Origin of the sequence: Vogesella sp. AC12 (genome assembly GCF_024437575.1) — a bacterium.
Classification (GTDB): Bacteria; Pseudomonadota; Gammaproteobacteria; order Burkholderiales; family Chromobacteriaceae; genus Vogesella; species Vogesella indigofera.
In genome coordinates, this window is record NZ_JANFNU010000016.1 from 1977 (window position 1) to 47571 (window position 45595).

Annotated in this window: 44 protein-coding genes; 21 read left to right on the plus strand and 23 right to left on the minus strand. The window is 64.3% G+C overall.

Translation table 11 applies throughout. From position 1 onward, the window contains the following. Positions 1-170: 170 nt before the first annotated feature. The 6 genes from nemA (at position 171) to glpD (ending at position 7883) form a co-directional block, all read left to right on the plus strand. On the plus strand, positions 171-1265 hold the full coding sequence (nemA, locus tag NOM55_RS16605) for an N-ethylmaleimide reductase (RefSeq protein ID WP_255909746.1): 1095 nt from the start codon (positions 171-173) through the stop codon (positions 1263-1265). 93 nt (positions 1266-1358) lie between these two features. After that, positions 1359-2042, plus strand: a complete 684-nt coding sequence (locus NOM55_RS16610; RefSeq protein ID WP_255909747.1) for a type 1 glutamine amidotransferase domain-containing protein — start codon at positions 1359-1361, stop codon at positions 2040-2042. Positions 2043-2293: 251 nt separating this feature from the next. Beyond that, positions 2294-3232, plus strand: a complete 939-nt coding sequence (locus NOM55_RS16615; protein ID WP_255909749.1) for a diacylglycerol kinase family protein — start codon at positions 2294-2296, stop codon at positions 3230-3232. Between the two features lie 454 nt (positions 3233-3686). Further along, the gene (gene glpK / locus NOM55_RS16620; protein WP_047965747.1) at positions 3687-5189 is read left to right on the plus strand and encodes a glycerol kinase GlpK; all 1503 of its coding nucleotides are present in this window, start codon (positions 3687-3689) and stop codon (positions 5187-5189) included. 259 nt (positions 5190-5448) lie between these two features. Then, a complete protein-coding gene (locus NOM55_RS16625) occupies positions 5449-6153 on the plus strand; it encodes an MIP/aquaporin family protein (protein ID WP_255909750.1) in 705 nt (234 codons plus the stop codon). A gap of 200 nt (positions 6154-6353) precedes the next feature. Next, positions 6354-7883, plus strand: a complete 1530-nt coding sequence (glpD, locus tag NOM55_RS16630; RefSeq protein WP_255909751.1) for a glycerol-3-phosphate dehydrogenase — start codon at positions 6354-6356, stop codon at positions 7881-7883. A 172-nt stretch (positions 7884-8055) separates the two neighbouring features. Here the strand turns inward: glpD and NOM55_RS16635 are convergent, their stop codons facing one another. The 13 genes from NOM55_RS16635 to NOM55_RS16695 all read right to left on the minus strand — a co-directional run bounded on the left by NOM55_RS16635 (position 8056) and on the right by NOM55_RS16695 (position 19531). Next, positions 8056-8694, minus strand: a complete 639-nt coding sequence (locus NOM55_RS16635) for a LysE family translocator (protein WP_120810900.1) — start codon at positions 8692-8694, stop codon at positions 8056-8058. Between the two features lie 58 nt (positions 8695-8752). Continuing rightward, a complete protein-coding gene (locus tag NOM55_RS16640) occupies positions 8753-9556 on the minus strand; it encodes an SDR family oxidoreductase (protein WP_255909752.1) in 804 nt (267 codons plus the stop codon). Between the two features lie 60 nt (positions 9557-9616). Next, entirely contained in the window at positions 9617-9991 is a 375-nt protein-coding gene (locus NOM55_RS16645; protein ID WP_255909753.1) for a MerR family transcriptional regulator, read from the minus strand. After that, positions 9991-10752, minus strand: a complete 762-nt coding sequence (locus tag NOM55_RS16650; protein ID WP_370687886.1) for a DeoR/GlpR family DNA-binding transcription regulator — start codon at positions 10750-10752, stop codon at positions 9991-9993. The genes NOM55_RS16645 and NOM55_RS16650 overlap by 1 nt, the downstream gene beginning before the upstream one ends. A 250-nt stretch (positions 10753-11002) precedes the next feature. Next, complete coding sequence (gene gloA, locus NOM55_RS16655; protein ID WP_255909755.1) at positions 11003-11392, minus strand: lactoylglutathione lyase; 390 nt, start codon at positions 11390-11392, stop codon at positions 11003-11005. Positions 11393-11504: 112 nt separating this feature from the next. Then, entirely contained in the window at positions 11505-12218 is a 714-nt protein-coding gene (locus NOM55_RS16660) for a M48 family metallopeptidase (protein ID WP_255909756.1), read from the minus strand. Then, a complete protein-coding gene (locus NOM55_RS16665) occupies positions 12193-12948 on the minus strand; it encodes a 1-acyl-sn-glycerol-3-phosphate acyltransferase (RefSeq protein WP_255909758.1) in 756 nt (251 codons plus the stop codon). The genes NOM55_RS16660 and NOM55_RS16665 overlap by 26 nt, the downstream gene beginning before the upstream one ends. A gap of 7 nt (positions 12949-12955) precedes the next feature. Beyond that, positions 12956-13498, minus strand: a complete 543-nt coding sequence (gmhB, locus tag NOM55_RS16670) for a D-glycero-beta-D-manno-heptose 1,7-bisphosphate 7-phosphatase (protein WP_255909760.1) — start codon at positions 13496-13498, stop codon at positions 12956-12958. Between the two features lie 167 nt (positions 13499-13665). Beyond that, the gene (glyS, locus tag NOM55_RS16675; protein WP_370687887.1) at positions 13666-15726 is read right to left on the minus strand and encodes a glycine--tRNA ligase subunit beta; all 2061 of its coding nucleotides are present in this window, start codon (positions 15724-15726) and stop codon (positions 13666-13668) included. Positions 15727-15728: 2 nt separating this feature from the next. Continuing rightward, positions 15729-16199, minus strand: a complete 471-nt coding sequence (locus NOM55_RS16680; RefSeq protein WP_047965758.1) for a surface-adhesin E family protein — start codon at positions 16197-16199, stop codon at positions 15729-15731. Positions 16200-16203: 4 nt separating this feature from the next. Next, positions 16204-17094, minus strand: coding sequence for a glycine--tRNA ligase subunit alpha (gene glyQ, locus NOM55_RS16685; protein ID WP_047965816.1), 891 nt, complete (start codon positions 17092-17094; stop codon positions 16204-16206). 116 nt (positions 17095-17210) lie between these two features. Beyond that, complete coding sequence (tdh, locus tag NOM55_RS16690) at positions 17211-18236, minus strand: L-threonine 3-dehydrogenase (RefSeq protein ID WP_255909764.1); 1026 nt, start codon at positions 18234-18236, stop codon at positions 17211-17213. Positions 18237-18331: 95 nt separating this feature from the next. Then, positions 18332-19531 (minus strand): glycine C-acetyltransferase, encoded by a 1200-nt coding sequence (locus NOM55_RS16695; protein WP_047965760.1) that lies wholly within the window; start codon positions 19529-19531, stop codon positions 18332-18334. Between the two features lie 128 nt (positions 19532-19659). On the opposite strand from NOM55_RS16695, the gene NOM55_RS16700 reads away from it, so the two are divergent. The 3 genes from NOM55_RS16700 to NOM55_RS16710 all read left to right on the plus strand — a co-directional run bounded on the left by NOM55_RS16700 (position 19660) and on the right by NOM55_RS16710 (position 22861). After that, positions 19660-19926, plus strand: a complete 267-nt coding sequence (locus NOM55_RS16700; RefSeq protein WP_255909766.1) for a hypothetical protein — start codon at positions 19660-19662, stop codon at positions 19924-19926. A gap of 166 nt (positions 19927-20092) precedes the next feature. Continuing rightward, positions 20093-21940, plus strand: a complete 1848-nt coding sequence (locus NOM55_RS16705; RefSeq protein ID WP_255909767.1) for an autotransporter outer membrane beta-barrel domain-containing protein — start codon at positions 20093-20095, stop codon at positions 21938-21940. 51 nt (positions 21941-21991) lie between these two features. Continuing rightward, positions 21992-22861, plus strand: coding sequence for a hypothetical protein (locus tag NOM55_RS16710; RefSeq protein ID WP_255909769.1), 870 nt, complete (start codon positions 21992-21994; stop codon positions 22859-22861). Positions 22862-22923: 62 nt separating this feature from the next. Here the strand turns inward: NOM55_RS16710 and hemB are convergent, their stop codons facing one another. The 6 genes from hemB to grpE all read right to left on the minus strand — a co-directional run bounded on the left by hemB (position 22924) and on the right by grpE (position 29883). Then, positions 22924-23922 (minus strand): porphobilinogen synthase, encoded by a 999-nt coding sequence (gene hemB, locus NOM55_RS16715; RefSeq protein ID WP_255909770.1) that lies wholly within the window; start codon positions 23920-23922, stop codon positions 22924-22926. 125 nt (positions 23923-24047) lie between these two features. Continuing rightward, complete coding sequence (locus NOM55_RS16720; protein WP_120810911.1) at positions 24048-24233, minus strand: hypothetical protein; 186 nt, start codon at positions 24231-24233, stop codon at positions 24048-24050. Between the two features lie 69 nt (positions 24234-24302). Next, on the minus strand, positions 24303-25793 hold the full coding sequence (locus tag NOM55_RS16725; RefSeq protein WP_255909771.1) for a sodium:alanine symporter family protein: 1491 nt from the start codon (positions 25791-25793) through the stop codon (positions 24303-24305). 280 nt (positions 25794-26073) lie between these two features. After that, positions 26074-27198 (minus strand): molecular chaperone DnaJ, encoded by a 1125-nt coding sequence (gene dnaJ, locus NOM55_RS16730; RefSeq protein WP_047965764.1) that lies wholly within the window; start codon positions 27196-27198, stop codon positions 26074-26076. A gap of 105 nt (positions 27199-27303) precedes the next feature. Further along, entirely contained in the window at positions 27304-29220 is a 1917-nt protein-coding gene (gene dnaK / locus NOM55_RS16735; RefSeq protein ID WP_047965765.1) for a molecular chaperone DnaK, read from the minus strand. Positions 29221-29352: 132 nt separating this feature from the next. Beyond that, positions 29353-29883 carry a nucleotide exchange factor GrpE gene (gene grpE / locus NOM55_RS16740; RefSeq protein ID WP_255909772.1) on the minus strand — a complete coding sequence of 177 codons (531 nt, stop codon included), beginning with the start codon at positions 29881-29883 and terminating at the stop codon, positions 29353-29355. A 419-nt stretch (positions 29884-30302) separates the two neighbouring features. On the opposite strand from grpE, the gene aceA reads away from it, so the two are divergent. Next, complete coding sequence (aceA, locus tag NOM55_RS16745) at positions 30303-31601, plus strand: isocitrate lyase (RefSeq protein WP_255909773.1); 1299 nt, start codon at positions 30303-30305, stop codon at positions 31599-31601. Positions 31602-31862: 261 nt separating this feature from the next. On the opposite strand, the gene NOM55_RS16750 is transcribed toward aceA, so the two are convergent. Continuing rightward, the gene (locus NOM55_RS16750) at positions 31863-32153 is read right to left on the minus strand and encodes an RnfH family protein (protein ID WP_255909774.1); all 291 of its coding nucleotides are present in this window, start codon (positions 32151-32153) and stop codon (positions 31863-31865) included. After that, complete coding sequence (locus NOM55_RS16755) at positions 32146-32583, minus strand: type II toxin-antitoxin system RatA family toxin (protein ID WP_047965769.1); 438 nt, start codon at positions 32581-32583, stop codon at positions 32146-32148. Before NOM55_RS16755 ends, NOM55_RS16750 begins: the two co-directional genes overlap by 8 nt. A 150-nt stretch (positions 32584-32733) precedes the next feature. Between NOM55_RS16755 and smpB the strand changes: the two genes are divergently transcribed. The 10 genes from smpB to NOM55_RS16805 all read left to right on the plus strand — a co-directional run bounded on the left by smpB (position 32734) and on the right by NOM55_RS16805 (position 41056). Beyond that, on the plus strand, positions 32734-33180 hold the full coding sequence (gene smpB / locus NOM55_RS16760) for an SsrA-binding protein SmpB (RefSeq protein WP_047965770.1): 447 nt from the start codon (positions 32734-32736) through the stop codon (positions 33178-33180). Between the two features lie 3 nt (positions 33181-33183). Further along, a complete protein-coding gene (locus NOM55_RS16765) occupies positions 33184-33510 on the plus strand; it encodes a hypothetical protein (RefSeq protein ID WP_255909775.1) in 327 nt (108 codons plus the stop codon). 90 nt (positions 33511-33600) lie between these two features. Continuing rightward, on the plus strand, positions 33601-35178 hold the full coding sequence (guaA, locus tag NOM55_RS16770) for a glutamine-hydrolyzing GMP synthase (protein WP_047965772.1): 1578 nt from the start codon (positions 33601-33603) through the stop codon (positions 35176-35178). A 231-nt stretch (positions 35179-35409) separates the two neighbouring features. Further along, positions 35410-35661 (plus strand): DUF2282 domain-containing protein, encoded by a 252-nt coding sequence (locus NOM55_RS16775; RefSeq protein ID WP_255909776.1) that lies wholly within the window; start codon positions 35410-35412, stop codon positions 35659-35661. A gap of 53 nt (positions 35662-35714) precedes the next feature. Further along, positions 35715-36569 (plus strand): DUF692 domain-containing protein, encoded by an 855-nt coding sequence (locus NOM55_RS16780; RefSeq protein WP_255909777.1) that lies wholly within the window; start codon positions 35715-35717, stop codon positions 36567-36569. Further along, positions 36562-37314, plus strand: coding sequence for a putative DNA-binding domain-containing protein (locus NOM55_RS16785; protein WP_255909779.1), 753 nt, complete (start codon positions 36562-36564; stop codon positions 37312-37314). Before NOM55_RS16780 ends, NOM55_RS16785 begins: the two co-directional genes overlap by 8 nt. Further along, positions 37311-37766 (plus strand): DoxX family protein, encoded by a 456-nt coding sequence (locus tag NOM55_RS16790; protein WP_255909780.1) that lies wholly within the window; start codon positions 37311-37313, stop codon positions 37764-37766. The genes NOM55_RS16785 and NOM55_RS16790 overlap by 4 nt, the downstream gene beginning before the upstream one ends. A gap of 46 nt (positions 37767-37812) precedes the next feature. After that, a complete protein-coding gene (gene serB, locus NOM55_RS16795; protein ID WP_255909781.1) occupies positions 37813-38661 on the plus strand; it encodes a phosphoserine phosphatase SerB in 849 nt (282 codons plus the stop codon). Positions 38662-38678: 17 nt separating this feature from the next. Next, the gene (locus tag NOM55_RS16800) at positions 38679-39191 is read left to right on the plus strand and encodes a PilZ domain-containing protein (RefSeq protein ID WP_255909782.1); all 513 of its coding nucleotides are present in this window, start codon (positions 38679-38681) and stop codon (positions 39189-39191) included. Beyond that, positions 39188-41056 (plus strand): sensor domain-containing diguanylate cyclase, encoded by a 1869-nt coding sequence (locus tag NOM55_RS16805; RefSeq protein ID WP_255909783.1) that lies wholly within the window; start codon positions 39188-39190, stop codon positions 41054-41056. Before NOM55_RS16800 ends, NOM55_RS16805 begins: the two co-directional genes overlap by 4 nt. 46 nt (positions 41057-41102) lie before the next feature. Here NOM55_RS16805 and mpl read toward each other — a convergent pair whose 3' ends face one another. Together mpl and NOM55_RS16815 are read right to left on the minus strand one after the other, a co-directional pair. Next, positions 41103-42482 (minus strand): UDP-N-acetylmuramate:L-alanyl-gamma-D-glutamyl-meso-diaminopimelate ligase, encoded by a 1380-nt coding sequence (gene mpl, locus NOM55_RS16810; protein WP_255909784.1) that lies wholly within the window; start codon positions 42480-42482, stop codon positions 41103-41105. 95 nt (positions 42483-42577) lie between these two features. Next, positions 42578-43972 carry a sodium:proton antiporter gene (locus NOM55_RS16815; protein WP_255909785.1) on the minus strand — a complete coding sequence of 465 codons (1395 nt, stop codon included), beginning with the start codon at positions 43970-43972 and terminating at the stop codon, positions 42578-42580. A 336-nt stretch (positions 43973-44308) separates the two neighbouring features. On the opposite strand from NOM55_RS16815, the gene NOM55_RS16820 reads away from it, so the two are divergent. Beyond that, a protein-coding gene (locus NOM55_RS16820; RefSeq protein WP_370687885.1) for an IS3 family transposase occupies positions 44309-45429 on the plus strand; the annotation gives its coding sequence in 2 pieces (ribosomal slippage) (positions 44309-44561 and positions 44561-45429; 1122 coding nt in all). Positions 45430-45595: the final 166 nt, after the last annotated feature.

Sequence of the window (45595 nt, forward strand, 5' to 3'; positions counted from 1 at the left end):
CCGTAATTTTTTTATGTGGTAAGAAATTTGCCGGCGTCCCGCCCAAAACCCGGTGGTGCAGCGCGCGGCCAAGGTGGGCCCCACCCCGTTTTACCCGAGCGCCCTGCCTGCCCGCAGGACGTGAGTAGCACCCGTATCGCCGCCTCTTTACCGAAAAAGGACCACGCCCCATGCAAGCCGACAAACTGCTGACCCCGCTGCACCTCGGTGCCGTTACCCTCGCCAACCGCGTGCTGATGGCACCGCTGACCCGCCTGCGCAATACCGAGCCGGGCGACGTGCCAACCGCACTGGCGATCGACTACTACCGCCAGCGTGCCGGTGCCGGCCTGATCATCAACGAAGGCACCCACATCTCGCCGACCGCCAAGGGCTACGCCGGTGCACCGGGCATCTACAGCGAGGAGCAGGTGCGCGCCTGGCGCGAGGTCAACGACGCGGTGCACGCCGCCGGCGGCAAGATCGCCATCCAGCTGTGGCACACCGGCCGCATCTCGCACAGCAGCCTGCAGCCGAACGGCGACGCGCCGCTGGCACCGTCGGCGATCCGCGCCGACAGCAACACCAATATCCGCGATGAAAACGGCCAGCTGGTACGCAGCCCGACCTCCACCCCACGCGCGCTGGAAACCGCCGAAATCGCCGACCTGATCGAGGACTACCGCCGCGCCACCGATAACGCGCGCCGCGCCGGCTTTGACCTGGTCGAGATCCACGGCGCCCACGGCTACCTGCTGGACCAGTTCCTGTCGCCGGCGGCCAACGTTCGCACCGACCAGTACGGCGGCAGCGTCGAGAACCGCGCCCGCATCGTGCTGGAAGTGCTGGACGCGGTGATCGCCGAGTGGGATGCCGCCCACGTCGGCATCCGCCTGTCGCCGCTGGGGGTGTTCAACGGCCTGTCGGAGACCGACCAACAGGAGATGGCGCTGTACCTGATCGGCGAAATCGCCAAGCGCAACATCGCCTTCCTGCACCTGTCGGAGCCGGACTGGGCCGGCGGCCCCGCGTGGCCGGATGACTTCCGCGCCAGGATCCGCGCCATCTATCCGCACCCGATTATCGCCGCCGGCGGCTATACCGTAGACAAGGCCGAGCGCCTGATCGGCGCCGGGCTGATCGACGCGGTGGCCTTCGGTCGTCCGTTCATCGCCAACCCGGATCTGCCGGCGCGCTTTGCCCGTGGCGCGGAGCTGAACCCGCCGCAGCCGGAAACCTTCTACGGCGGCGGCGCCGAAGGCTACACCGACTACCCGGCGCTGTAATGCGCTGACGCTGCCATCCGCGGCAGCGCACCGCAACCCAGGGTTGGCCGCAACGCTTGCGGCCAACCTTGCCTGCTATAAACGGAGACGCCCATGAAACACGTACTGTTTGTGCTCACCAGCCACGACCGGCTCGGCAACAGCGGCCACAAGACCGGCTTCTGGATCGAGGAGTTCGCCGCGCCCTACTACGCATTGGCCGATCAGGGCGTCGCCATCACCCTCGCCTCGCCGCGCGGCGGGCAGCCGCCGATCGACCCGAAAAGCGCCGACCCGGCGTTCGGCACCCCGGCCACCGAGCGCTTCAATGCCGACGCCACGCTGCAGGCACGACTGGCAGAAACGCTGCCGCTGGACAGCATCGACGCCGGCCTCTACGACGCGGTGTTCTACCCCGGCGGCCACGGCCCGCTGTGGGACCTGGTCGACAACGCCGACTCGCAGCGCCTGATCGCCGCCACCCTCGCCGCCGGCAAACCGGTGGCCGCGGTGTGCCACGCGCCGGCGGTGCTGGTCAATGTCACCGGCGCCGACGGCAAGGCGCTGGTCGCCGGCAAGCGCGTCACCGGCTTCAGCAACAGCGAGGAAGAGGCGGTGCAGCTCACCAGCATCGTGCCGCTGCTGCTGGAAGACGCGTTGCAGGCGCGCGGCGCCCAGTACCAGAAAGGCCCCGACTGGGCACCGTTTATCGTCGAGGACGGCCTGCTGATCACCGGCCAGAATCCGGCCTCGTCCGAAGCGGTCGCCCACGCGCTGCTGGCCAGGCTGAACGCCTGAGCGCCTGCTCACGGCCTGCTGCGACTTGATCTCGGGGGGATACCGCGTTGAAAGCGGCTTCGGCTGCTGGTTTGTATCCAGCTCAACGCCGCGCCCCTCAGTTTTCGCCTTGTCTCGCGTGAGCGTGCGGGATCGTGGACACGCGCTGAACCCTGCGCCAGGGTTGGCCGCAACGCTTGCGGCCAACCTTGCGCCATTGCGCGAACGCGCGATGGCGGCATAATGGCGCGATCTGCCTCGCGATCCTCACCATGTCCCCGTCTACGCCCGCCTCCCGCATCGTGTTCATCATCCACGGCCGCCACTGCCCCGACGGCCTGCCGCAGCAGCTGCTGCAACCGTTCCGCGACCGGTTCAGCGTCGACGTGCTGCTGACCACCTCCGCCAGCAGCGCCACCCGCCTCGCGCGCGAGGCGGCGCTGTCCGGCGCGCGCTGGGTGATCGCCGTCGGTGGCGACGGCACCGTGCACGAGGTGGTCAACGGCCTGATGAGCGTGCCGGCGGCGCAGCGGCAGCAGCTGGTGCTGGGGGTACTGCCCAGCGGCACCGGCAACGACTTCGTGCGCACGCTGGGCAGCGGCCGCCACAGCGACGACTTGCTGGCGCTGATCGCCGCCGGCCACGCCTACCCGCTGGACCTGATCCGCGTCACCACCCGCGACAGCGACGGCCAGCCGCAGGTGCGCTGGTGCAACAACATCGCCTCGCTCGGCATCAGCAGCGACATCGTGCGGCGGGTGAAACGGCTGCCGGCGTGGCTGCCGGCCAGCGCCGCCTTCTGCAGCGCGGTGCTGGCGGCGCTGCTGCGCTTCCGGCCGCGGCCGATGCGGCTGACGCTGGACGGCGAAACCATCAGCGGCCGTTTCCTGTGCCTGTCGGTGGCCAACGGCCGCTACTTCGGCAGCGGGCTGGGCATTGCGCCGCAGGCCAGCGTCAACGACGGCCTGTTCGAGCTGGTGCTGATCCGCGACGGCAATGGCCTGGACTTCCTGCGCCTGCTGCCGCAACTGCGTGCAGCGCAGCCACTGCGTGATGCGCGGGTGCGCTACCTGCGCGGCCGCCAGCTGCAGGTGGACGGCGCGGCGGCGGACTGCCCGCTGGAGCTGGACGGCGAGCTGTGCGGCAGCGCGCCGGTCAGCTTCGAACTGGTGCCCGCCGCACTGCAGTGCCTGATGCTGCCGCCCGGCTGAGAACCTGCTCAGTGTCTGCGGCATCGGATCTCGATGGGGCGATGCGGCGTTAAGCACGTCTTCGGCCACCTGTTTATATCCAGCTAAACGCCGCAGCCCCCGCCGGTTTTGCCTTGTCTCGCGTGAGCGCGACAGACCTTGAACAGATGCCGAGGCCCTGCGGCCAACCTTTGCACTGCAACATCCGCGCAACGGGTACCCTGCGCGCACAATGCCGTTTTCCCGACCGGGAAACGGCATTTTTGCCTTGCATCGCAATAACTTGTAGCCGCACGACTACACCACACTCCGCACTGCAACATCCGGGCTTTGTGTCAACTTTTTGACGGTGCGAATTGACAGCCGCTTTGGCGGCACTACAATTCGAACGAAAGCAAAAACAACAAAATAAACACAAAAACAAACAACAAAGAAACAACTCACAACACGGCCCGCGGCCGAGGAGACTTCTCAAATGCAAGATCAATTCATTCTGGCGCTGGATCAGGGCACGACCAGCTCCCGGGCAATTGTATTCAACCGCAGTGGCGACATCGTCGCCTCGGCACAGAAGGAATTCCGCCAGATCTACCCGCAGCCGGGCTGGGTCGAGCACGATGCGATGGAAATCTGGGCCGGCCAGGTCGGCGTGGCCGCCGAGGCACTGGCGCGCGCCGGCATCCCCGGCAGCAAGATCGCCGCGGTCGGCATCACCAACCAGCGTGAAACCACGGTGGTGTGGGACCGCGACACCGGCCAGCCGGTGTACAACGCCATCGTGTGGCAGGACCGCCGCACCGCGCCGTTCTGCGACGAGATCCGCGAGCGTGGCCTGGCCGACACCATCCGCAACAAGACCGGGCTGCTGGTCGACTCCTACTTCTCCGCCACCAAGGTGCGCTGGATCCTGGAAAACGTGCCCGGCGCCCGCGAGCGCGCCAATGCCGGCAAGCTGGCCTTCGGCACCATCGACAGCTGGCTGATCTGGCAGCTGACCCACGGCGCGGTGCACGTCACCGACGTGTCCAACGCCTCGCGCACCATGCTGTACGACATCCACCGCCTGCAGTGGGACGACGAGCTGCTCGACATCATGGGCATCCCGGCCAGCATGCTGCCGCAGGTGAAAAGCTCCAGCGAAGTCTACGGTCACACCCATGCCGCGCACCTGGGCGTGGCGATCCCGATCGCCGGCGTCGCCGGCGACCAGCAGGCGGCGCTGTTCGGCCAGCAGTGCACCACGCCGGGCATGGTGAAGAACACCTACGGCACCGGCTGCTTCATGATGATGAATACCGGCGACACCCCGATCGCGTCGCACAACCAGCTGCTGACCACCATCGCCTGGCAGGTCGGCGACAAGGTGCAGTACGCGCTGGAAGGCAGCATCTTCATCGGCGGCTCGGTGGTGAAATGGCTGCGCGACGGCCTTGGCATCATCAAGCACTCGCACGATGTCGGCCCGCTGGCGGCCGAGGTGAAGGATAGCGACGGCGTGTACCTGGTGCCGGCCTTCGCCGGGCTGGGTGCGCCGCACTGGAACTCCGACGCGCGCGGCACCATCGTCGGCATGACGCAAGGCACCGGCGCCGCCCACATCGCCCGTGCCGCGCTGGACAGCATCGCGTTCCAGACCATGGATGTGCTGGGCGCGATGCAGGCCGATTCCGGCATCACCATCGCCGAGCTGCGCGTGGACGGCGGCGCCTGCGTCAACAATGTGCTGATGCAGTTCCAGAGCGACATCCTCGGCACCCAGGTCGCGCGACCGAAGATCACCGAGACCACCGCGCTGGGGGCGGCGTATCTCGCCGGCCTCGCCGTCGGCTACTGGCAGGGCACCGACGACATCCAGGGGCAGTGGCAGCTGGACACCCGCTTCTCGCCGCAGCTGGATGCCGCCACCGTCGATCGCTACGTCGCCGGCTGGCAGCGCGCCACCCGCGCCGCGATCAGCTGGGCCAACGACGCGGCCTGAGAGCGTGTTCACGATCTAGCGAGCTCACGCGAGACAAGGCGAAAACGGCTGAGGAAGCGGCGTTTACAAATAGTAAATGAGCATTCCTGAACCGGACTTAACGCCGTATCGCCCCGTTGAGATCAAGTTGCAGCAGATCGTGCACAGGCTCTAAGCCAGACGCCGCGCCAGTAGCCAGACGCTGCCGGCGCGGCACCCTCCCCATCCTGTTTTCCCGCGGCGGCAGCGTGCTGCCCCGCGTTCGCTACGGAGTTTCAACATGAATCCACTATTCGGCGAATTCATCGGCACCGCGCTGCTGGTGCTGCTCGGCAACGGCGTGGTTGCCAACGTGATCCTGAAAGGAACCAAGGGCCATAACAGCGGCCTGATCGTGATCGCCTTCGGCTGGGCGATGGCGGTGTTTGTCGGCGTGTTCAGTGTCGCCGCCATCAGCGGCGCCCACCTCAACCCGGCGGTCACCGTGGCGCTGGCGGTGGCCGGCAAATTTGCCTGGGCCAACGCCCCCGGTTATATCGCGGCGCAGATGCTGGGCGGCATGGCCGGCGCGCTGTTGATGTGGCTGATCTACCGCGACCACTTCGACCATACCGACTGCGCCGACACCAAGCTGGCAGTGTTCTGCACCGGCCCGGCGATCCGCAGCACCGGCGGCAACCTGCTGTCGGAAGTGCTGGCCACCTTCGTGCTGGTGTTCGCCATCCTCAGCATGGTGTCGCCCAAGGTGTCGCTGGGCGCGATGGACGCGCTGCCGGTGGCCTTGCTGGTACTGGGTATCGGCGTATCGCTGGGCGGCACCACCGGCTACGCGATGAGCCCGGCGCGCGATCTGGCGCCACGCATCATGCACGCCATCCTGCCGATCAAGGGCAAGCGCGACAGCGACTGGCGCTACAGCTGGGTGCCGGTGATCGGCTCGCTGCTGGGCGCAACGTTGGCCGCAGTGGCCCACAGCGTGGCCTGATCCCGGCGCTGGCGGCCCGCGCCACAGATTGCACTCTCCCTCGACGCCTTCGGGCGTCTTTTTTTGCGCCGTACAAAAACACAAAACAAACATTTTTGATCGTTTAATGTTGCTTTTGTGTTCGTTTTTATCTATCTTCTATTATCAAGAGACAACAAGCGCCACGCCGTCAGGGCGGTGCGCCGTGCAAAGGAAAGCTCGTGGAAAGTTATGATCTGCTCGTGATCGGTGGTGGCATCAACGGTGCCGGCATCGCCCGTGACGCCGCCGGTCGCGGCCTGAAAGTGCTGCTCTGTGAAAAGGACGATCTGGCGGCGCACACCTCGTCGGCCAGCACCAAGCTGATCCACGGCGGGCTGCGCTATCTGGAATATTACGAATTCTCGCTGGTGCGCAAGGCGCTGCAGGAGCGCGAAGGGCTGCTCGACGCCGCGCCGCACATCATGTGGCCGCTGCGCTTCGTGATGCCGCACGACGCCGAACAGCGCCCGGCGTGGCTGATCCGCTGCGGCCTGTTCCTGTACGACCACCTGGCCCGTCGTCGCCGCCTGCCCGGCAGCGAGCGCATCCGCTTCGAGCGCCACCCGGCCGGTAGCCCGCTGAAAAGCCGCTACCACCAGGGTTTCGTCTACTCCGACGGCTGGGTCAACGACGCGCGGCTGGTGGTGCTCAACGCGATGGACGCCGCCGAACGCGGCGCCAGCATCCGCACCCGCACCGCCTGTGTCGCCGCGCAGCGCGACGGCGACGGCTGGCTGTGCACCCTGCACGGCGAACACGGCCAGCAGCAGGTGCGCGCCCGCGCGCTGGTCAACGCCGGCGGGCCATGGGTGCAGCAGCTGCTCGGCGGCGTTATCCACGCGCCGGCACGCAAGGCGATCCGGCTGGTGAAGGGCAGCCACATCATCGTGAAAAAGCTGTTCGACCACGACTTTGCCTACATCTTCCAGAACCCGGACAAGCGCATCATCTTCGCCATTCCCTACGAGCAGGACTTCACCCTGATCGGCACCACCGACGTCGAATACCACGACGATGCCGCCAAGGTCGCCATCGACGGCGACGAGATCGCCTACCTGTGCGCGATGAGCAACCGCTACTTCGAACGCCAGATCGGTCCGGCCGACGTGGTGGCCACCTACTCCGGGGTCCGCCCGCTGCTGGACGACGAGCACGACAACGCCAGCGGCGTCACCCGCGACTACGCGCTGGAGCTGGACAGCGACGGCGCGCCGCTGCTGTCGGTATTCGGCGGCAAGATCACCACCTACCGCAAGCTGGCGGAACAGGCGGTGGACCAGCTGGCGCCACTGCTGGGCAACACGCGCCCAAGCTGGACCGCCGGCCAGCACCTGCCCGGCGGCGACCTGCCTGGCGGCGACTTCGACACCTTCGTGCGCAGCCTGCAGCAGGCCAAGCCGTGGCTACCGCCCGCGCTGGCCACGCGGCTGGCGCGCGCCTACGGCAGCCGCGTGCATGCACTACTGGGCACTGCGGCCAACCTTGCGGCGCTGGGCGCGGAAATCCAGCCCGGGCTGTACGAGGCCGAGCTGCGCTATCTGGTGGACAAGGAATGGGCGACCTGCGCCGACGACGTGCTGTGGCGGCGCAGCAAGCTGCGCCTACACCTGCCAGCCGGCGCCGAGGACGCGGTAGAACGCTGGCTGGCGGCGTATCGCAGCAGCCAGCCGGCAGCCAGTGCGCGCGAGACGCAAGCACACCAAGGGTAAGAGCTTGGCCGCAGCGTGCTGGAGCGTGTTCACGATCCCGCGCACTCACGCGAGACAAGGCGAAAACGGCTGAGGACGCGGCGTTTAGCTGGCGATAAACAGGCAGCCGAGGCCGTTTTCAACGCCGTATCGCCCCATTGAGATCAAGGCACAGCCGATCGTGAACCGGCGCTTAGCCGGCGCGCTGTGGCTGCAGTGCCATGCGTACGGCCAGCGCGGCCAGCACGCTCCCCATCACATAGCGCTGCGCCGCCAGCCAACGCGGCCTGGCGGCAAAGCCCGCGGCCAGGCGGGCGGCAAACAGCACGATCAGCAGGTTGACCGCAAAACTGATGGCAATCTGGGTCAGCCCCAGCAGCAGGCTTTGCCGGAACACGCTGCCCGCCCCCGGCACAATGAATTGCGGCAGGATGGACAGGTAAAACACCGCGATCTTGGGGTTCAGCACATTGGTGAGGAAGCCCATCATGAACAGGCGCCGTGGCGAATCGGCCCTCAGGCTGCGCGTGGCAAACGGCGAGCGCGCACCGGGGCGCAGCGCCTGCCATGCCAGCCACATCAGGTAGGCGGCACCACCCCACTTCAGCAGCGCATAGGCCAGCGGCACGGCCAGAAACAGTGCCGTCAGCCCCAACGCGGCCGCCAGCATGTGCAGCAGGAAACCGGCCACCACGCCCAGCAGCGAGATCATGCCGGCACGGCGTCCCTGGCACAGGCTGCGCGACAGCAGGTAAAGCATATTGGGGCCGGGGGTCAGCACCATCAGCAGCGCCGCTCCGGCAAACAGCCACCACTGGGGTGAAGTCGCCATCTTGTTTCCTTTCAGGTAAACACATCCGTCGTCCAGCGGGCCGCGTGCCCGCCGTCCCTCACAATACCTTTGGCATAATGCGTTTGGCAAACAGCGTCGCGACCAGTCGCGTCACCTGGCGCCGCGTCAGCCAGCGCGGCAGCTGGGCCGTCAGGTAATTCATCCGGCCCGGCACATGGTAGTGCCGCCCCGCATCCAGCGCCCGCAGTGCCGAGGCCACCACCGATTCCGGAGAGGCCGCCGCCATGCCCGACACATCGGCGTTGGCCACCTCGGTAAAGCGGGTACGGGTATTGCCCGGACACAGCGCCAGAAAGCGCACGCCGCTGCCCTCGTACTCGGCGGCCAGCGCCTCGGTCAGGTGCAACACATAGGCCTTGGACGCGCCATACACCGCGATATACGGCAAGGGCTGGAACGCCGCCGTCGAGGCCACGTTGATCACCGCCCCCAGCCGGCGCGCCTGCATCGCCGGCAGCAACAGTCGCGTCAGTTCGGTCAGCGCCACAATATTCAGCATCAGCATGCGCTGGTAGGTGTCGGCGCTTTCGTCGAGAAAATGGCGCCATTTGCCGAAGCCGGCATTGTTGACCAGCAGATCCACCGTCCAGCCCGCGGCCGTGATCTCGGCGTACAGCGCCGCCGCGGCACCGGCTTGCGCCAGATCGGCGGCGATGACCAGCACCCTGATGCCATGCCGGACCCGCAGTTGCGCGGCCAGCTGTTGCAGCGCGTCGCCGGAACGGGCGGTAAGAATGAGGTGGCAGCCGCGCTGCGCCAGCGCCTCGGCAAAGCAGCGGCCGATACCGGAAGAGGCGCCGCTGACCAGCGCGGTCATGCGTTCAAAAGGCAGGGATGTCATCGCAAATGCTCCTGATGGGATAAGAAAGCATCAGCGTAAAGCTTGCCCTACAGGGCAAGGTCAAGTGCAGGTGACGGGGGCGGCACCGTAGTTCTGCGCCAGCTCGGCCTCCAGCTGCGCCAGCTGCTGCTGCAAGGCCTGCAGCCGTTGCAATTCCTGCTGGAAATGCCGCTGTTTCTGCCGGATCAGCTGCTGCGCCACCGCCAGCGGGAAGCTGCCGGAGGCGGCCTTCAGTACCGCCAGCTCTTTCAGCTCCGCCAGGCTGAAGCCCACCGTCTGCGCGCGGCGGATCATGCTGACCAGATGCACGTCCATCGGCTGATAGACACGGTAGTTGCCGCGGCGCTGCGGCACCGGCAGCAAGCCCTGCGCCTCGTAGAGGCGGATCGCCTTGCGCGTGGCGCCGGTCAGTGCCGCCAGCTCGCCGATCAGCATCAGCCCGCCACCACCAGCCGGGTATCACCGGCGGCCAGCACCTCGGCCATTTCCGCACTCACCGGCTGGTCGGTAAACAGCGCGTCCACCTGTGCCAGATGCCCCAGCTCCACCAGCGCCGGACGATCGAACTTGGAATGGTCGGCCGCCAGCCACACCTGGCGCGACTGCTGCATGATCGCCTGCGTGGTCAGCACCTCGCGGTAGTCGTAGTCGCGCAGCACGCCGCCGTGCTCGATACAGGACACGCCGATGATGCCGTAGTCGACCTTGAACTGGCGGATGAACTGCACCGTCGCCTCGCCGGTCAGGCCGCGGTCGCGCTTGCGCAGCGCGCCGCCGGCGACCAGCACCTCGCAGTCGGGGTAGTCGCACATCAGGTTGGCGATGTGGAAGTTGTTGGTGATCACGCGCAGGCCGCGATGCTGGGAGAGCGCCTTGGCCACCTCCTCGGTGGTGGTGCCGAGGTTGATGAACAGCGAGGCGTTGTCGGGGATTTCCGCCGCCAGCGCGCGCGCGATGCGGCGCTTCTCGTCGATCATCAGCACCTGGCGCGCGTCGTAGGCGACGTTCTCGACGCTGGACAGCACGCTGGCGCCTCCGTGATAGCGCTGAAGCAGCTTGTGTTCCGCCAGCAGCGTGATGTCGCGGCGGATGGTCTGGTGGGTAACGGCGAAATGGGCGGCCATTTTCTCGACCGCGACATAACCCTCGCGGTTAACCCAGGCCAGCAGGTCTTTCTGACGTTGATTGAGGATCAGCATGCAAGCGGCACTTCCCTTATCCGAATGGCGTCCATTGTAACCGAGTCGCCGCCGCCGCTGCCCGCCGGCATGCAGACGGCAAAACGGCCAGCCGCATCGCTGCGACTGGCCGCTGCCTGAGCACGACGGCGCTTAGAGCCGCTAACAAAACCTCGCAGAGCACCTGAGCCAAGGCGCGCCGACGCAGACAGTACACGTCGTACGGCAAGGAGGCGCAACGCAGGATCAGGGGTTTTGTTAGTGGCGCTTAGCGGGTGCCGCGCTGGATGAATTCGATCTTGTAGCCGTCCGGGTCCTCGACGAAGGCGATCACGGTGGTGCCGTGCTTCATCGGCCCCGCCTCGCGCACTACCTTGCCACCCTTGGCGCGCACCGCGTCACAGGCGGCGTAGGCGTCGGCCACTTCTACCGCCAGGTGGCCGAAGGCGTTGCCCAGCTCGTAGCTGTCGGTATCCCAGTTGTGGGTCAGCTCGATCACGCTGTTGCTGTCCTCGTCGCCGTAGCCGACAAAGGCCAGGGTGAAACGGCCATCGGGGTAGTCGTGACGGCGCAGCAGGCTCATGCCCAGCACCTCGGTGTAGAAGGCGATGGCACGGTCAAGGTTGCCGACGCGGATCATGGTATGCAGCAGGCGCATGGTGTACTCCGGAAAAGGTTGGCCGCAACAGGCAGCGAGGCAGATCAGATGGGGGCGGCGCTAGCGAAAGCAAAGCCCGCGCCGGCCAGAACAGTGTGTTTGTACGCCGTACTTAGCCGTAGCGGAACAGGCTGTCGCCGTGCTGCTTCAGCCACTGCCGCGCACCCTGCCAGCCGGGATAGAGGCGGCCGACCTCAGCCCAGAACGCCGGCGAATGGTTCATGTGCAAGAGGTGCGCCAGCTCGTGGGCGATCACGTAGTCGAGCACCGACTCCGGCGCCTGCACCAGCCGCCAGTTGAGGCGCACCACCCCCTTGCCGGTGCAGCTGCCCCAGCGCGTGCGCGCCGAGGACAGCCCCCAGCCGGACAGTGGCCGCGCCGCACGCGGCTGCCACTGTGCCAGCCGCGCGGCAAAGCGCTGCCGCGCCTCGCGTTGCAGGTAGCCGACCACGCTGGCGGCCAGCCGTGCCGGCTGCTCCAGCATCGGCCCGGCCAGGTGCAGGGTATCGCCGAGCAGCTGCGCCTGGTGGCGGCTGGCCGCGACGCAGTGCAGGCGGTAGCTCTCGCCGCCCAGCAGCACCTGGCCCTGCGTCAGCGCGCGCTCGCCCTGCTCGGCGTGGTGGCGCGCCAGATGGCTGGCGATCCAGCCGCTTTTCTTGGCCAGCACCTCGTGCAGGTAGGCCAGCGGCACCGCCGGCGGCGCGATCAGCTCCACCGCGCCGTCCTTGATGCGGATGCCGACACTCTGCCGCGCGCGGCGGATCAGGCGTACCGTCACCGCGCCTTGCGGCAGCTGCAGGCTAAGCAGTGCGTGCTTTGCGTTCATCGGGGTGGGCAAACGGGCCGACGCCGCCGATCTCGCGCTGGCGCGCCTCGATCCAGGCTTCCGCCTGCCGCGTCATCGCTTCCGGGCCGACATCGTCGCGCGGATAAATCGCCGGGCCGATCACCAGCGTGATCTCGCCCGGATGCTTCAGAAAGGCGTTACGCGGCCAGAATTCGCCGGCGTTGTGCGCCACCGGCACCAGCGGCATGTCCAGCTGCTTCGCCATCCGCGCCGCGCCCAGCTTGTACTTGCCGGCCTCACCGGGGCGGGTGCGGGTGCCTTCCGGAAACACGCTGATCCAGAAGCCGTGCTGTTTGCGGTTGGTGCCCTGCTCCAGCATCAGGCGGTTGGCATTGGCGCGATCGGAACGGTTGATGGTGATCGGGTTGGTCAACGCCAGTCCCCAGCCGAAGAACGGAATCCACAGCAGCTCCTTCTTGGCGACGAACACCTGCGACGGAAAGATCTCCTGCAGCGCCAGCGTTTCCCAGCCGGACTGGTGCTTGGCGCAGATGATCGCCGGCTCCTTGACGATGTTCTCGGCACCGATCACACGATAGCGCAGGCCAATCACGTGCCACAGCAGCCAGGTCAACAGCCGTGCCCAGCTCTCGCCGATCACGTGACGGGTGCGGCGCGGCAACGGCGCGCCGATGAACAGGCCGAGGAAGAACAGCGGCGTGACGATGGCCACCAGCAGCCAGTAGATCAGGTTACGAATCAGCAACATGGGCAGTTCAGTTTTCCAGGTTAATCAGGTAGTCGGCGGCGGCAAACAGGTTGTCGAACACCTGCGTGCTGGCCGGCAGGCCGCCTTTTTCCAGCGTACGCAAGCCCTTGCCGGTCTTCACCAACAGTGGCCGGCCACCGACCGCGGCAATCGCCTGCAGGTCGCGCAGGCTGTCGCCGACCATGGGCAGGCCTTCGCCGCGTACGTTGAAGCGCGCCATGATGTCTTCGACCATGCCCGGCTGCGGCTTGCGGCAGGAACACTGGTCGTCGGCGGTGTGCGGACAGAACACCACCGCGTCGATGCGGCCGCCAGCCTGGCCCACCAGCCGGTGCATCTTCTCGTGCATCGCATTGAGCGCGTGCATGTCGAACAGGCCGCGGCCGATGCCGGACTGGTTGGTGGCGACCACCACGTGCCAGCCGGCCTGGGTCAGGTTGGCGATGGCGTCGCAGCTCTTCGGCAGCGCCACCCATTCCATGGTGTTTTTGACGAAATCGTCGCGATCTTCATTGATCACGCCGTCTCGATCGAGGATGACGAGTTTCAAGCAACACTCCTAGTTCTGGCCACGGTCGCGACCGCAAGCCCCACAAAACCGGCAGCATCACTGCCGGCCATCGTGCCCGCCACCCCGGCAACACAAACCGGAGCATCGTGCGATGCCCCGGTTTGTGTTGCCGGTCAGGCGGGTGCTGGCGCCGGCGGCGCCGCGCCTTACTCGGCCAACAACGAGATGTCGGCCACGCGGTTGAACAGTGCGGCCAACCTTGCCAACAGCGCGATGCGGTTGGCGCGTACCGCCAGATCGTCGGCCATCACCATCACGCCGTCGAAGAAGGCATCCACCGGCGCACGCAGCGAAGCCAGCTGGGTCAGCGCGCCGGCGAAGTCGTGGGCGGCGAACTTGGCGTCCACCGCCGGGGCCAGCGCTTCCACCGCCGCGAACAGCGCGCGCTCGGCGTCCTCGGCAAACAACGCCGGGTTCACCGCGGCGATGTCGCCCTCGGTCTTCTTCAGGATGTTCTTCACCCGCTTGTTGGCCGCGGCCAACGTGGCCGCTTCCGGCAGCGCCTTGAACTGCGCGACGGCGGCCAGGATGGCACCGACTTCGTTCAGCTGCGTCGGTGCCAGCGCCAGCACGGCGTCGATCTCGTCACCCTTGTAGTCGTTGGCGAGGTAGTTCTTCAGGCGTTCCAGGCAGAACGCGTACACCTCGTTCACCACGGTGGTGGACAAGAGGCCGGCCGGGAAGGCGGCGGCGGCATCGCTGATCAGTGCCTTCAGGTCCAGCGGCTGTTCCAGCACCATGCGCAACACGCCCAGCGCGGCACGGCGCAGCGCGAACGGGTCCTTGTCGCCGGTCGGGATCAGGCCGATGCCCCAGATGCCGACGATGGTTTCCAGCTTGTCGGCCAGTGCCACCGCGGTGGCGATGGCGCCCTGCGGCAGCGTGTCACCGGCAAAGCGCGGGTGGTAGTGGCCTTCGATGGCGTCGGCCACCACGTCGTCTTCACCGTCCAGACGCGCGTAGTAGCGACCCATGATGCCCTGCAGCTCGGGGAATTCACCGACCATGTCGGACACCAGGTCGGCCTTGGCCAGATACGCGGCGCGACCGGCCAGCGAGCTGTCAGCGCCGAGCTTGCCGGCGATGGCGGCGGCGATGCTGGACAGACGACTGACGCGTTCCAGCTGGTTGCCGATCTTGTTGTGGTAGACCACGTGTTCCAGGCGCGGCAGGCGGCTGTCGAGGCGGTGCTTCTGGTCCTGCTCGTAGAAGAACTTGGCGTCGGACAGACGCGCGCGCAGCACGCGCTCGTTACCGCCGATGATGAAGCGCGGGTCGTCGGTTTCCAGGTTGGACACCAGCAGGAAGCGGTTCATCAGCTTGCCCTGCGCATCCAGCAGCGGGAAGTACTTCTGGTTCTGCTGCATGGTCAGGATCAGGCATTCCTGCGGCACGTTCAGGAACTCGGCCTCGAAGCCGGCTTCCAGCACCACCGGCCACTCCACCAGCCCGGTCACTTCGTCGAACAGCGCGTCCGGTGCGGCGATGGTGGCGTTCAGCTTGGCGGCGGCGTGCGACAGGCGCTGGCGCACCAGCTCGCGGCGGGCGAGGAAGCTGGCGATCACCTTGCCCTCTTCCGCCAGCGTGCGCGGGTAGGCGTCGGCGCTCGGGATGGTCACCTCGCCGGCGGACAGGAAGCGGTGGCCACGGGTGACGTTGCCGCTTTGCAGCCCCAGCACCTCGCCGGCGACGATTTGCTCGCCGTGCAGCATCACCAGGCCGTGTACCGGGCGCACGAACTGCACGTCGAGGTCGCCCCAGCGCATCAGCTTCGGCGCCGGCAGCTTTTTCAGCGCACTGGCGACGATGCCGGACAGTACCGCCGACAGGCTTTCGCCGGCCTTGGTCGATTCATAGGCGTACACGTCCTGCTTGCCGTCGTGCACGGTGGAAAGCTGGCTCACTTCCACGCCGCAGGAGCGGGCGAAGCCGGCCAGCGCCGGGGTCGGCTGGCCGTCCTTCATGCCGCTGGCCACCGCCGGGCCGCGGCGCACGCTGTGCTGCTCGGGCTGGATGGCGGCGACGGCCGGGATTTGCACCGCCAGACGGCGCGGGCTGGCGAACACGTGCGACTGCACGTTGCCGGCCACGAACTGCAGTTTCTTCAGTTCATCGGTAATGGTATCGGCAAAGCTGGCGGCCAGCTTTTCCAGTGCTTTCGGCGGCAGCTCTTCGGTGAGCAGCTCGATCAACAGGGTAGCAGTCATGGTCATTCAATCTTCAAGCTAGGAGCATTGGGGGCGAGTCGGCACACCAGGCGCAGCATGGTATCGGCCGTCGAATCGGCGACCACCGGCACGAAGGTCCAGTTGAAACGCTGCAACGGGAACATCTGCGTGTACACGTGCTGGCCGCTGGCGGTCCAGTACGAGGCGCTGATGAACGCATACTGGCGCGCGTTGCAGTCGGCACGACCTTCGAGGCGGCGGATGTGATAGCGGATGCCCAGCTCTTTCTGGGTCTTGCGCTCGCTGAACCGCTCCTGGTTGACGAAACGGACAAGGCCGTCCTTGACGTTGGCGATGGTGGCCAGCTCCAGCGACAGCTCCAGGCCGGTACCGCTCTGGTACACCTGGAACTGCCCTTCCGGTTGCGGCTCCGCCTGCTGACTGCGCACATACCAGCTGAGCGCGGCCAGCGTGGCCAACAGCACAAAGAACAGCGCTGCCCACGTCTTCATGGCATCAGTCTTTCTTGCACATCGGGAAGCCCAGCGCCTCGCGCGCGGCGTAGTAGGCTTGCGCCACGCCACGGGCCAGGTTGCGGATGCGACCGATGTAGGCGGCGCGTTCGGTCACAGAGATGGCGCCGCGCGCGTCCAGCAAGTTGAAGGTGTGGCCGGCCTTGAGAATCATCTCGTAGCCGGGCAGCGGCAGGCCGGCGTCCAGCAGGCGCTTGGCCTCGGCTTCGTAGTCGCCGAACTGCTTGAACAGCAGCTCGACATTGCTGTGCTCGAAGGCAAAGCGCGACTGCTCGACTTCGTTCTGGAAGAACACGTCGCCGTAGCTCACCGGCGTGCCGTCCGGCAGGTAGGTCCACACCAGCTCGTACACGTTCTCGATGTCCTGCAGGTACATCGCCAGCCGTTCCAAGCCGTAGGTGATCTCGCCCAGCACCGGCTTGCAATCGAGGCCGCCGACCTGCTGGAAGTAGGTGAACTGCGTCACTTCCATGCCGTTGAGCCACACTTCCCAGCCCAGACCCCAGGCGCCGAGGGTCGGGTTTTCCCAGTCGTCCTCGACAAAGCGGATGTCGTGCACGGTCGGATCGATGCCCAGCTCGCGCAGCGAGCCGAGGTACAGGTCCTGGATATTCGGTGGCGACGGCTTCAGTACCACCTGGAACTGGTGGTGCTGGAACAGGCGGTTGGGGTTCTCGCCGTAGCGGCCGTCTTTCGGACGGCGGCTGGGCTGCACGTAGGCGGCGTGCCACGGTTCCGGGCCGAGGGCACGCAGGAAGGTGGCGGTATGCGAGGTGCCTGCGCCCACTTCGGTATCGTACGGCTGGAGCAAGGCGCAGCCCTGACGGTTCCAGTAGTGCTGCAGGGTGAGGATGATTTCCTGAAAAGTGAGCATGTCGCGGCGTTTCAAAGATGAAAAACAAGGCACGATTCTAACCGCATCGTGCCTTGCTCTGCCATCCATTGCGGCCAACCTTGTGGCAAAGGTTGGCCGCAAACATCATATTGCGCTTACTGCCAGTCCAGAATCACCTTGCCGCTCTGTCCGGACAGCATGGCGGCGAAGCCGGCTTCGAAATCGTCGACCTTGAAGTGGTGGGTGATGATGGGCGAAATATCCAGCCCGGACTGGATCAGCGCCACCATCTTGTACCAGGTCTCGAACATCTCGCGACCGTAGATGCCCTTGATCTCCAACCCCTTGAAGATCACCTGGTTCCAGTCGATGGACGTGTTGGCCGGCGGGATGCCCAAGAGCGCCACCTTGCCACCGTGGTTCATCGTTTCCAGCATCTGGCGGAAGGCGTGCGGGTTGCCGGACATTTCCAGGCCGACGTCGAAGCCTTCGCTCATGTGCAGTTCCTGCATCACCGTTTTCAGGTCTTCCTGAGCCACGTTCACCGCGCGGGTGGCGCCCATCTTGCGCGCCAGATCGAGGCGGAAGTCGTTGACGTCGGTGATCACCACATGGCGCGCGCCGACGTGCTTGGCAATCGCCACCGCCATGATGCCGATCGGGCCGGCACCGGTAATCAGCACGTCCTCGCCGACCAGGTTGAACGACAGCGCGGTGTGCACCGCATTGCCGAACGGATCGAAGATGGAGGCCAGATCGTCGGAGATGTCGTCCGGGATCGGGAAGGCGTTGAAGGCCGGGATCACCAGGTACTCGGCAAACGCGCCTTCGCGGTTGACGCCGACACCGGTGGTATTGCGGCACAGGTGGCGACGGCCGGCGCGACAGTTGCGGCAGTGGCCGCAGGTGATGTGGCCTTCGCCGGAGACGCGATCGCCGATCTTGAAGCCCTGCACCTCGGAGCCCATGCCGGCGACGACGCCGACATACTCGTGGCCGACGTGCATCGGCACCGGAATGGTCTTCTGCGCCCAATCGTCCCAGTTCCAGATGTGGATGTCGGTGCCACAGATCGCGGTCTTGGTGATCTTGATCAGCAGGTCGTTGTGGCCGACTTCAGGATGCGGAACGTCGGTCATCGACAGGCCGGGGGCGGCCTGCAGTTTGGCAAGAGCTTTCATGTTTTATCCTGTAGTGCGCCGCGACAGGCGGCGGCGCGGTGAAACGGAACGCGCGGGCCAAGCGGCAGGCAACGCCGCCGTGGCCACCGCAAGAATCAGATCACGCCCAGCTCGCGGCCAACCTTGATGAAGGCGGCCACGGTGTGCTGCACCTGCGCCAGGCTGTGGCCGGCCGACATCTGGGTACGGATGCGCGCCTTGCCTTTCGGCACCACCGGGTAGGAGAAACCGGTGACGAACACGCCTTCCGCCAGCAGTGCCGCCGCCATCTCGCCAGCCAGCTTGGCATCGCCCAGCATCACCGGAATGATCGGATGCTGGCCCGGCACCAGGCTGAAACCGGCCTCGCTCATCGCCTGACGGAAGTAGTCGGCGTTGCGCTTCAGGTTGGCGCGCAGCTCAGCGCCCTCTTCGGTAGCCAGGATCTGCAGCACCTTCAGGCTGGCGGCGGCTATGGCCGGCGCCAGGGTGTTGGAGAACAGGTACGGTCGTGAACGCTGGCGCAGCAGGTCGATGATCGGCTTGCGGCCGGAGACATAACCGCCGGACGCGCCACCCAGCGCCTTGCCCAGCGTGCCGGTGTAGATGTCGACGCGGTCGCTGACGCCGCACAGCTCCGGGGTACCGGCGCCGTGCTCGCCCATGAAGCCGACGGCGTGCGAATCATCCACCATCACGATGGCGCCGTAGCGTTCGGCGACATCGCACAGGGTCTTCAGGTCGGCGATGATGCCGTCCATCGAGAACACGCCGTCGGTGACGATCAGCTTGAAGCGGGCACCGGCCTCTTCGGCGGCCTTGAGCTGGGTTTCCAGATCGGCCATATCGTTGTTTTTGTAGCGGAAACGCTTGGCCTTGCACAGGCGCACGCCGTCGATGATGGAGGCGTGGTTCAGCTCGTCGGAGATCACCGCATCGTCTTCGGTGAGCAGGGTCTCGAACACGCCGCCGTTGGCATCGAAACAGCTGGAATAGAGGATGGTGTCGTCGGTGCCGAGGAAGCCGGAGATCGCCGCTTCCAGATCCTTGTGCACCTGCTGCGTGCCGCAGATGAAACGCACCGAGGCGCAGCCGTAGCCGTAGTCGTCCAGCCCCTGTTTCGCCGCCGCGATCAGGCGCGCGTCGTCGGCGAGGCCCAGGTAGTTGTTGGCACAGAAGTTCAGCACCTCGCGGCCGCCGGACAAGGTGATGCCGGCTCGTTGCGGCGTGGCGATCACGCGTTCCGGTTTCTCGAAACCGTCGGCACGGATTTGCGCCAGCGTGGCTTGCAGATGAGCGAGATAGGTGTGGTTCATGCGGGAGGGTCCCTGTTGTTCAGCGTGGAAGCCGGCGCCGTTGACCTGGCCGGCAAGCATCGTTCTGTCACCATTCTAGACCCGCAACGACGACTTTATCAGGGACAGTTGCACACGATTTTCACCGGGTGAGTGTTACCCCCCGCCGGCCGACGACAGCCCGGCTGTGCGACAATCCGCGTCCCACTCCAGCACTGAACCCGACCGTGAACCACCCCAGCCCTCCCGTGCCGCATTGCCGCGCTTGCGTCCACTACTACATCACCCACGACGCCCGCTTCCCCTACGGCTGCCGCGCCATGGACTTCAAGAGCAAGCGCCTGCCGCTGCAGGACGTGCGCGAAGCGACAGGTCGCGACTGCCTGACTTTTCGTTCAAAGCTCAATGGCAAATGACCACCTTGAGCGGACTTGCCGCCAACGCACGCCCAAACAATAAGGACAAATGAGTATTTGTTTTGCAACACAGAAGAATGACTCCTATACATGATTGCATAAAATCAAACATATTTAGCACACCCTTGTTATCATTGTTTCCACATTGCATTTAAATTTTAACGCCGTGACAACGGCTTTTTTTGCACACTGGAGACTGAGAATGAAACTAAAAAAAATCGCCTTGGTTTGTGCCATTGCCTTACCGCTGCATGCACAGGCAGCAAACGTGCTCATTTATGACTATCAGGCAGCCGGTGATGAGGCGACGGGTCTTGCCTCGGTGCAGACAACCCTGGGCAACACCTCGACCACCATCGATATCAGCGGCAACTACGCCACTTACACGCCAACCGGCCTGGCTTCTTATAGCCAGGTGTGGGACCTGGGTGCCAACAAGGGCATTACAGCCGACCAGCAAACCGCTTATACCTCCTACCTGAATGGCGGCGGAACGCTCTTCCTGATGGGTGAAAATGCCGGCTATGGAGCGACCAGAAACGCGGCGATCAGCTCCTTCATCACCAGCCTCGGCGGCGGGACGATCGGCAACGTGACGCAGTCCAGCAACTCGCAAACCACGGTCAACCAGACTTTCCAGGTCAATAATTCAACGGCGACGCTGGGACTACCATATAGCGGAGTATTCCCCTCTGCCGGTACCGGCACCTGCATCACGGCAGACTGCAGTGCGGTTGCCTGGGCGGTTGGCACCCTGGCCAATGCCCCGACCGGCACCATTATTTCCGTACTTGACGTGAACTTCCTGCAAACTGAGTTCTTGGATAACGAAAGCTACCCAGGTATCAGCGATTTCGTGAAAAACCTTATTGCCTATCTGGCACAGCAAGGGGAAATCGCCAATGGCGGCGGAGTGCGCGTGCTCGTTGCCAGCACCAATGCAAACAACAATCCAGCCCTTGGCGCTGCGGCAGTCATTGATGCCAACGCCAACCTGCTTGCCTTGTTCACCAATGCCAACCTTTCGGGCGACCAGCAGATCTCTGCGGCCGCCAGCCAGACGCTGCCACTACTGACCGGTGGCTCCATGGCGGCGGCCGGTAATGCATTGTCCGGCATCAACAAGGTGATCCAGGCGCGCATCGAATCCAACCGAGGCCTGTCTGCCGGTGACGGTTTCTTCGGCGACAAATACGTGTGGGTGAAGCCGTTCGGTTCGTGGGCAGATCAGGATGACCAGCAAGGCGTGTCCGGCTTCAAGTCGACCACCACCGGCGTGGCATTTGGTGTCGACAGCGCCGTGAACGATAAGCTGCGCCTTGGCACGGCCATGGCCTACGCCAAAGCCGACGTGGACAGCAACTCGAACGTGGCCAAGCAGAGTGCCGATGTGGACGTGTTCCAGCTGGTCGGCTACGGCAGCTACAGCCTGGGCAACAACAGCGAAGTCAACTTCCAGGTAGACGTGGGCCAGAACAGCAACAAGGGCCGTCGCAGCATCGCCTTTACCAACAGCACCGCGACTTCCGAGTACACCAGCTACACTGCCCACGCCGGTGCCGGCCTTGGCCGCACCTACCAGTTGAGCGCCGCCACCAGCATCACCCCGTCCATCCGCGCCGACTACACCTGGATCAAGGACAAGGCCTACCAGGAAAGTGGTGCCGGCCTGCTGAACCTGAACGTGGGTAGCCGTGACAGTGAAGAGCTGGTGCTGGGCCTGGACGGCAAGATCAGCCACCAGCTGAGTGACAACACCAGCCTGTCGGCCAACCTGGGTGTCGGCTACGACACCATGGCCAAGCGCTCCAGCATCACCGCCACCTTTGCCGGTGCCCCCGGTGCCGCCTTTACCACCTACGGCATCGACCCGGAGCCATGGTCGGCGCGAGCCGGCGTCGGCCTGACGCACACCACCGCCAATGGTACCGAGATCACCTTGCGTTATGATGCCGAACACCGGGAAGCCTTCCTGAACCAGACCGCATCGCTCAAGGCACGCTGGGCGTTCTAAATAACCCATGCTCACCCGGCCACAACCCGTCACCGGGTTGTGGCCTTTTTCATGATGACGACAACCGACAACAGCAGACCCCCTGCCCTCCGCTACCGCTTGTTGCCGCTGCTATGGTTGGCCGCATGCAGCACGCTGCCGACGCCGGCCGAGCGCGCCACCACGGCACAGGCGCTGACCCTGCCCGGCAACTGGCAGGCGAGCACCCTGAGCAGCAGCACCTTCATGCTGCGCAGCTATGGCCCGGCACACATCCGGGCCGGCAAGCCGCTGAGCGTCTACATCGAAGGCGACGGCTTTGCCTGGCTCAACCGCGAGCAACCGTCCGGCGATCCGACCCCCATCGACCCGCTGGCGCTGCGCCTCGCCCTTGCCCAGCCCGATGGCAATGCGGTGTACCTGGCCCGCCCCTGCCAGTATCTAACGGCGCAAGACCGGCGCTGCGCGCAACGCTACTGGACGGACGCCCGCTTTTCCGCCGACGTGATCCAGGCCACCGACGAAGCGATCAGCCAGCTGAAAAGCCGTTATGGCGCCAGGCAGATAAGCCTGATCGGTTACTCCGGCGGTGCGGCGGTGGCGGCGCTGGTCGGCGCCCGACGGCAGGATGTCGACCGCCTGATCAGCGTCGCCGGCAATCTGGACAGCCAGGCCTGGACCGAGCATCACCGCATCAGCCCGCTGCGCCATTCACTCAACCCGGCGGATGCGGCCCAACGGCTGGCGCAGATACCGCAATGGCATCTGCTTGGCCAGCAGGATCGCGTCATTCCCGCGCTCATCGCGCAGTCCTTCGCCCGTCGTGCGCCGGCACAACAGCAGCTTATCGTCTCGTTTCCGGGCTTCGATCATCACTGCTGCTGGGCGGCGCAGTGGCCACAAATCTGGCGGCAACTGGAAAGCGGCACGCTGGCGCCCTGACGCTGCGCCCATGAAAAATGCGGCCAACGTTGGCCGCATTGTTGCTGAGCGTGCTGCGTGTATCAGCGACGCAGCAGCCGCGCCGCGTCCAGCGCGAAGTAGGTGAGGATGCCGTCGGCGCCGGCGCGCTTGAAGGCGAGCAGGCTTTCCATCATGCACTTCTCTTCGTCCAGCCAGCCGTTCTGCGCGGCGGCTTTCAGCATCGCGTATTCGCCGGACACCTGGTAGGCGTAGGTCGGCACCTTGAAGGTGTCCTTGATGCGGCGGATCACGTCCAGATACGGCATGCCCGGCTTGATCATCACCATGTCGGCGCCCTCTTCCAGATCCATCGCCACTTCCTGGATCGCCTCGTCGAGGTTGGCCGGGTCCATCTGGTAGGTGTACTTGTCGGCCTTGCCAAGGTTGGCCGCAGAGCCAACCGCGTCGCGGAACGGGCCGTAGAAGGCGGACGCGTACTTGGCGCTGTAGGCCAGGATCTTGGTGTGGATGTAGCCGTCTTCTTCCAGCGCGCTGCGGATGGCGCCGATGCGGCCGTCCATCATATCGGACGGGCCGAGCACGTCGGCGCCGGCCTCGGCGTGGCACAGCGCCTGCTGTACCAGCACTTCGGTGGTTTCGTCGTTCAGCACGTAGCCGCTATCGTCGAGCAGGCCGTCCTGACCGTGGATGGTATACGGGTCGAGCGCGAGGTCGGTCATGATGCCAAGCTCGGGGAAGCGCGCCTTCAGCTCGCGCACCACGGTCGGTACCAGCCCGTCCGGGTTGTAGGCTTCCTTGCCGGAATTGTCCTTGCCGGTTTCCACCACCGGAAAGATCGACAGCATCGGAATGCCCAGCTGCAGCGCGTCTTCGGCGGTAAACAGCAGCTTGTCCAGGCTCTGGCGCACCACGCCCGGCATCGACGTCACCGCCTGCTCGCGTCCCTGCCCTTCCAGCACGAATACCGGATAGATCAGGTCGTTGGTGGTCAGCACGTTCTCGCGCATCAGGCGGCGGGAGAAATCGTCACGGCGCATGCGACGCAGTCGGGTCGCGGGGAAGTAGCGGTTGGCAAACATGAGGGTCTTTCGCGGCAAACGGTTCAGAAGGAAGGCGCTAAAGATAGCAAGACTGGGACAGCCGGCACAGCAGAAGTTCAGCGCCATTTGCGGCAGCGCAAGGTTGGCCGCAACGCCGCGCGACGTCAGCGCGATGCCGCGTCCTCATCCTGCTCGGCCTGTTCACGGCGGGCGTAGGTGCCCGGTGCCACGCCCGGCGGCAGCTCGATCGGCGGCTGTTTTTGCGACAGCCGCGCCAGGGTGCCGAGCACGGTGCCCAGCGGGGCGCCGATGATCACGATCCAGAACCAGGTGCTGTGCAGTAAATCCATGTCGGTGGTCCAATGAAAAAACGCCGGGTTGCCCCGGCGTCAATGATGATGCGGATTACTGCAAGTCTATCAAACTCGGTCGTAGACCGGTTGACCACCGTGCTTGCGCTCTTCTTCCAGATTGTCTTCCGACTGATGACCGGTCCAGTAGTCGGCGCCCTTGATGCCCAGTTTTTCAGGGTGGAACACCGGATCCACACCTTGTGCCAGCTGCGCCTCGTAGTCGCGCAGCGCAACAAAGGCCGGCTTCTGCAGCATCAGGATGGCGGCGATGTTCATCCATGCCATCATGCCGACACCGATATCACCCAGGCCCCAGGCCAGATCGGCGGTCTTCACGGTGCCGTATACCACAGTCGCCATGATGCCGATCTTCAACACCAGCGTCAGCCAAGGACGGTTTACCTTGCGGCTCAGGTAGGCGATGTTGGTTTCAGCGATGTAGTAGTAGGCAATGATGGTGGTGAAGGCGAAGAAGAACAGTGCCACGGCCACGAAGATGGAACCGAAGCCCGGCATGATGTTTTCCATCGCGGTCTGCACATAGCCCGGGCCTGCAGCCACACCGGCGATACCGGTATGCAGCGCGTTGCCATCCGGGCCTTGCACGTTGTACTGGCCGGTAATCAGCAGCATGAAGGCGGTCGCGGAGCACACGAACAGGGTGTCGATGTAGACCGAGAACGCCTGTACCAGACCCTGCTTGGCAGGATGCGATACCGAAGCGGCGGACGATGCGTGCGGGCCGGTACCCTGACCGGCTTCGTTGGAGTACACGCCACGCTTCACGCCCCACTGGATCGCCATGCCCAGGATGGCACCAAAGCCGGCATCGAAGCCGAAAGCGCTCTTGAAGATCAGGCTGAGTACGTGCGGCAGTTCGTGAATGTTCAGCGCCACGATCACGCAGGCCACCAGGATGTAACCCAGCGCCATGAACGGCACCACGATTTCGGCAAAGGAAGCGATACGCTTCACGCCACCGAAGATGATGAAGCCCAACATCAGCGCCAGAATGGCAGCCGTCACGTTCGGGTCAATGCCCAGTGCGTTCTGCAGGCCGGCACCGATCGAGTTGGACTGGGTACCAGGCAGCAGCACGCCGCAGGCGAAGATGGTGGCGATGGCGAATACGATCGCGAACGGCTTCATGCCGAGGCCCTTCTCGATATAGAAGGCCGGACCGCCACGGTATTCACCGTTGATCTTTTCCTTGTAGATCTGGCCGAGGGTGGACTCGACGAAGGCCGAGCTGGCGCCCAGGAAGGCAACCATCCACATCCAGAACACGGCACCGGGGCCACCGAAGGTGATCGCGGTAGCAACACCGGCGATATTACCGGTACCGACACGACCGGCCAGCGTCATCGCCAGCGCCTGGAACGACGACACGCCGCTGTCGCTGGACTTGCCGTCAAACATCAAACGGATCATTTCGCCGAAATGGCGTACCTGGGCAAAACGGGTGCGAATGGAAAAGAACAAGCCAACGCCCAGGCAAAGGAAGATCAATCCCTTGCTCCAGATCCAGCCATTCAGAAAATCAACTGCTGCCTGCATGTTTACTCCTCAGTTTCAAGGGAGGGTCTGTACCCGCTCCGACGGTGTTGTGGCCGCCACAGCCTAGTAAGCTGTAGCGTGCTATCGCACAGGTCATGCGCCTGTTTCGCGAGAGCAGAACATTACTGAAACAAGTTCCGCGTGAATAGTAGCCTGGATACATTAGCCATTATTTGTCCGACAATCCGCAGAATAACGGCACATCGTTGCACCAAAAAACAAAACGCGCCGTCAAACTTGCTTGACGGCGCGTCATTAAAACAACTGAAAACAACACTAATCAGCCAAAAAAGTCTTTCAGCTTGTCCATGAAGGAGTTGGCGCGCGGATTGTGCGTTGCGACATCGCCCTGGCTGATGGCCTCGAATTCGCGCAGCAGTTCCTTCTGCCGCTCGGTGAGGCTGACCGGGGTTTCCACGATGACGTGGCACATCAGGTCGCCGACATCATGGCCGCGCACCGACTTCACACCCTTGCCGCGCACGCGGTATACCTTGCCGCTCTGCGTTTCCGACGCGATCTTGACCTTGACCATGCCGTCCAGGGTCGGGATCTCCACCTCGCCGCCCAGCGCCGCGGTGGCGAAGCTGATCGGCATTTCGCAATGCAGATCCATGCCGTCGCGCTCGAACACGCTGTGCTTCTTGATGTGGGTGACCACGAACAGGTCGCCGGCCGGACCGCCATTCTGCCCCGGTTCGCCCTCGCCGGACAGGCGGATGCGGTCGCCCTCGTCGACACCAGCCGGGATCTTCACGTTCAGCGTCTTGTGCGTCTTCACCTGGCCGGCACCGTGGCACTTGTGGCACGGATCGGTGATCTGCTTGCCGCTGCCGTGGCAGGTCGGGCAGGTCTGCTGGATGGAGAAGAAACCCTGGCTCATGCGCACCTGGCCGTGACCGCCGCAGGTGGTGCAGGTCTTCGGCTGGGTGCCCGGCTTGGCGCCGGAGCCGTGGCACACGTCGCAGTTTTCGTGCGACGGGATGCGGATCTGCTTCTCGCAGCCGCGTGCAGCCTCTTCCAGCGTGATCTCCATGTTGTAGCGCAGGTCGGAGCCGCGATAGACATTGGAACGACCACCGCCGCCACCGCCGCGCTGGCCGCCGAAGATGTCGCTGAAGATGTCGCCGAAATCGAAGCCACCAAAGCCGGCACCGCCGCCGCCCATGCCGGCCTGCGGGTCTACCCCGGCGTGGCCGTACTGGTCGTAGGCGGCACGCTTCTGGCCATCGGACAGGATTTCATACGCGGCCTTGACCTCCTTGAACTTTTCTTCGGCGTCCTTGCTGTCCGGATTACGGTCCGGGTGGTACTTCATCGCCAGCTTGCGATAGGCCTTCTTGATGTCGTCGTCCGACGCATCGCGATTGACGCCCAGTACCTCGTAAAAGTCCTTTTTAGCCATGCTGTCTCACCAGTGCGCCCAACCGCGAAGGTTGGCCGCAAGTTTTACCAATGAAAAAGCACAGCGCCCGCGCGCGAGCCCTGTGCCTTGTCGACCGTCAGCCGATTACTTGTCTTTCTTCACTTCTTCGAACTCGGCGTCAACGACGTTGCCGTCGTCCTGCTTGCCGGCGTCCGCTTCGGTGTTGGCGGCACCTTCCGCACCTTGCGCCGCGTACATCTGCTCGGCCAGTTTGTGCGATGCCTTCATCAGCTCTTCGATCTTGGCGTCAATGGCTTCCTTGTCGTCGCCCTTGACCACTTCTTCCGCATCCTTCAGCGCGGCTTCGATGGTGGTCTTTTCTTCGGCGGAGATCTTGTCGCCGTGTTCGGCCAGCGATTTCTTCACGCTGTGGATCAGGCCTTCACCCTGGTTGCGGGCCTGTACCAGCTCGTGCAGCTTCTTGTCTTCTTCCGCATTCAGCTCGGCGTCACGCACCATTTGCTGGATTTCGTCTTCCGACAGACCGCTGGAGGCCTGGATGGTGATGTTGGCCTGCTTGCTGGTGGCCTTGTCCTTGGCGGATACGTGCAGGATGCCGTTGGCGTCGATGTTGAACTCGACCTCGATCTGCGGCACGCCACGGGCGGCAGCCGGAATGTCACCCAGGTTGAACTGGCCCAGCGACTTGTTGGCGGAAGCCTTCTCGCGCTCGCCCTGCAGCACGTGGATGGTCACCGCGGTCTGGTTGTCTTCGGCGGTGGAGAACACCTGCGACGCCTTGGTCGGGATGGTGGTGTTCTTCTGGATCAGCTTGGTCATGATGCCGCCCATGGTCTCGATACCCAGCGACAGCGGGGTCACGTCCAGCAGCAGCACGTCCTTGCGATCGCCGGACAGTACCGAACCCTGGATCGCGGCGCCCACAGCCACAGCTTCATCCGGGTTCACGTCACGGCGTGGTTCCTTGCCGAAGAAGGCCTTCACCGCTTCCTGTACTTTCGGCATGCGGGTCTGACCACCAACCAGGATCACGTCGGTGATGTCGGCCAGCGATACGCCGGCGTCTTTCAGGGCCACCTTGCACGGCTCGATGGAGCGCTGTACCAGGTCGTCGACCAGGCTTTCGAACTTGGCGCGGGTGATCTTCATCGCCAGGTGTTTCGGGCCGGTGGCATCCATGGTGATGTACGGCAGGTTCACTTCGGTCTGCGTCGCGGACGACAGTTCGATCTTGGCCTTTTCCGCGGCTTCCTTCAGGCGCTGCAGTGCCATCACGTCGTTCTTCAGATCAACGCCCTGGTCCTTCTTGAACTCGGTCACGATGTAGTCGATCACGCGCTGGTCGAAGTCTTCGCCGCCGAGGAAGGTGTCGCCGTTGGTGGACAGCACTTCGAACTGGTGCTCGCCGTCAACGTCGGCGATTTCGATGATGGACACGTCGAAGGTACCGCCGCCGAGGTCATAGACGGCAATCTTGCGGTCGCCTTCCTGCTTGGCCAGGCCAAAGGCCAGCGCGGCAGCGGTCGGTTCGTTGATGATGCGCTTCACGTCCAGACCGGCGATGCGACCGGCGTCCTTGGTCGCCTGACGCTGGCTGTCGTTGAAGTAGGCCGGCACGGTGATGACCGCTTCGGTCACTTCTTCGCCCAGGTAGTCTTCGGCGGCCTTCTTCATCTTGCGCAGTACTTCGGCGGAGATTTGCGGCGGCGCCATTTCCTTGTCGCGCACCTGAACCCACGCATCGCCGTTACCGGCCTTCTTGATCTGGAAAGGCATCAGGTCGATGTCTTTCTGTACTTCCTTGTCTTCGAAACGGCGGCCGATCAGGCGCTTCACCGCGTACAGGGTGTTCTTCGGGTTGGTCACCGCCTGGCGCTTGGCCGGGGCGCCGACCAGGATCTCGCCGTCTTCCATGTAGGCGATGATGGACGGGGTGGTGCGTGCGCCTTCGGCGTTCTCGATCACCAGCGGGTTGCCGTTTTCAACGACGGCCACGCAGGAGTTGGTGGTGCCCAGGTCAATACCGATAATTTTGCCCATAGTGCTGAATCCTTTCGATTTGATCTCGATTTAATCTGTTTGCTTGCCCGTCGCAGCCGGTGGTGCGCCGGGGGGTTGTCTTGCCAGATATTGGCTATTTCCGCGTTTTCAAGAGGGTTAGTCGCCGCAATCTCAGCACTTGGCCTTGGCGACCACCACCATTGCCGGACGCAGCACGCGATCGGCGATCAGATACCCTTTTTGCATTACGCGCACCACCGAATTCGGCTCGGCGTCGGACTCTTCGGTGCTGATAGCCTGGTGGCGGTGCGGGTCCAGCTTCTCGCCCAGCGGGTTGATTTCGCTGATCTGGCCCTTCTCGAAGGCGGCCAGCAGCTGCTTCAGCGTCAGGTCGACGCCGAATTTGAGGTTTTCGAACTGGCCAGACTGGTCCTGAAGCGCCATTTCCAGGCTGTCCTTGACCGCGATGAGTTCGGAGGCGAATTTTTCGATGGCAAACTTTTGTGCCTTGGCCACTTCTTCCACGCCACGGCGACGCTGGTTTTCAGTTTCGGCCTTGGCGCGCAAAAACTGCTCTTTCATTTCTGCTAGTTCAACTTCCAGCTGGGCGACACGCTCCGCGTCACTGACGACGGCGCCTTCGGCCGGGTTGGCAACTTGTTCAAGCACTTCTTCCGCTTGGGGATTTTGATTTTCCTGCATGATCGCTTCCGTTTGGCTGAATTCACAAAGACCTCAGGTAAATAAGGCCAAGCCCGCCGTTTTCAAGATCTTCTCCACAATAAGTAAATGGTCATTTAGTTACTTTTATTTTCGTTAACGATCAGGATCGGCGCGCGCCGGTGATTCATTTTTGTGCACCTTTGTTACCTTTTGAAAACAAAGGATTTTTTTGTGCTGCAGTGCACACAACGCAATTTTTTTATGCTTAAATGATTCCACAACAGCGCTACTGCACGGCCCGCCAGCACTGGATCCGGGGCGGTTTCCGGCAGTCAGGCCCGCCACCAGAACAGGCGGGTTAGCAACGCACCAAAGACCGGCATCACCGGCCTGCAGCAAGAGAAACTGGGAGCGCCGGTTTATCCGGCAAAACGAAACTATCAAGTGAAGGGTTTACCATGACTACTCGCGAACAACGCATCGCCGCCATCCAGCACGACTGGGACACTAACCCGCGCTGGAAAGGCATCAAACGTGGCTACACCGCTGCTGACGTTGAGCGCCTGCGCGGCTCCGTGCAGGTAGAGCACACCCTGGCCCGCAACGGTGCCGAGAAGCTGTGGAATCTGGTGAACAACGAGCCGTACATCAACTGTCTGGGCGCACTGACCGGCGGTCAGGCGATGCAGCAGGTGAAAGCCGGCATCAAGGCGATCTACCTATCCGGCTGGCAGGTTGCCGCCGACAACAACGAATACTCCGCCATGTACCCGGACCAGTCGCTGTATCCGGTTGACTCTGTGCCGAAGGTGGTCGAGCGCATCAACAACGCTTTCACCCGCGCCGACGAAATCCAGCACTCCAAGGGTCTGGAAAAAGGCGATGCCGGTTTCGTTGACTACTACGCCCCGATCGTGGCCGACGCCGAAGCCGGTTTCGGCGGTGTGCTGAACGCCTACGAGCTGATGAAGGCGATGATCCGCGCCGGCGCCGGTGGCGTGCACTTCGAAGACCAGCTGGCTTCCGTGAAAAAATGCGGCCACATGGGCGGCAAGGTACTGGTTCCGACCCAGGAAGCGGTACAGAAGCTGATCGCCGCCCGTATGGCTGCCGACGTCTACGGCGTCCCAACCTTGGTGATCGCCCGTACCGACGCCGAAGCGGCCGACCTGCTGACCAGCGACTACGACGAGAACGACAAGCCGTTCCTGACCGGCGAGCGCACCGCCGAAGGCTTCTACAAGACCAAGAAAGGTCTGGAGCAAGCCATCAGCCGCGCCGTGGCCTACGCCGAGTACGCCGATCTGGTATGGTGCGAAACCGGCACCCCTGATCTGGAATTTGCCCGCCGCTTCGCCGAAGCCGTGCACGCCAAGCATCCAGGCAAACTGCTGGCCTACAACTGCTCGCCATCGTTCAACTGGAAGAAAAACCTGGACGATGCCACCATCGCCAAGTTCCAGCGCGAGCTGGGCGCCATGGGCTACAAGTACCAGTTCATCACCCTGGCCGGCATCCACTCCATGTGGTACAACATGTTCGATCTGGCGCAGGACTACGTGGCACGCGGCATGTCCGCCTACGTGGAGAAGGTGCAGGAGCCGGAATTCGCGGCCCGCGACCGCGGCTACACCTTCGTATCGCACCAGCAGGAAGTCGGCACCGGTTACTTCGACGACGTGACCACCGTGATCCAGGGCGGCAAGTCCTCGGTGACCGCGCTGACCGGCTCCACCGAAGAAGAACAGTTCCACTAAGCGTTCGACATTACGGCACCTCGACCCTGCCGTCTGCGTCAAACAGCCCCGCCTGACACTGCACGCAGTGCTCGTGCGCGGGGCACCCAAACCGCCTGCAACCCCGTTGCGGGCGGTTTGCTTTTCTGCCGCCAAACACCAGCCCCACGCTGCCAGGCACCGGAGGGACACTGCCATGCCGGGCCGCCCAGCAACGACAACGCCAGCGGCAAGCCGCTGGCGTGATCAAGGTTGGCCGCAAGCAACGGCGGCGGTGCATCGCTACTCCGCCTTGCCGGCCTCGGCGCGGCGGCGGCGCACCTCCTTCGGATCGGCCTGCAGTGGGCGGTAGATCTCCACGCGATCACGATCACGCAGCACGTGTTCCGCCGGCACTGCCTTGCCGAAGATGCCCAGCTTCAGCTGCGCGAGGTCGATATCCGGAAACTCGCTGGCGATGCCGGACTGCAGCACCGCCTCGCGCGCAGTGGTGCCGGCCGGCAGCGACAGTTTGACGATCAGTTGCCGCTCCGGCCGCGCATAGGCGACCTCCAGCTGCAGCCTGTCAGTCATCGCCGTACACCTTGTCCGCTTCCTTGATGAAAGCATCGACCAGCGTGCCGGAGATGTGGCCGAACACCGGCCCGATCAGCTTCTCCAGGATCTTGCTGGAGAACTCGTAGCTGAGGCGGAATTCCACCTTGCAGCCGACATCGCCCAGCGGCAGAAAGTGCCAGCGTCCCTGCAGGTGCTTGAACGGCCCGTCCACCAGCTCCATCAAGATGCTGCTGTACGGCTCGTTGATATTGCGGGTGGTGAAGTGCTGCCGCACCTTGAGGTAGTCGATGTGCAGGCTGGCGACCAGCTGGTCGCCGTCGCGGGAGTGCTCTTCCCCCTTGCTGCACCACGGTAAAAAGCGCGGGTAGTGCGCCACGTCGTCCACCAGGCGGAACATCTGCTCCGGGGTGTGGGCGACCAGGACATTTTTCTCGACAACTTGCATGATGAAAACTGTGTGGGAGTCCGTAAAAGGCCGGCACGGCGGCAACACCAAGGTTGGCCGCAGCAAGCCCATGAATTTTCGATACTTTGGCGATGCGCTTTGTTCTGGTAGAATATCGGGTTTACTGCTTCGTCTTTCCGCCACGCCGCCATGAGCATCATCGACAACCGCAAAGCGTTTCACGATTACTTCATCGAAGAAAACATCGAGGCCGGCCTGGTACTGGAAGGCTGGGAAGTCAAAGCCATCCGCGCCGGTCGCGTGCAGCTGAAAGAAAGCTACGTCATTTACCGCAATGGCGCATTCTACCTCGTTGGCTGCCATATTACCGCACTGCAATCCGCGTCGACCCACATCAAGCCCGATCCGATCCGCGACCGCAAGCTGCTGCTGAAGCAGGAACAGATCAGCCGCCTGATCGGCAAGGTCGAGCGCGCCGGCTACACCATCGTGGCGCTGAACCTGCACTACAGCAAAGGCAACATCAAGGTCGACATCGGCCTCGCCAAGGGCAAGAAGCAGCACGACAAGCGCCAGTCGGAAAAAGAACGCGAATGGGCGCGTGAAAAACAGCGCCTGATGCGCGACAAGGGCTGAGCCATGAAACCCAGCGCCACCCAGGCCTTCATCCTCATCATCCTCGGCGCCCTGTGGCTGCTGAAAAGCACCGCGCTGCTGCCGGACACCACCACGCTGCTGGCCATCCTGCTGGCGGGAGCCGGCGCCGGCTTGCTGCTGATCGACGGCATCACCAAATCCAGCATTGTGACCAACCCGATGCTGATCTATACCGGTGCTGCCCTCTACCTGTTTGACACCAGCAGGCTGCGCCTGAGCCACAGCCTGGCGCTGGGCATGATCCTGCTTGGCATCCTGATGCTGATCGCGCGCAGCGATCGCATTCCGGAGCGGCGACTGAAGAAATAGCGCCCGCCTGCCAGCGGCAGGCCCGGCCCCGAGTACCCGTATTCAAATCCGACTGGTGACCCGACCAGTCTTTTACATTCAAGGACAGTCATGGACAAAATCCTCATCCTCGATTTCGGCTCCCAGGTTTCCCAGCTGATCGCCCGCCGCGTACGCGAAGCGCACGTTTACTGCGAGCTGCACCCGTTCGACATGCCGCTGGCCGACATCAAGGCCTTCGCCCCGAAAGCCATCATCCTGTCCGGCGGCCCGAACTCGGTGTACGAATCCGACTACCAGGCTGATCCTGCCATCTTCTCGCTCGGCCTGCCGGTACTGGGTATCTGCTACGGCATGCAGTTCATGGCGCAGAGCCTGGGCGGCAAGGTCGAGGCCGGCGACACCCGCGAATTCGGCTACGCCGAAATCCAGGCGCGTCACCACTCCAAGATCCTGGAAGGCCTGCAGGACCGCATCGACGACGCCGGCAACGGCTTCCTCGACGTGTGGATGAGCCACGGCGACAAGGTCACCGCGCTGCCGGCCGGCTTCAACGTCATCGCCGAGACCCCGTCCTGCCCGATCGCCGCGATGGCCGACGAGGCCCGCGGCTTCTACGCGGTGCAGTTCCACCCGGAAGTGACCCACACCAAGCGCGGCACCGAGATGCTGCACCGCTTCGTGCTGCACGTCGCCGGCGCCAAGCCAAGCTGGACCATGCCGAACTACATCGAGGAAGCGGTACAGAAGATCCGCGACCAGGTCGGTGACGAGGAAGTCATCCTTGGCCTGTCCGGCGGTGTTGATTCCTCGGTAGCTGCCGCGCTGATCCACCGCGCCATCGGCGACCAGCTGACCTGCGTCTTCGTTGACCACGGCCTGCTGCGCCTGAACGAAGGCAAGATGGTGATGGAAATGTTCGCGCAGAACCTGGGCGTGAAAGTGATCCAGGTCGATGCCACCGCCCAGTTCATGGGCAAGCTGGCCGGCGAGTCCGACCCGGAGAAGAAGCGCAAGATCATCGGCGGCGAATTCGTCGAAGTGTTCCAGCGCGAATCCGGCAAGCTCACCAACGCCAAGTGGCTGGCACAGGGCACCATCTATCCGGACGTGATCGAATCCGCCGGCGCCAAGACCGGCAAGGCACACGCTATCAAGAGCCACCACAACGTCGGCGGCCTGCCGGACGACATGAACCTGAAGCTGCTGGAGCCGCTGCGCGACCTGTTCAAGGACGAAGTGCGCCAGCTGGGTGTGGCGCTGGGCCTGCCGCACGACATGGTCTACCGTCACCCGTTCCCGGGCCCGGGCCTGGGCGTGCGCATCCTCGGCGAAGTGAAAATGGAATACGCCGACCTGCTGCGCCGCGCCGACGCCATCTTCATCGAAGAGCTGCGCAACACCGTCGACGAGAAGACCGGCAAGAACTGGTACGAGCTGACCAGCCAGGCGTTCGCGGTCTTCCTGCCGGTAAAATCGGTGGGCGTGATGGGCGACGGCCGCACTTACGACTACGTGTGCGCACTGCGCGCGGTGGTGACCAGCGACTTCATGACCGCTCACTGGGCGGAGCTGCCGTACAGCCTGCTCGGCCGCGTGTCCAACCGCATCATCAACGAAGTCCGCGGCCTCAACCGCGTGGTCTACGATGTCTCGGGCAAGCCGCCGGCAACCATCGAGTGGGAGTGATCTGACGCGGCTCGCCGGCTGACAGCGAGCACGCACACCCGCCACCCCGTGCCAAGGCGCGGGGTTTTTTGCGCCCACGGCAAGCACACCTCCCCGGACCCACGCGTCATCGCCATGCCAAAATTTTTTCGGGCATGCTGTAATGAATCGCCTCCGCAGGCGACTAAAGGCGGCAATGCGCGACATCGCGCATTTCATCAACGACCACCCCGACCATTCAGGAGAAACACCATGTCCGCATCCAGCACCCTGCTTGCCTCCGCCCTGACCGCCGTCATCGCCATGAGCGCGGCCACCCCGGCCGTCGCCGCCAGCAAGGAAAAATGCTACGGCGTCGCCGCCGCCGGCAAGAACGACTGCGCCGCCAACGGCCACAGCTGCGCCGGCCAGGCCAAGCTCGACAAGGATCCGGCGGAGTGGAAATACGTCGCCGCCGGCAGCTGCGCCCAACTGGGCGGCATGTTGCAGCCGGGCAGCAAGTAAGCCTGCACACCGAGCGGGGCGCCTGCCCCGCCGTTTTCTTGCGAAAGCCGATCATGACCACCCCGCTTCCCGCCTGCGCCGGCATCGGTCTGCGCCAGCCGCACTACCGCCAGGTGCTGGACACCCTACCCGCGCTGGGCTGGATCGAGCTGCACAGCGAGAACTTCTTTGACGGCGGCCAGCCGCTGGCAATGCTGCAAAGGTTGGCCGCAAGTTATCCGCTGTCGCTGCACGGCGTCGGCCTCGGCCTGGGCTCCGCCGCGCGCCCCGAACCGCAGCACCTGGCCTCGCTGCAACGCCTGCTGGCGCAGGTGCCGGCGGCCGCGGTGTCCGAGCACCTGTCGTTCAACCACGATGCCGGTTACCGCTACGCCAACGACCTGCTGCCCATCCCCTATACCCGCGCGATGCTGACGCAGGTTGCGGCCAACGTTGCCGAAACGCAGGATGCCATCGGCCGCCCGCTGCTGCTGGAAAACCTGTCCAGCTACCTGCAGTTTCCGGGCAACGAGATGAGCGAAGCCGAATTCCTCGCCGAGCTGGTGCAGCGCACCGGCTGCGGCATCCTGCTCGACGTCAACAATCTGTACGTCAACCACGTCAATCTCGGACTGGATGTCGACGCCTTCCTCGACGCGCTGCCGGCCGCCGCCATCGGCGAGATCCACCTCGCCGGCCACAGCGAACGCCGCTTCGACGACGGCAGCAGCCTGCTGGTCGACACCCACAGCCGGCCGGTAGCGCCGGCGGTGTGGCAGCTGTACCGCACGGTGATTGCCCGCATCGGGCCGCGGCCAACCCTGATCGAGTGGGACAGTGACATTCCGCCGCTGGACACGCTGCAGGCGGAGGCGGCAACGGCACAGCGCATTCTCGACACCACCGGCCGGGGGGCGTGCCATGACTGACGCACAACGCTGGCAGCACGCGCTGCTGGACGCCATCACCGCACCGCAGTGGCAGGCGCACGCCACGCTGCCGGCCAATGCGCTGGCGGTGTACCGCAACAACTACCGCGTCGGGCTGATGGAGATGCTCGCCCTCGTCTACCCCATCGTGCAGCAGCTGCTGGGTACCGAATTCTTCGGCGCGCTGAGCCGCGAGTTCGTGCGCGCCACCCCGTCGCACAGCGGCAACCTGCACCGCTACGGCGCCGGCTTCGCCGACTTCACCGCCGGCTTTGCGCCTACTGCCGAGTGGCCCTATTTGCCGGACGTGGCGCGCATGGAGTGGGCGCTGCATCGCGGCTATTACACCCCCGACAGTGCGCGCCTCGACGTCGCCACCCTCGCCGCACTGTCACCCGCGCAATGGGGCGCGTTGCGCCTGCCGCTGGATGCCTCGCTGAGCCTGTTGCGCTCGCCGTGGGCGCTGTCGGCGATTCACGCCTACCACCAGCCGGGTGCAACAAAAGAGCCGTTCACGCTGGCGCAGGCAGAAAACCTGCTGCTATGGCGCGAGCACGGCCGGATGCAGCTGCGCCCAGTGGCCGACGCGCCGGCCGAGTTCCTGCTCTGCCTGCAGCATGGCGCCACGCTGGACGAGGCTACCGCCGCCGCGCTTTCGGTAGCGCCAGATTTCGCATTGCTGGACACCCTGCAAACCGGCCTGCAGCACGGCTGGTTTGCACAATCACAAGGAAACCCGTCATGAACTCGCCCATTGCCTGCCTGCTGCGCCAGTCCAGCCGCGTGATCACGCCACTGGCGCCGCCGCTGCAAGACCTCGCCCTGCTGGCGCTGCGCCTGTGGCTGGCGTGGGTGTTCTTCAGGTCCGGGCTGACCAAGATCGAGGACTGGGACAGCACGCTGTTCCTGTTCAGCGAGGAGTACGCGGTGCCGCTGCTACCGCCAACGTTGGCCGCATGGCTGGGCACCGGCGGCGAGCTGGTGCTGCCGGTGCTGCTGGCGCTGGGGCTGGCCGGCCGCTTCGCCGCGCTCGGCCTGTTCGTGCTCAACGCGGTGGCGGTGATCAGCTATCCGGCGCTGGAAGGCAGCGCGCTGGACTTCCACTACCAGTGGGGGCTGATGCTGTTCACGCTTCTGGCCTGCGGCCCCGGCCGGCTTGCGCTGGACGCGCTGATCAGACGCCAGTATCGGCTGTGACATGGCATAATCGTCGGCACTGTTCACTCTCGACCCCTGCCCACGCATGAGCACGCCACAGACTCTGGTATTACAAGCCCCCACCCTCGACCAAGCCCGCATCACCGAACTGGCCGCCCTGTCCGGCGCCAGCGACAGCCGCAGCGTTGCGGCCAACGTGGTGCGTCTCGACGGTGTCGATCCCACCCGCCGCGAGCTGGTGCTGGCGCGCGCCGAGCGCCTGAGCGTGGATGCCAACTATGTCGACAGCGCGCGCCGCTTTGCCGATTTCGGGCTGCTGGTATCGGACATGGATTCCACGCTGATCACCATCGAGTGCATCGACGAGATCGCCGACATGCAGGGGCTGAAACCGCAGGTGGCGGCCATTACCGAGCGCTCGATGCGCGGCGAGCTGGACTTTACCGAATCGCTGAAAGCGCGCGTCGCGCTGCTGGCCGGCCTGCCGGAAGCGGCGCTGGCCAGCGTCTACGATGAGCGCCTGCAGCTGATGGCCGGCGCCCGTGAACTGCTGACCGCCTGCCGTGAGCACGGCGTGAAATTCATGCTGGTTTCCGGCGGCTTCACCTACTTCACCGAACGACTGAAAGCGGAGCTGGACCTCGACTATACCCACGCCAACCAGCTGGAAATCGTCGACGGCAAGCTCACCGGCCGCGTCATCGGCGACATCGTCGACGGCGCCGCCAAGCGCCGCCTGCTGATCGCGCAGCGCGAGGCACTGGGACTGAGCGCCGAGCAGGTGATCGCCATGGGCGACGGTGCCAACGACCTGCTGATGCTGGCCGAGGCCGGCGTCGGCGTCGCCACCCACGCCAAGCCGGTGGTGCGCGCCCAAGCCCGCTACACCCTCAACCATGTCGGACTGGATGGCATCCGCCACCTGTTCCGGTAGCCTGCGGCCAACCTTGTATGCCACTGCCCGAACTGGACACCGTCTACTTTGACAGCTGTTTTCCGCTGCGCTTTCACCCGGCGCCGGACGAAGCCACCCGCCACGCCGCGCAGCTGGAAACCGGCCTGGCGCTGGCGGTGCTCGCCGCGCCGCTGGACCAGGACAGTGACGGCAGCCCGCTGCTGCAACGCTTGGAAGCCAAGCTCGACTTCGTGCTGGAGCTGGGCCTGCTGGCGCGCTATCCGCAACTGCCGCCAGCGCGCCCCTGCCGCATCGGGCTGGAGGCGGTGGTGTGGCAGGACGAGCTGGCCGCCAGCGCCGGCGACAGCGGTCTGCTGCAGCTGCATCCGCACGCGCCGTCCGGCTGCCCGCTGTATCTGTTTGTGACCATCGAAGCCAGCCAGGCCCGCCCTGACGGCTACCAGCATCTGGCGCGGCTGCAGCCGCTACGCCACGACAGCGACACCCGCCGCTGGGAACGCTGGGTGTTCCAGCAGCATCGCCAGCACATCGGCAAGGGCAAGGCATGACGCCGACCCTGCCGCCGGAACAGCAAGCGCCGGAAGCGCAACGCGCCCGCCGTCTGCTGCGCCTGTCGTGGGTACTGGCCCTCTTGGTACTGGCGGTGATGTGGGGCGGCGTGATCGAGGGCCTGCGCCAGCGCCAGTCGCTGCTCAGCGCCCAGCAACAGACCCAGCAGGCAGAATGGCTGCGCCTGTCCAGCGCGGCGGTGGATGACCGGCTACGCAACCTGTACAAGGAATTGCAGCTGTTCGCCAATGACCAGCCCAGCCTGGCTCGCGACGCCACCCAGCTGTTCCCGCTGCAGGGCGGCAGCCTGTGGCTGGTGGACGCCAGCCAGCAACAGCAGCTGCGCGGCCAGCAGCAGGCGCTGAGCGCAGCGGCCGCGTTGCAAGTGCGGCAATGGCTGCAAAGCCCGGCGGTGCACCCGGCGCTGACCGTGCTACCGCTGCCGGTGATCGACAAACGGCCCGGCAACAGCGAGCTGCTGCAAGTGGTGCTGCCCTTGTGCGAGCTGGAGCGCTGTCACAGCGCGCTCACCGGTTTCCTGCGCGTCAGTGAGCTGCTGGACCCGGAACAGCTGGTGGATCACCCCGCCTATGCCGTGCTCGACATCAACGGCAGCGTGCTGGCCAGCAATGGCAGCATGGATTTCAACGGCGACAACCTGACCCAGGTCGCCACCACCCGCCTTGGCCAGGTGCCGCTGCTACTGGCGGCCAACTACCGCAGCAGCCAGATCATCCGCAGCTTCAACCTGTTCGCGCTGAGCCTGCTCGGTGTCGCACTGGTGCTCAGTTGCTTGCTGCTGCTGATGATGTGGCGCATCAGCCAGATCCTGCTGCATGTCGAGCACAGCAGCAGCCAGTTCAACCATGCGCAGCAGCTGCTGGCGCTGACCAACAGCAGCTTGCGCGAAAAGATGCGCACCCTGATCGACGAGCAGCGCGACCAGCAAACGCTGATCGAAACGGTGCAGGTCGGCGTGCTGATCGTCGACGCCAGCGAGCGGTCCATCCTCACCAGCAACGATGCCGCCGCGCGCATGCTGGGCATGTCGCGGCAGATGCTGCAGCGGCAGACGCTGCCCGCGCTGTTCCACAATCCGCAGCGCTGCGAGGAGCTGCTGGCGGTGCTGCAGGAACAGCAGATCGTCACCGACCGCGAGGCACAGCTCAACAACCACAACCACAAGGTCTGCTGGAGCATGACCTCAATGCGTTACCTGCAATTCCGCGAACGCCACGCCATTGCCGTCAGCCTGATCGACATCACCGAGCGCATCGCCCACGCCCAGCGGCTGCAAGACGAGAAACAGGCCACCGAACGCGCGCTAGCGCAGCTGCAGGCCACCCAGCACGAGCTGTACCAGCGCGCCACGCTGGACGACCTCACCGGGCTAGCCAATCGCCGCCACTTCCTGTCCTTCGCCGGCAAGGCGCTGGAACGCGCGCGGCTGGCCGACGACACCGTCGCCGTGGCGCTGATCGACCTCGACCACTTCAAGAACATCAACGACCGCTACGGCCACGCCGCCGGCGATGCCGCGCTGCAACACTTCGCCAGCAACCTGCGCGCGGCACTGCCGGACAGCGCGATGGCCGGGCGCATGGGCGGCGAGGAGTTTGCGCTGCTGCTGCCGGATACCTCGCTGGGCGAGGCACACGCCATCGTCGACGTGCTGCGCAACGGCATCGCCATGCAGTCATTCCACACCGACGGTCAGCAGCTGCAGCTGACCTTCTCCGCCGGCGTCGCCGCCAGCCGCAACGGCCACGCGCACGACCTGTCCGAGCTGCTGAAGCTGGCCGACAAGGCGCTGTACCGCGCCAAGGCCAACGGCCGCAATTGCGTGGAAAGCAGCGCACCATAAAAAAACGCCAGACCGCAGTCTGGCGTTATTGCACCGGCAAAGTGTCTTAAGCGGCCAGTGCGCTCAGCAGCTTGCCGTGGATGCCGCCGAAGCCGCCGTTGCTCATCACCAGTACCTGGTCACCGTCGCGCGCCTCGGCCACGATGGCGGCCACCAGCGCGTCGATGTCGTCGAAGCACTGCGCCTTGCTGCCCAGTGGCGCCATCGCCTCGGCCACGCTCCAGCCCAGGTTGGCCGCACCAAAGCAGAACACCACGTCGCCATCGGCCAGCGACTCGGGCAGCGCCGCCTTCATGGTGCCCAGCTTCATGGTATTGGAGCGCGGCTCCAGCACGGCCAGGATACGCTGCTTGCGGCCAACCTTGTGGCGCAGGCCGGCAATGGTGGTGGTGATGGCGGTGGGATGGTGAGCAAAGTCGTCGTACACGGTGACGCCGCGCACGGTGCCCTTCACTTCCATGCGCCGCTTCACGCTCTTGAAACGCGATAGTGCATCAATGGCCAGCGCCGGCGTGACGCCGACGTGACGTGCGGCGGCAATGGCCGCTACCGCATTCAGGCGGTTGTGTTCGCCGGGCACGTCCCACTGCACGCGGCCAAGTAGCTTGCCGTGCAGCAGCACGTCGAAGCTGCCGTCGGCAGCCGCCGCGCCGGCCTGCCAGCCGGCATCGCGGCCAAACTGCTCTACCGGACTCCAGCAGCCGCGTTCCAGCACGCGCTGCAGACTGGCCTCGCGGCCATTGCTCACGATCAGGCCATTGCCCGGCACGGTGCGCACCAGGTGGTGGAACTGGGTTTCGATGGCGGCCAGATCGGCAAAGATGTCGGCGTGGTCGAATTCCAGGTTGTTCAGCACCGCGGTGCGCGGGTGGTAGTGCACGAACTTGCTGCGCTTGTCGAAGAAGGCGGTGTCGTACTCGTCGGCCTCGATCACGAAGAACGGGCTGGTACTGGCCGCATCCTGGCGCGGCGCACCCGGTAGCCGCGCGGAGATGCCGAAGTTTTCCGGGATGCCGCCGATCAGGAAACCCGGCTCCAGGCCGGCATCCTGCAGGATCCACGCCAGCATCGAGCTGGTGGTGGTCTTGCCGTGGGTGCCGGCCACCGCCAGCACCCATTTGTCGTGCAGCACGTTCTCGGCCAGCCACTGCGGGCCGGAGATATACGGCAGGCCGCGATTCATGATTTCTTCCATCAGCGGCTTGCCGCGCGTCACCACGTTGCCGATCACGAACACATCGGCACCGATATCCGCCTGCTCGGCGCCAAAGCCCTGCATCAGCTCGATGCCCATGGCCTGCAGCTGGGTGCTCATCGGCGGATAGACGTTGGCGTCGCAGCCGGTAACCTTGTGGCCGGCGGCCTTGGCGATGGCGGCGATACCGCCCATGAAGGTGCCACAGATACCGAGGATATGGATGTGCATGACAGAATCGCAAAAACGGAAAAACAGAAGGATACCGGATTTCAAGCAAAAAAGGCTGCCACAGCGGGCAGCCTTAATCGCGCAAGATACTGGGCTTACAGCACGATCAGCGTCAGCAACAGGAACAGCGGCAACAGGATGCCGAACGACCAGGCCATGTAGCCGAAGAAGCTGGGCATCACGATGCCACGCTGCTGGGCGATGGCCTTGACCATGAAGTTTGGTGCGTTGCCGATATAGGTGCACGCGCCCATGAACACCGCCCCCATCGAGATTGCCAGCAGCGTCGGCGCCAACGGCCCCATCAACGTTGCCGCATCGCCCGATGCCAGATTGAAGAACACGAGATAGGTCGGCGCATTGTCGAGAAAACTGGACAGCACGCCGGTCAGCCAGAAGTACATCACATTATCCGGGGTGCCTTGCGGCGTGGTCACCAGCTGCACCAGGGCAGCCAGCGCACCCTGCTCGCCGGCCTGCAGCACCGCCAGCACCGGCCCGATGGTAATGAAAATGCCGGCGAACAGTTTGCCCACCTCCAGCATCGGATCCCAGTTGAATTCGTTGCCTTCGCGAATGGCTTTCGGCGTCAGCCACAGCGACAGCGCGGCAATCGCCAGCAACAGCAGATCGCGCGCCAGGTTCTGCAGCGCCACCGGTGTGCCCAGCACGTCGAAAACCACGCCCGGCTTCCAGATGCCGGACAGCAGCACCGCGGCAATCACCGCGCCCAGCAGCGGCAGGTTCTGCAAGCCGCTGATGCGGACCGGCAAGTCCGGGGTCCGGTCACGCGGCAGCACGCCTTCTTTACGGAACAGATAGCTGTCGATCGCATAGAAAATCAGCAGCAACGCCACCGCCATCAACAGCACCGGCAATGCCATTGCTTGCAGGGTCCAGCCGAAATCGACCCCCTTCAGAAAACCGAGGAACAGTGGCGGGTCGCCCAACGGCGTCAGGCCACCGCCAATGTTCGCCACCAGGAAAATGAAAAACACCACCACATGGACATTGTGCCGGCGGTTGTCGTTGGCCTTGATCAACGGCCGGATCAGCAGCATCGCCGCACCGGTGGTCCCCATGATCGATGCCAGCACCGTGCCCAACGCCAGCAGGCCGGTATTCAGTGCCGGCGAGCCGTGCAGATTGCCTGCCACCAGGATGCCGCCGGACACCGTGTACAGCGCAAACAGCAGCACGACGAAGGGGATGAACTCGACCAGCATGGCATGCACCACCAGCGCGGCTGAAGTGGTGCCACCAAAGCTCACAGTGAATGGCAGCAGGAACAGCAAGGTCCAGCCGGCGGTGATCTTGCCAAAGTGATGGTGCCAGAACTCCGGCGCCACAATCGGAAACAAGGCAATCGACAACAGAATGCCGGCGAAGGGAACGCCCCACAGCAGGCTCAGGCTGGCACCATCCAGCGCAGCCGCATGGGCCAGTACCGGCGTACTGCACAGCAGCAACAAGACGATCAGACGGGGCATTTTTTCTCCTCTTGGCAGGCAACACCATCACGGCATCGGCGCAGCTCACGCCACGCCGTACAGCAGGCCGTGTGTGTTGACTCTAGTTATTCACATCAGCATCGATAGACTGATTTTTCACAAAAAGATTCAAGCAATCTCGCGGTTTCAACACAACTGATGACATAGAAGTTGAACGGGATCGTACGGACCGAACGATTGCGGAACCACTTGGCAAGACGGGGCGGCAGACAGATCAAAGATTGGCCGCAAACGGCATAGGGAGAGGGCGACGTCCCCCCGGTATTGAGTAGCACGTGACTTTAGCGTCCAATCAACCCCACACGGAGACTGGACATGAAGAAACGATTCACCGAAGAACAGATCATCGGCTTCCTGCGCGAAGCAGAAGCCGGCATGCCTGTTGCCGAGCTGTGCCGAAAGCACGCTTTCTCGGAGGCCAGCTATTACCTCTGGCGCAGCAAGTTTGGCGGCATGAATGTGTCGGAAGCCAAGCGCCTCAAGGAGCTGGAGACCGAGAATGCGCGCCTGAAGAAACTCCTGGCCGAGACCATGCTTGAGAACGAAATTGCCAAAGAGGCCCTGCGAAAAAAGTGGTGAGCGCACCGTCACGGCGGGAGCTGGTGCGCCATCTGGTGGGCAAGGGACTCAGTGAACGTCGATCGCTACGTCTGGCCGGTATGAGCCCCAGTTCATTCCGCTACCAGCCCGCCACCGACCGCAATGCCGCCTTGAAAGCGAAGATCATCGCGCTCGCACAACGTCACCGGCGCTACGGCGCCGGCATGATTTACCTGAAGCTGCGGCAGAGTGGCATGGTGGTCAATCACAAGCGGGTAGACCGGCTCTATGCCGAGGCGGGCCTGCAAATTCGCCGGCGGAAGCGCAAGAAGGTGCCGGTGGCAGACCGTCACCCGCTGGCCCGCCCCTTGGCCGCCAATCAGGTCTGGTCGATGGACTTCGTGTTCGACCGGACGGCAGAGGGGCGTGTCATCAAGAGTCTGACCGTGGTGGATGATGCCACCCACGAGGCGGTCGCGATTGTGCCGGAGCGTGCGATGAGCGGCATGCATCTGACGCACGTCCTCGACCAGCTGGCGAGGACACGCGGCTTGCCCAAAGCGATCAGGACCGATAACGGCAAGGAATTCTGCAGCCGCGCCATGCTCACCTGGGCACATGCTCGTGGTGTTGAACTCTTCCTCATCGAGCCCGGCAAGCCGAATCAGAATACTTATATCGAATCGTTCAACGGGCGCTTCCGGGATGAGTGTCTGAACGAACACTGGTTCACCAGCCTGCGCCATGCGCAAGTCGTGATCGAAGCCTGGCGGAGGGAGTACAACAACGAAAGGCCCAAAAAAGCCCTGGGTGGTATGACGCCAGCGGCCTACGCCAAATCACTTGCAGAGAAATCAGGTAAATTAACCTCGGACTCTAAAGCTCAGTGCTACTGAGAATGGGGGGGACGTCGCAGGCAGCGGCCACGCACCTCGCGGGCGGCCCCGTTGGATCAGCGGCGGGGCGAGATGGGAAATTGAATGGCGGCAGCAACGTTTGCTGCGTCTGCCGCACACAAAGCACAAAGCCCAGCTTGATGTCTCAAGCTGGGCTTTGTTTAAG

Excerpts from the sequence above, each read along its gene's own strand:
- nemA (WP_255909746.1), top strand. The coding sequence starts at position 171 with ATGCAAGCCGACAAACTGCTGACCCCGCTGCACCTCGGTGCCGTTACC.
- NOM55_RS16610 (WP_255909747.1), top strand. The coding sequence starts at position 1,359 with ATGAAACACGTACTGTTTGTGCTCACCAGCCACGACCGGCTCGGCAAC.
- NOM55_RS16615 (WP_255909749.1), top strand. The coding sequence starts at position 2,294 with ATGTCCCCGTCTACGCCCGCCTCCCGCATCGTGTTCATCATCCACGGC.
- glpK (WP_047965747.1), top strand. The coding sequence starts at position 3,687 with ATGCAAGATCAATTCATTCTGGCGCTGGATCAGGGCACGACCAGCTCC.
- NOM55_RS16625 (WP_255909750.1), top strand. The coding sequence starts at position 5,449 with ATGAATCCACTATTCGGCGAATTCATCGGCACCGCGCTGCTGGTGCTG.
- NOM55_RS16635 (WP_120810900.1), bottom strand. The coding sequence starts at position 8,694 with ATGGCGACTTCACCCCAGTGGTGGCTGTTTGCCGGAGCGGCGCTGCTG.
- NOM55_RS16640 (WP_255909752.1), bottom strand. The coding sequence starts at position 9,556 with ATGACATCCCTGCCTTTTGAACGCATGACCGCGCTGGTCAGCGGCGCC.
- NOM55_RS16645 (WP_255909753.1), bottom strand. The coding sequence starts at position 9,991 with ATGCTGATCGGCGAGCTGGCGGCACTGACCGGCGCCACGCGCAAGGCG.
- gloA (WP_255909755.1), bottom strand. The coding sequence starts at position 11,392 with ATGCGCCTGCTGCATACCATGATCCGCGTCGGCAACCTTGACCGTGCC.
- NOM55_RS16660 (WP_255909756.1), bottom strand. The coding sequence starts at position 12,218 with ATGAACGCAAAGCACGCACTGCTTAGCCTGCAGCTGCCGCAAGGCGCG.
- NOM55_RS16665 (WP_255909758.1), bottom strand. The coding sequence starts at position 12,948 with ATGTTGCTGATTCGTAACCTGATCTACTGGCTGCTGGTGGCCATCGTC.
- glyS (WP_370687887.1), bottom strand. The coding sequence starts at position 15,726 with ATGACTGCTACCCTGTTGATCGAGCTGCTCACCGAAGAGCTGCCGCCG.
- NOM55_RS16680 (WP_047965758.1), bottom strand. The coding sequence starts at position 16,199 with ATGAAGACGTGGGCAGCGCTGTTCTTTGTGCTGTTGGCCACGCTGGCC.
- glyQ (WP_047965816.1), bottom strand. The coding sequence starts at position 17,094 with ATGCTCACTTTTCAGGAAATCATCCTCACCCTGCAGCACTACTGGAAC.
- tdh (WP_255909764.1), bottom strand. The coding sequence starts at position 18,236 with ATGAAAGCTCTTGCCAAACTGCAGGCCGCCCCCGGCCTGTCGATGACC.
- NOM55_RS16695 (WP_047965760.1), bottom strand. The coding sequence starts at position 19,531 with ATGAACCACACCTATCTCGCTCATCTGCAAGCCACGCTGGCGCAAATC.
- NOM55_RS16710 (WP_255909769.1), top strand. The coding sequence starts at position 21,992 with ATGATGACGACAACCGACAACAGCAGACCCCCTGCCCTCCGCTACCGC.
- hemB (WP_255909770.1), bottom strand. The coding sequence starts at position 23,922 with ATGTTTGCCAACCGCTACTTCCCCGCGACCCGACTGCGTCGCATGCGC.
- NOM55_RS16720 (WP_120810911.1), bottom strand. The coding sequence starts at position 24,233 with ATGGATTTACTGCACAGCACCTGGTTCTGGATCGTGATCATCGGCGCC.
- NOM55_RS16725 (WP_255909771.1), bottom strand. The coding sequence starts at position 25,793 with ATGCAGGCAGCAGTTGATTTTCTGAATGGCTGGATCTGGAGCAAGGGA.
- dnaJ (WP_047965764.1), bottom strand. The coding sequence starts at position 27,198 with ATGGCTAAAAAGGACTTTTACGAGGTACTGGGCGTCAATCGCGATGCG.
- dnaK (WP_047965765.1), bottom strand. The coding sequence starts at position 29,220 with ATGGGCAAAATTATCGGTATTGACCTGGGCACCACCAACTCCTGCGTG.
- grpE (WP_255909772.1), bottom strand. The coding sequence starts at position 29,883 with ATGCAGGAAAATCAAAATCCCCAAGCGGAAGAAGTGCTTGAACAAGTT.
- aceA (WP_255909773.1), top strand. The coding sequence starts at position 30,303 with ATGACTACTCGCGAACAACGCATCGCCGCCATCCAGCACGACTGGGAC.
- NOM55_RS16750 (WP_255909774.1), bottom strand. The coding sequence starts at position 32,153 with ATGACTGACAGGCTGCAGCTGGAGGTCGCCTATGCGCGGCCGGAGCGG.
- NOM55_RS16755 (WP_047965769.1), bottom strand. The coding sequence starts at position 32,583 with ATGCAAGTTGTCGAGAAAAATGTCCTGGTCGCCCACACCCCGGAGCAG.
- smpB (WP_047965770.1), top strand. The coding sequence starts at position 32,734 with ATGAGCATCATCGACAACCGCAAAGCGTTTCACGATTACTTCATCGAA.
- NOM55_RS16765 (WP_255909775.1), top strand. The coding sequence starts at position 33,184 with ATGAAACCCAGCGCCACCCAGGCCTTCATCCTCATCATCCTCGGCGCC.
- guaA (WP_047965772.1), top strand. The coding sequence starts at position 33,601 with ATGGACAAAATCCTCATCCTCGATTTCGGCTCCCAGGTTTCCCAGCTG.
- NOM55_RS16775 (WP_255909776.1), top strand. The coding sequence starts at position 35,410 with ATGTCCGCATCCAGCACCCTGCTTGCCTCCGCCCTGACCGCCGTCATC.
- NOM55_RS16780 (WP_255909777.1), top strand. The coding sequence starts at position 35,715 with ATGACCACCCCGCTTCCCGCCTGCGCCGGCATCGGTCTGCGCCAGCCG.
- NOM55_RS16785 (WP_255909779.1), top strand. The coding sequence starts at position 36,562 with ATGACTGACGCACAACGCTGGCAGCACGCGCTGCTGGACGCCATCACC.
- NOM55_RS16790 (WP_255909780.1), top strand. The coding sequence starts at position 37,311 with ATGAACTCGCCCATTGCCTGCCTGCTGCGCCAGTCCAGCCGCGTGATC.
- serB (WP_255909781.1), top strand. The coding sequence starts at position 37,813 with ATGAGCACGCCACAGACTCTGGTATTACAAGCCCCCACCCTCGACCAA.
- NOM55_RS16800 (WP_255909782.1), top strand. The coding sequence starts at position 38,679 with ATGCCACTGCCCGAACTGGACACCGTCTACTTTGACAGCTGTTTTCCG.
- NOM55_RS16805 (WP_255909783.1), top strand. The coding sequence starts at position 39,188 with ATGACGCCGACCCTGCCGCCGGAACAGCAAGCGCCGGAAGCGCAACGC.
- mpl (WP_255909784.1), bottom strand. The coding sequence starts at position 42,482 with ATGCACATCCATATCCTCGGTATCTGTGGCACCTTCATGGGCGGTATC.
- NOM55_RS16815 (WP_255909785.1), bottom strand. The coding sequence starts at position 43,972 with ATGCCCCGTCTGATCGTCTTGTTGCTGCTGTGCAGTACGCCGGTACTG.